Annotated in this window: 36 protein-coding genes; 17 read left to right on the plus strand and 19 right to left on the minus strand. The window is 73.3% G+C overall.

The genetic code is table 11. The features are described from left to right. Positions 1-196 precede the first annotated feature (196 nt). Complete coding sequence (locus LCD31_RS10620; protein WP_224957660.1) at positions 197-1,825, minus strand: ABC-F family ATP-binding cassette domain-containing protein; 1,629 nt, start codon at positions 1,823-1,825, stop codon at positions 197-199. A gap of 251 nt (positions 1,826-2,076) precedes the next feature. Then, complete coding sequence (locus LCD31_RS10625) at positions 2,077-2,745, minus strand: acVLRF1 family peptidyl-tRNA hydrolase (RefSeq protein WP_224957662.1); 669 nt, start codon at positions 2,743-2,745, stop codon at positions 2,077-2,079. Between the two features lie 160 nt (positions 2,746-2,905). Between LCD31_RS10625 and LCD31_RS10630 the strand changes: the two genes are divergently transcribed. Then, complete coding sequence (locus LCD31_RS10630; protein ID WP_224957664.1) at positions 2,906-4,201, plus strand: MFS transporter; 1,296 nt, start codon at positions 2,906-2,908, stop codon at positions 4,199-4,201. A gap of 57 nt (positions 4,202-4,258) precedes the next feature. On the opposite strand, the gene LCD31_RS10635 is transcribed toward LCD31_RS10630, so the two are convergent. Continuing rightward, entirely contained in the window at positions 4,259-5,833 is a 1,575-nt protein-coding gene (locus LCD31_RS10635) for a deoxyguanosinetriphosphate triphosphohydrolase family protein (RefSeq protein ID WP_224957666.1), read from the minus strand. Positions 5,834-5,975: 142 nt separating this feature from the next. Here LCD31_RS10635 and LCD31_RS10640 point away from each other — a divergent pair, with 142 nt between their 5' ends. Both LCD31_RS10640 and LCD31_RS10645 read left to right on the plus strand, forming a co-directional pair. After that, positions 5,976-7,178, plus strand: a complete 1,203-nt coding sequence (locus LCD31_RS10640) for a lycopene cyclase family protein (protein WP_224957667.1) — start codon at positions 5,976-5,978, stop codon at positions 7,176-7,178. 181 nt (positions 7,179-7,359) lie between these two features. Next, positions 7,360-9,150: a GGDEF domain-containing protein gene (locus LCD31_RS10645; protein WP_224957668.1), complete on the plus strand. Its 1,791-nt coding sequence runs from the start codon at positions 7,360-7,362 to the stop codon at positions 9,148-9,150. Between the two features lie 120 nt (positions 9,151-9,270). On the opposite strand, the gene LCD31_RS10650 is transcribed toward LCD31_RS10645, so the two are convergent. The 7 genes from LCD31_RS10650 to LCD31_RS10680 are packed head-to-tail and all read right to left on the minus strand — an operon-like array spanning position 9,271 to position 15,802. Continuing rightward, positions 9,271-9,702: a metal-sulfur cluster assembly factor gene (locus tag LCD31_RS10650; RefSeq protein WP_224957669.1), complete on the minus strand. Its 432-nt coding sequence runs from the start codon at positions 9,700-9,702 to the stop codon at positions 9,271-9,273. Next, positions 9,699-10,160 (minus strand): Fe-S cluster assembly sulfur transfer protein SufU, encoded by a 462-nt coding sequence (gene sufU, locus LCD31_RS10655; RefSeq protein WP_224957670.1) that lies wholly within the window; start codon positions 10,158-10,160, stop codon positions 9,699-9,701. The genes LCD31_RS10650 and sufU overlap by 4 nt, the downstream gene beginning before the upstream one ends. Before the next feature lie 18 nt (positions 10,161-10,178). Beyond that, positions 10,179-11,480, minus strand: coding sequence for a cysteine desulfurase (locus LCD31_RS10660; RefSeq protein ID WP_224957671.1), 1,302 nt, complete (start codon positions 11,478-11,480; stop codon positions 10,179-10,181). Next, positions 11,477-12,250, minus strand: coding sequence for a Fe-S cluster assembly ATPase SufC (gene sufC / locus LCD31_RS10665; protein ID WP_224957672.1), 774 nt, complete (start codon positions 12,248-12,250; stop codon positions 11,477-11,479). Before sufC ends, LCD31_RS10660 begins: the two co-directional genes overlap by 4 nt. 48 nt (positions 12,251-12,298) lie before the next feature. After that, a complete protein-coding gene (gene sufD / locus LCD31_RS10670; RefSeq protein WP_224957674.1) occupies positions 12,299-13,489 on the minus strand; it encodes a Fe-S cluster assembly protein SufD in 1,191 nt (396 codons plus the stop codon). A gap of 1 nt (position 13,490) precedes the next feature. After that, entirely contained in the window at positions 13,491-14,954 is a 1,464-nt protein-coding gene (sufB, locus tag LCD31_RS10675) for a Fe-S cluster assembly protein SufB (RefSeq protein ID WP_224957675.1), read from the minus strand. Further along, positions 14,951-15,802, minus strand: coding sequence for a metalloregulator ArsR/SmtB family transcription factor (locus LCD31_RS10680; protein ID WP_224957676.1), 852 nt, complete (start codon positions 15,800-15,802; stop codon positions 14,951-14,953). The genes sufB and LCD31_RS10680 overlap by 4 nt, the downstream gene beginning before the upstream one ends. Before the next feature lie 130 nt (positions 15,803-15,932). On the opposite strand from LCD31_RS10680, the gene mptB reads away from it, so the two are divergent. The 5 genes from mptB (at position 15,933) to LCD31_RS10705 (ending at position 21,470) form a co-directional block, all read left to right on the plus strand. Beyond that, the gene (gene mptB / locus LCD31_RS10685; protein ID WP_308015838.1) at positions 15,933-17,669 is read left to right on the plus strand and encodes a polyprenol phosphomannose-dependent alpha 1,6 mannosyltransferase MptB; all 1,737 of its coding nucleotides are present in this window, start codon (positions 15,933-15,935) and stop codon (positions 17,667-17,669) included. Positions 17,670-17,719: 50 nt separating this feature from the next. Further along, on the plus strand, positions 17,720-18,661 hold the full coding sequence (locus LCD31_RS10690; protein ID WP_374108094.1) for an ABC transporter ATP-binding protein: 942 nt from the start codon (positions 17,720-17,722) through the stop codon (positions 18,659-18,661). 131 nt (positions 18,662-18,792) lie between these two features. Beyond that, positions 18,793-19,515, plus strand: a complete 723-nt coding sequence (locus tag LCD31_RS10695) for an ABC transporter permease (protein WP_224957726.1) — start codon at positions 18,793-18,795, stop codon at positions 19,513-19,515. A 48-nt stretch (positions 19,516-19,563) separates the two neighbouring features. Further along, the gene (locus LCD31_RS10700) at positions 19,564-20,457 is read left to right on the plus strand and encodes a hypothetical protein (RefSeq protein WP_224957677.1); all 894 of its coding nucleotides are present in this window, start codon (positions 19,564-19,566) and stop codon (positions 20,455-20,457) included. A gap of 68 nt (positions 20,458-20,525) precedes the next feature. Then, a complete protein-coding gene (locus LCD31_RS10705) occupies positions 20,526-21,470 on the plus strand; it encodes a COX15/CtaA family protein (protein WP_255615117.1) in 945 nt (314 codons plus the stop codon). A gap of 26 nt (positions 21,471-21,496) precedes the next feature. Here LCD31_RS10705 and LCD31_RS10710 read toward each other — a convergent pair whose 3' ends face one another. The 3 genes from LCD31_RS10710 to LCD31_RS10720 form a co-directional block, all read right to left on the minus strand. Next, positions 21,497-21,988 carry a GbsR/MarR family transcriptional regulator gene (locus LCD31_RS10710; protein ID WP_224957679.1) on the minus strand — a complete coding sequence of 164 codons (492 nt, stop codon included), beginning with the start codon at positions 21,986-21,988 and terminating at the stop codon, positions 21,497-21,499. A gap of 93 nt (positions 21,989-22,081) precedes the next feature. Then, positions 22,082-22,954, minus strand: a complete 873-nt coding sequence (locus LCD31_RS10715) for a hypothetical protein (RefSeq protein WP_224957680.1) — start codon at positions 22,952-22,954, stop codon at positions 22,082-22,084. After that, positions 22,951-23,268: a hypothetical protein gene (locus tag LCD31_RS10720; protein ID WP_224957682.1), complete on the minus strand. Its 318-nt coding sequence runs from the start codon at positions 23,266-23,268 to the stop codon at positions 22,951-22,953. The genes LCD31_RS10715 and LCD31_RS10720 overlap by 4 nt, the downstream gene beginning before the upstream one ends. Before the next feature lie 146 nt (positions 23,269-23,414). Here LCD31_RS10720 and LCD31_RS10725 point away from each other — a divergent pair, with 146 nt between their 5' ends. Together LCD31_RS10725 and LCD31_RS10730 are read left to right on the plus strand one after the other, a co-directional pair. Beyond that, positions 23,415-24,383 (plus strand): quinone oxidoreductase, encoded by a 969-nt coding sequence (locus tag LCD31_RS10725; protein ID WP_224957685.1) that lies wholly within the window; start codon positions 23,415-23,417, stop codon positions 24,381-24,383. Positions 24,384-24,436: 53 nt separating this feature from the next. Further along, positions 24,437-25,372 carry an ABC transporter substrate-binding protein gene (locus LCD31_RS10730; protein ID WP_224957687.1) on the plus strand — a complete coding sequence of 312 codons (936 nt, stop codon included), beginning with the start codon at positions 24,437-24,439 and terminating at the stop codon, positions 25,370-25,372. Positions 25,373-25,449: 77 nt separating this feature from the next. Here the strand turns inward: LCD31_RS10730 and LCD31_RS10735 are convergent, their stop codons facing one another. Further along, on the minus strand, positions 25,450-26,433 hold the full coding sequence (locus LCD31_RS10735) for a hypothetical protein (RefSeq protein WP_224957689.1): 984 nt from the start codon (positions 26,431-26,433) through the stop codon (positions 25,450-25,452). Between the two features lie 122 nt (positions 26,434-26,555). Further along, on the minus strand, positions 26,556-27,500 hold the full coding sequence (locus tag LCD31_RS10740) for a heme o synthase (protein WP_224957691.1): 945 nt from the start codon (positions 27,498-27,500) through the stop codon (positions 26,556-26,558). Between the two features lie 745 nt (positions 27,501-28,245). Between LCD31_RS10740 and tkt the strand changes: the two genes are divergently transcribed. From tkt to LCD31_RS10775, 7 genes are all read left to right on the plus strand, one after another. Next, positions 28,246-30,345, plus strand: a complete 2,100-nt coding sequence (tkt, locus tag LCD31_RS10745) for a transketolase (RefSeq protein WP_224957692.1) — start codon at positions 28,246-28,248, stop codon at positions 30,343-30,345. Between the two features lie 14 nt (positions 30,346-30,359). Continuing rightward, positions 30,360-31,460, plus strand: a complete 1,101-nt coding sequence (gene tal, locus LCD31_RS10750) for a transaldolase (RefSeq protein WP_224957693.1) — start codon at positions 30,360-30,362, stop codon at positions 31,458-31,460. A gap of 187 nt (positions 31,461-31,647) precedes the next feature. Then, positions 31,648-33,282, plus strand: a complete 1,635-nt coding sequence (locus LCD31_RS10755; RefSeq protein ID WP_224957694.1) for a glucose-6-phosphate isomerase — start codon at positions 31,648-31,650, stop codon at positions 33,280-33,282. Then, on the plus strand, positions 33,279-34,814 hold the full coding sequence (gene zwf, locus LCD31_RS10760) for a glucose-6-phosphate dehydrogenase (protein ID WP_224957695.1): 1,536 nt from the start codon (positions 33,279-33,281) through the stop codon (positions 34,812-34,814). Before LCD31_RS10755 ends, zwf begins: the two co-directional genes overlap by 4 nt. Beyond that, positions 34,811-35,800: a glucose-6-phosphate dehydrogenase assembly protein OpcA gene (opcA, locus tag LCD31_RS10765; RefSeq protein ID WP_224957696.1), complete on the plus strand. Its 990-nt coding sequence runs from the start codon at positions 34,811-34,813 to the stop codon at positions 35,798-35,800. The genes zwf and opcA overlap by 4 nt, the downstream gene beginning before the upstream one ends. Beyond that, the gene (gene pgl / locus LCD31_RS10770; RefSeq protein WP_224957697.1) at positions 35,797-36,549 is read left to right on the plus strand and encodes a 6-phosphogluconolactonase; all 753 of its coding nucleotides are present in this window, start codon (positions 35,797-35,799) and stop codon (positions 36,547-36,549) included. The genes opcA and pgl overlap by 4 nt, the downstream gene beginning before the upstream one ends. 128 nt (positions 36,550-36,677) lie before the next feature. Further along, the gene (locus LCD31_RS10775) at positions 36,678-37,355 is read left to right on the plus strand and encodes a pyridoxamine 5'-phosphate oxidase family protein (RefSeq protein WP_224957698.1); all 678 of its coding nucleotides are present in this window, start codon (positions 36,678-36,680) and stop codon (positions 37,353-37,355) included. Positions 37,356-37,499: 144 nt separating this feature from the next. Here LCD31_RS10775 and LCD31_RS10780 read toward each other — a convergent pair whose 3' ends face one another. The 4 genes from LCD31_RS10780 to LCD31_RS10795 form a co-directional block, all read right to left on the minus strand. Next, a complete protein-coding gene (locus LCD31_RS10780; RefSeq protein ID WP_224957700.1) occupies positions 37,500-38,435 on the minus strand; it encodes a phosphotransferase family protein in 936 nt (311 codons plus the stop codon). 207 nt (positions 38,436-38,642) lie between these two features. Continuing rightward, positions 38,643-39,116 (minus strand): ribonuclease E activity regulator RraA, encoded by a 474-nt coding sequence (gene rraA, locus LCD31_RS10785; protein ID WP_224957701.1) that lies wholly within the window; start codon positions 39,114-39,116, stop codon positions 38,643-38,645. Between the two features lie 151 nt (positions 39,117-39,267). Beyond that, positions 39,268-40,020, minus strand: a complete 753-nt coding sequence (hypB, locus tag LCD31_RS10790; protein ID WP_224957702.1) for a hydrogenase nickel incorporation protein HypB — start codon at positions 40,018-40,020, stop codon at positions 39,268-39,270. Positions 40,021-40,160: 140 nt separating this feature from the next. Then, positions 40,161-40,502: a Rieske 2Fe-2S domain-containing protein gene (locus LCD31_RS10795; protein ID WP_224957703.1), complete on the minus strand. Its 342-nt coding sequence runs from the start codon at positions 40,500-40,502 to the stop codon at positions 40,161-40,163. Between the last annotated feature and the right edge of the window lie 235 nt (positions 40,503-40,737).

Below are 40,737 nucleotides of genomic sequence, written 5' to 3' on the forward strand. Positions count from 1 at the left end.
GTCCTCGGGCCGCACGCCCCAGCCGCGGGCGAGCCGCAGCGCCTGCTCGCCGTCGGGGGGGGGGGGGCGCGCGGGGGGGGGGGCGGCGCCCCCCGCCGGGGCGGGGGGGGGGGGCGCCGCGGGGCGCGCGGGGCCACCGGTCGTCGCGGCGGACCGTGACGCGTTGCGGAAAGGTCGTGGTGGGAAAAACCACTCGTCAGGCGAGTTGCACTAGCTCCAAGTAATCAGCCGACCAGTGGTCCTCGGTCCCGTCGGGCAACAGGATCACCCGTTCCGGCTCGAGTGCTTCCACGGCTCCTGGATCGTGCGTGACCAGGACCACCGCTCCGGTGAAACTGCGCAGCGCGTCGAGGACCTGCTCGCGGCTCGCGGGGTCCAGGTTGTTCGTCGGCTCGTCCAGCAGCAGCACGTTCGCGGCGCTGGAGACGAGGCCCGCCAACGCCAACCGCGTCTTCTCGCCACCGGAGAGGGTGCCCGCGGGCTGCTCCAGCTGTTCGCCGCGGAACAGGAACGCGCCGAGCAGGGTGCGCAGCTGCTGTTCCGGGGTGTCCGGGGCGGCGCTGCGGATGTTCGCCCACACGCTCGCGTCGTGGTCGAGGGTCTCGTGCTCCTGCGCGTAGTAGCCGACGCGCAGGCCGTGCCCGGGTTCCATGGCACCCGCGTCCGGTTCCTCCATGCCGCCGAGCAGCCGCAGCAGCGTGGTCTTGCCCGCGCCGTTGAGACCGAGGACCACGACCTTCGCCCCGCGGTCCACCGCCAGGTCCACGCCGCTGAAGATCTCCAGCGAGCCGTAGGACTTCGACAACCCGCTCGCGGTGAGCGGGACGCGCCCGCAGGGCGCCGGGTCGGGGAAGCGGATCTTGGCGACCTTGTCGTCGACCTTCTCCTCTTCCAGGTCGTTGACGAGCTTCTCCGCGCGGCGGGCCATGTTCTGCGCGGCGACGGCCTTGGTCGCCTTGGCGCGCATCTTGTCGGCCTGCGCCATCAGCGTGGAGGCCTTCTTCTCGGCGTTGGCGCGTTCGCGGCGGCGGCGCTTCTCATCGGCGGCCCGCGCCTCCTGGTAGCGCTTCCAGTCCATGTTGTAGACGTCGGCCTCGCCGCGGACCGCGTCGAGGAACCACACCTTGTTCACCACGTCGGCCAGCAGGTCCACGTCGTGGCTGATCACCACGAGCCCGCCGTCGTGCGAGCGGAGGAATTCGCGCAGCCAGTTGATCGAGTCCGCGTCGAGGTGGTTCGTCGGCTCGTCCAGCAGCAGGGTCGTCGCCGAACGGCCGCCGGGCCCCGCCTCGGAGGCGGCGAACAGGATGCGGGCGAGCTCGACGCGCCTGCGCTGACCACCGGAGAGGGTGCGCAGCGGCTGGGACAGGATGCGGTCCGCCAGCCCGAGGTTCGAGCAGATCCGCCCGGCCTCGCTCTCGGCCGCGTAGCCCCCGCGGGCGCCGAAGCGCTCCTCCAGCTTGCCGTAGCGGTTGATCGCCTTGTCCCGCTTCCGGTCGTCGGCGAACTCGGCCATCTCGGTCTGCGCCTTCTCCATGTCGCGCAGCAGCTGGTCGAGGCCGCGGGCGGAGAGCACCCGGTCCTTCGCGGTCACCGACAGGTCGCCCTCGCGGGGGTCCTGCGGGAGGTAGCCGAGTTCGCCGCGTCGGACGAGCTCCCCGGCGTAGGGCTCGCCCTCACCGGCGAGCACCCGCAGCGTCGTCGTCTTGCCCGCGCCGTTGCGGCCGACCAGGCCGATCCGGTCGCCCGGCTGGACGCGCAACGTGGCGCCGGAGAGCAGGATGCGCGAACCCGCGCGCAGTTCTAGGCCCGAGGCAGAGATCAAGGAAGGCTCCGAAGACGTAGTGGTCGAGCGAGATCACGGGGACGCCCGCCGCAGGCCGGTCCGGTCACCGGGTTCGACGGGCCGAGGGCACCGCGGCTAATCGGCGGAGACCGTCGTGCGCGGCCCCCGCAGGCGGAGCTCCGCCGCGCACCTGTTCGTCGCGCGCTTGCTCACCACGTGCCCAGTGTAGCGGCCGGTCCCGCGGCTCCGGCGCGCACTCCGCACCCCGGCGACGGGACGCGACCGGCCGGTCACGGTTCGCGGACGTAGACCTCGACGGCGGTGGCGCGTTCGGCGGCGTCGTCGAGGATGGAACGCCGTGGTTCCGGGACGTCGAGCACTCGCGGTTCCGCGGTGGCCAGGAACTCCCGCAGCCGCGGTTCGGCGCGCAGCGCCTCCAGGGCCCGCCGGTCACCGCCGAGCACCAGCGCGTCCAGCCGGTCGCGCTCCGGCAGCAGCACCCGCGCGACGTCGGCCGCGGCCGACTCCAGCGAGCGCCGGGCCTGGCCCTCGCGGCGGCGGGCGAAGCGCTGCTGGGACTGGCCGCCCGCCTTGTTCCGGCCGTGCACCAGGTGCCGGTCGGTGTGGGAGACCTCGACGGCGCCGCCGCGGGCGATGCCGACGCTGTGCGCGCCGAGGCGCACCAGCACCAACCCGATCCGCCGCGGCGTGCGCGCGTGCTCCACCAGCGGTCGCACCGCGAGGCCGGGGCGTTCGCCGTGCGGCCCCGGCAGGTCCGCGAACGCGACCGCGACCCGCGCGGTGGCGCCCTCGGCGGCGGTGACCACGACCTCGCGCGGGGCGAGCTCGGTGCGCTCCGCCCCGCCGTGGCGGGTGGCGAAGCGTTCGAACCAGCCGGCCAGCCGTTCCGGCTGGTCCGCCGCCGCCCGGCCGCCCCCGACGAGTTCCCTGCTGCGCATGCCCCCATCCCAGCACGCGCGGGCTTCCCGGCGCGAGGACGTTCGGCGCAGCCGGGGGCTCCGCTCGCCCGAGCCACCGCTGCGTCGATCGGCAGCCCGTTGACGTGCACCGACCCGAGTGCGGATGATCTGTATCACATCGATCGGGAGGTGCGCCGGGATGACCGCTCCCCCTTCCAGCGCGCGGCGGGTCGCGTTCGCCGGGCTGATCGGCACCACCATCGAATGGTTCGACTTCTTCATCTACGGCACCGCCGCCGCGCTGGTGTTCAACCGGTTGTTCTTCCCCGAGTTCGAACCGCTGCTCGGCACCCTCGCCTCGTTCGCGACCTTCGCCGTCGGGTTCGTCGCGCGGCCGCTGGGCGGGGTGCTGTTCGCGCACCACGGGGACCGGCACGGGCGGAAACCGGTGCTGGTCGCGTCGCTGCTGCTGATGGGCGTGGCGACGGTGCTGATCGGGGTGCTGCCGACCTACGGGACCGTCGGCGTCGCCGCTCCGCTGCTGCTGGCGGTGCTGCGGTTCGCGCAGGGCATCGGCGTCGGCGGCGAGTGGGGCGGGGCCGCGCTGATGGCGGTGGAGCACGCGCCGCCGCACCGGCGCGGCTTCTACGGCAGCTGGCCGCAGATCGGGGTGCCCGCCGGGCTGCTGCTGGGCAACCTCGTGTTCGCCGCGCTGTCCGCCGGGCTCGACGAGGCCGCGTTCCTGACCTGGGGCTGGCGGGTTCCGTTCCTGTGCAGCGGGGTGCTGATCGGCGTCGGCCTGCTCATCCGGCTGCGGATCAGCGAGAGCCCCGTGTTCCAGCAGGCCGCCCGCGAGCAGCCGCGGACCCGGGCACCGGTGCTCGACGTGCTGCGCGAGCACCCGCGGACCGTGGCGCTGGCCGCGGGCTCGTTCCTCGCCACCAACGCCACCTTCTACGTGGGCACCACCTGGATCGTGGCGTACGCGACGAGTTCGTTGGGCTACGAGCGCACCACCGTCCTCGGCGCCAACGCGTTGCTGAGCTTCGCCGACATCCCGCTGATGCTGGCGTTCGGGCTGCTCTCCGACCGCATCGGGCGGCGCGGGATGTCGATGGCGGGCATGGCGGGGCTGGCGGTGTTCGCGGTGCCGTACTTCCTGCTCGTCGACAGCGGCTCGATCGGCCTGTTCCTGCTGGGCGGCGTGGTGGTGCAGCTGTGCCGGACCGCGGTGTACGGGCCGCAGTCGGCGTACTTCGCGGAGCTGTTCAGCACCCGGTTCCGCTACAGCGGCGCGTCGCTGGCCTACCAGCTGGCGGCGATCTTCGGCGGCGGGCTGGCGCCGATGATCTGCACCGCGCTGTACGGGTGGACCGGCTCGTCGATGGCGATCGCCGGGTACGTGATCGCGGTGTGCCTGATCTCGCTGGGTTCCGGCTACCTGCTCACCGAGACCTACCGGCGCACCCTCACCGAGGCACCGCCGACCGGCTGAGGACCGGTAGCTCCACTCCCCCGCGCCGGGACCCCGCGCGGCGAGAACGGGGATCCCTCAGATGGAGATCTCCGAGAACAGCCGGGTGGTCCTGCCGGAGAGCGCTTCGAGGAGGGACGCGGCCTGGTCGTCGGTCAGCGAGGCCACGAAGTCGATCACCGCGCGGCCGCGGGCCCACCGCTCCAGGTCCGCCGCGCCGAGCTCGTGGCCGCCGGTCGACAGCGCGATCGGATCGCTCCCGCGCAGCTCCGCGAACTCCGCGCGGGCCCGTTCGAACAGGTCCCGCAGCCGGTGCGGCAGCCGCGCCGCCTCGCTGCGGTCGATCAGCCACGAGTCGAGCGCGGTCACCAGCTTCGTCAGCAACCGGTCCTGGCCGCGCTGGTGCAGCGCCAGGTCGGGGCGTTGCAGCACGAAGCGGCGGTGCACGAACTTGAGCACCTGCACCTCGTGCCACTGCTCCGGTGCCAGCGACACGTGCCCGGAGCGCACCGTCGGCGTCCGCTCCACCCGCACGCCCTCCACCAGCCGCCGCGTCCACTCACCGGAGAACACCGCGACCGCCTGCTCGGCCTGCTTGGAGCGGTCGAACGGCACCTGGAGCAGCTTCGCGACCAGCTCGTCGAGCACCCGCTTCACCGCGTCCGTGAACGCCGCGTCCGAGGCGATCCAGGAGTCCTTCGCGTGCAGCCTGCGCCGCAGCCGCTCCAGCGACCGGCCCGGCAGGTGCTCGGTGCCCGCGAGGTCCGCGTCGCCCAGCTTCGCCAGCTCCACCTGGTGCGCCAGCCATTCGGTGAGCTCGTTGGACACGGTGGTGTGCTGCAGGATGCCGACCCGGTGGAAGTCCTCCAGGTCGTGGATCGCGTAGGCGATGTCGTCGGCGGTGTCCATCACCGAGGCCTCGACGGTCTGCTGCCAGCTCTCGATGCGGCCGCGGAACACCGACCGGCAGTCCCGCATGTCCTCCAACTCGGTGACGTAGCAGGAGAACTTCGCCGAGCCGGTGCCCGGCGCCTCGTCCGGCTCCGACGCGCCCCGCGGCGGGACCCGCAGGTCGCGCGGGTGCGGCGACGGGCGGTGCCGCCGGGTCCACGGGTACTTCAGCAGCGCGGCGCGCACCGCGGCCGTGAGGTCCAGGCCGTCCCCGGCCCCACCCGGGTCACCGCGCACGTCGATCGAACTCACGATCCGGAACGACTGCGCGTTGCCCTCGAAACCGTCCACGAGCCCGAATTCCTGGCGCGCGATCCGGTCCAGCACCGTCTCCCCGAGGTGTCCGAACGGCGGGTGCCCCAGGTCGTGCCCCAGCCCGGCGGCCTCCACCACGTCCAGGTCGCAGCCGCCGAGCTCGTCCATCACCGCCGCCGCGTCCGGATCGGCGCACAACCGCTCGCCGATGGCTCGCGCCACCTGGGCCACCTTCAAGCTGTGCGTGAGCCGGTTGTGCAGCAGCATCCCCGACCCGCTGGGCGTCACGACCTGCGTGACACCACCGAGGCGGGCGAAGAACGCGGAGCTCGACACCCGGTCCCGGTCGGCCCGGAACGGGCTGGCCGCCAGGTCGGAGGCCGGGCGTCCGGCGCGGACTGCGTCGCTGCGGCGGGAGGTTCGCTCGACCGGAGGATCGGTTCGCATGCCCGCACGTTACTGCGTGCCTCCCCGCTGCCGGGGAAGCGTTCGGACGACGCCACCGCGGAACCACCGGAACCCGCGGCGCGTGGTCGAAGCCGCCCCGGCCGAGCGGCGGCACCCGCACCGGTCGTGATCTGATGCCATCGTGGTGGACGTGCTCATCGTGGGGGCGGGGCCGGCCGGACGGGCGGTGGCCGCGGCCTGCGCCGACACCGGACTGGACACGACCGTGGTGGATCCGGCGCCGCGGCGCGGCTGGGGGCACACCTACGGCTCCTGGGTCGACGAACTGCCCGCGTCGGTCCCGCGCGAGGCGCTCGCCGCCGTGACCGGCTCGATGCTGGCCTACGGCACCGCGCGCCACGAACTGGACCGGCCCTACGCCGTGCTGGACAACACCGCGCTGTGGAAGCACCTGTGGCGGTCCGACGTGCAGGACGTGACGGGCCGCGTGGTGGGCGCCGAGCACGGCCCGACCGGATCGACGGTGCACCTCAAGGACGGCAGGCGGCTCGCCGCGGCCCTCGTCGTCGACGCCTCCGGCGCGGCGCGGGTGCTCTCCGGCGGCCGCCCGGCGCGGACCGCGGCCCAGCAGTCCGCGGTGGGCGTGGTGCTGGACTCGGCCGCGGCCGAACCGCTGTGCCCGCCGGGGTCCGGGGTGTTCATGGACTGGCGGTCCGCGCCCGACACCCGCGGCGGCTGGCCGACCTTCCTGTACTGCGTGCGGCTCGGCGGCGGCGCGGTGCTGCTGGAGGAGACCTCGCTGGCCCGGCGGCCGTCGCTGCCGCTGGCGCTGCTGCGCCGCCGGCTGCACGGCAGGCTCGCGGCGGCGGGCATCGAGGTGCCCGACGGGGCCGCCGAGGAGCGGGTGCGGTTCCCGGTGGACGACCCGGTGCCGATGCCGGGCCGGGTCGTGGCGTTCGGCGCCTCCGGTGGCCTGGTGCACCCGGCCAGCGGGTTCAGCGTGGCCGCCGCGCTGCGGCAGGCGCCGTGGCTGGCGGGAGCGCTCAGCGCGGGCCTGAGCGCGGGTCCGGCGAAGGCGTCGAAGGCGGCCTGGGCGATCTCCTGGCCGCCGCGCGCGGTCGCGGTGCACGGGCTGCGCAGGCGGGCGCTGCGCGCGCTGCTGGCGTTCCCGCCGGAACTGGTGCCCGAGTTCTTCGACGTGTTCTTCTCGCTGCCCGACGCCGACCAGGCCGTGTTCCTCGCGGCGGACCACGACCCCGCCCGGACGGCGGCGGTGATGACGGCGCTGTTCCGCCGCTCCCCCTGGTCCGTCCGGCGTAGGCTCGTGACCGGCGGATTCGGCCCCGGAGGCGGCGAGGCGCAGCACGGCTTCGGCGGTCTCTGAGCGGTACCGCACGCCACGACCCGCACGTCAGGACGCTGTGTCGGTTCCCACAGCGGGTGGGCGAGCTGGGTGCCCGAGGACGGTTCGTCGCGCTAGGTTGGCGTCCGGCAACCCCCCGTCCCCAGACGAGGAGCAGCTGAGATGTCGGTGAACAGGTCGTGAACCCGCTCGATGGAGAGCCATGAGTGCAGGCAGCATCGACCCCGTGCTCGCGCTGGTCAACGAAGTGCGCTTCGCGTTCCAGCCCCTGATCAACGTCAAGACCGGTGCCATCGTGGCGGTGGAGGCCCTCGCCCGTCCCACCGGTGGGGACGTGCACGACCTGTTCCGGGAAGCGGCCCGGCACCGCAGGCTCACCGAGCTCGACGTCGAGCTGGCGCGCAGCGCCGTGACCGCGGCCGCCGACCACGAGACGCTGTTACCGCTGCACCTCAACCTCTTCGGCGGCACCGTCACCCACGACCTGCCCCGCATCGAACGGCTGCGGGAACGGTTGCACGAGGTGGGCCGCCGCGAGCACGAGGTGACCTTGGAGATCGGCCCGCCGTTCGCCCGCCTCGACCCGGGCCAGCTGGTGGAGGGCGTGCAGGCGCTCAAGGCCGACGGCTTCCAGATCGCGGTGGACGGCGTCGGCGACGGTGACGTGCCGCTGGCGCTCATCGCCGACATGGAACCGGGCATGGTGAAGCTGGACCGGGGCGTGGTGAGCGGCCTGCCGGATTCGGCGGCGCGCCGGGCGGTGCTGGAGGCGGTGCGGCACCTGTGCGAGGCCGCGGACGCCGACCTCGTCGCCGAAGGCGTGGAGAACGACCGGCAGCTCTCGGCGCTGCGGCGCACCGGGGTGCGGCTGGTGCAGGGCAACCTGCTGGCCCCGCCCGCGCGCCGGCCTCCGACCACGATCACCGTCCCGGGGGTGGCCGCCGAGGTCACCGACCCGGCCGGGCAGCCGGTGAACACCCTCGCCGCCGGCCCGCGGGTCACCGAGTTCCTCTCCCCCGCCACGCTGCTGCCGGTGGACGCGACCGCCGACAAGGTGCGCGGCGTGCTCGCCGACCACCCCGAGATCAGCGGAGTCGTGGTCGTCGACGAGCACAACCGGCCGCAGTACACCATCGACCGCAACCGGTTCCTGCTCGCCGTCACCGGTCCGTACGGGCACGCGCTGCACGCGAAGCGCCCGGCTTCGCGGCTGGCCGACGAACCCCGCGTGGTCACCACCGCGACCACCGCCATCGAGGCGTTGAGCCTGGTCACCCGGTCCGACCAGTACCGGATGTACGACGACGCGATCGTCGTCGACGAGTCCGGCCGCTGCCTGGGCGCGGTGCGGGCCGGGCACCTCATCCGCGGCATGGCGGACCTGAAGGTGGAGGAGGCGGCGGCGCTGAACCCGCTGACCAGACTGCCCGGCAGCGACTCCATCGCCAGGGACGTGGGCAGGCGGATCGCCGCCGGGGACGTGTTCGCGGTGAGCTGGCTGGACATCGACGAGTTCAAGTCGGTCAACGACGGCGCCGGGTTCTCCGCGGGGGACGACCTGATCCGGTCGATCGGGCGGGTGCTGACGGATGCGGCGACCTCGCTGCCGTCGGTGCGCGTCGGGCACGTCGGCGGCGACGACTTCCTGCTGGTCGCCGATCTGGACGACCTGGTACCGCTGTCCGAGCTGCTGCTGGACCCGCCGCGGGAGGCGGGCGGGGTGCCGGTGACGCTGTCGCTGGCGACGCTGGTGTGCACGCAGAGCACCGTGACCGGCTACGACGAGGCGTCCCGGCTGCTGGCACCGCTGAAGCACCGCGCGAAGGACCTCACCGGGTCGAGCTGGGTGATGTCGCGCCCCGGTTCGGACCACGTGGACGTGCTGCGCGGGAAACCGGCGCCGCAGCCGTTCGCCGTGCCGGACGACCCGGCGGGCGGCATCTTCCCGGCGCACGACCCGGACCGGCGCCGGCCGCAGTCCCGGCTGCGCTGATCCCCGGGTTGCCGACCCCGGCGGCTGATCCCCGGGTTGCCGACCCCGGAACGCGCGGCGGCCCCCGGCTCGGGACCGGAGTCCCGCCGGGGGCCGCGCTGCGAACCGGTTCGGTCCGAGTCAGACGGTGAAGCCGAGCGCGCGCAGCTGCTCGCGCCCCTCCTCGGTGATCTTCTCCGGGCCCCACGGCGGCATCCACACCCAGTTGATGCGGAAGTCGCTGACCAGGCCGCCGCCCGGACCGCCGGTGAGCGCGGAGCGGGCCTGCTCCTCGATCACGTCGGTCAGCGGGCAGGCCGCCGAGGTCAGCGTCATGTCCACCGTGGCGCTGTTGTCCTGCTCCACGCGCACGTCGTAGACGAGGCCGAGGTCGACGACGTTGATCCCCAGTTCGGGGTCCACGACGTCGCGCAGCGCCTCTTCGACGTCTTCGAGCGCGGCGAGTTCCGCTGCCGGAGCCGGGGGCTCCGGGAGGTTCTCGGCGCCGCGCGCCACGTCGGTGGCCTCGCCCGCGGCTGCTTGCTCGTCCTGCACCTGGGTTCGGTCTGTCATGACGCTCCCACTTCGTCGACGACGCGCGAAACGGCGTCCTTGAAAGCCATCCAGCCCAGCAGCGCGCACTTCACGCGCGCCGGGTACTTCGCCACCCCCGCGAAGGCGATGCCGTCCTCCAGGACGTCCTCGTCGGGTTCGACCTGGCCGCGACCCTGCATGAGTTCGCTGAACGCGGCCTGCCTGCCCATCGCCTCCTTCACCGACTTGCCGACGACGAGGTCGGTGAGCACGGAGATCGAGGCCTGGCTGATCGAACAGCCCTGCCCCTCGTAGGAGACGTCTTCGACGGTGGCGTCGAGGCCGTTGCCCGCCAGCCGGACCCGCAACGTCACCTCATCCCCGCACACCGGGTTGACCTGCGAGGACTCCGCGTCGAACGGGTCCCGCAGGCCGTGCCCGTGCGGGTTGCGGTAGTGGTCCAGGATGATCTCCTGGTACATCTGTTCGAGCTGCATCACACGTCCTTCAGCCGTTCACCCGACACCGAAGAAACGCTGGGCCTCCCGCACAGCTTCCCCGAGCGCCCGGACCTCGTCCAGATCGTTGTACAGGTAGAAGCTGGCGCGGACCGTCGCGGGCACGCCGAACGCCCGGTGCAGCGGCCACGCGCAGTGGTGACCGACGCGCACCTCGACGCCCTGGCTGTCGAGCACCTGGCCGACGTCGTGCGGGTGCACCCCTTCGACCACGAACGCGACCGTGGCACCGCGGGCCTCGGTGGTGGCGGGGCCGATGATGCGCACCCCGTCGATCGCCGACAGCTCGTCGAGCGCCGCCGCGGCCAGCTTCTTCTCGTGCGCGGCGATGCGTTCCATGCCGACCACCGACAGGTAGTCCACGGCCGCGCCGAGCCCGACGACCTGGGAGGTCATCGGCACGCCCGCCTCGAACCGCTGCGGCGGTTCGGCGAACGTGGCGCGGTCGATGTGCACCATCTCGATCATCGACCCGCCGGTGATGAACGGCGGCATCGCGCGCAGCAGCTCGTGCCGCCCGTAGAGCACGCCGACCCCGGAGGGCCCGAGCATCTTGTGCCCGGAGAACACCGCGAAGTCCACGTCGAGCTCGGCGAAGTCCACCGGCGCGTGCGGCACCGACTGGCACGCGTCGAGCACGACCAGCGCGCCGACCTGGTGCGCCCGCGCCACGACCTCGTCGAGCGGGTTCACCGTGCCGAGCACGTTGGACTGGTGCGCGACGGCGACGACCTTGGCCCGCTCGGTGATCACCGCGGACACGTCGGACAGGTCGAGCCTGCCGTCCTCGGTGACGCCGAACCAGCGCAGCGTCGCCCCCGTGCGGCGGCACAGCTCCTGCCACGGCACGAGGTTCGCGTGGTGCTCCATCTCGCTGACCACGACCTCGTCGCCCGGGCCGAGGCGGAAGCGCTCCGCCTCGGGACCGGACGTCGCGGCGTTGCTCATCGCGTACGCGACCAGGTTGACGCCCTCGGTCGCGTTCTTGGTGAACACGACCTCGTCCACCCCGGCACCCACGAAGCGGGCGATCTTGGCGCGGGCGTCCTCGTAGGCGTCGGTGGCCTCCTCCGCGAGCTGGTGGGCACCGCGGTGCACCGCCGCGTTGGAGGTCTCCACGAAGGCGCGCTCCGCGTCCAGCACCTGGCGGGGGCGCTGCGACGTCGCCCCCGAGTCCAGGTACACCAGGCGCCGGTCGTCGCGGATCGTGCGGCCCAGGATCGGGAAGTCGGAGCGGATCGCCGCGACGTCCAGCGGGCCCGCGGCCGCACCGGCAGTGGTGAGGGGCTGAGCGGTCATGACTGCGCGACGGCCTCCTTCTTGCCGGTGAACCGCACGTAGCCGTTCTTCTCGAGCTCGTCGGCCAGCTCCGGCCCGCCCGACTCGACGACCTTGCCGCCGGCGAACACGTGCACGTGGTCCGGCGTGATGTGGTTCAGGATGCGGGTGTAGTGCGTGATCAGCAGCACACCCTTGTCGCCCTTGGACGTGTACCGGTTGACGCCCTCGGACACGACGCGCAGCGCGTCGACGTCGAGGCCGGAGTCGGTCTCGTCGAGGATGGCGAACTTCGGGTCCAGCAGGTCCAGCTGCAGGATCTCGTGCCGCTTCTTCTCGCCGCCGGAGAAGCCCTCGTTGACGCTGCGCTCCGCGAACGACGGGTCGATGTCGAGCTCGGTCATCGCCTGCTTGACCTCCTTGACCCAGTGCCGGATCTGCGGGGCCTCACCGCGGACGGCACCGGCGGCGGTGCGCAGGAAGTTCGACATGGACACGCCCGGCACCTCCACCGGGTACTGCATGGCGAGGAACAGGCCGGCGCGGGCGCGCTCGTCCACGCTCATCTCCAGCACGTCCTCGCCGTCGAGCAGGACGGAGCCGGAGTCGATCTGGTACTTGGGGTGCCCGGCGATGGCGTAGGCCAGGGTGGACTTGCCGGAACCGTTCGGGCCCATGATCGCGTGGATCTGGCCGGAGTCGATCGTGAGGTTCACGCCGTTGAGGATCGGCTTGGCGCCTTCCTCGGTGAGGACGGAACCGTGCAGGTCCTTGATCTCCAGGGTGGCCATTGTGCTGTGTTCTCCTGGTACGTGGGGAAAGGGAGTGAGGGGGCGGCGTCAGGCGCCGACGACGGCCAGCTCGGCCTCGATCGCGGCCTCCAGCCGCTCCCGGACCGCGGGCACCGTGATCTTCTGCAGGATCTCGCCGAAGAAGCCGCGGACCACCAGTCGGCGGGCCTGCTCCTTCGGGATGCCGCGGGCCTGCAGGTAGAACAGCTGCTCGTCGTCGAACCGGCCGGTGGCGCTGGCGTGACCGGCGCCTTCGATCTCACCGGTCTCGATCTCCAGGTTCGGCACCGAGTCGGCGCGGGCGCCTTCGGTGAGCACCAGGTTCCGGTTCAGCTCGAAGGTCTCGGTGCCTTCGGCCGCGGCCCGGATCAGCACGTCGCCGATCCACACCGAGTGCGCCGCGTCGCCCTGCAGCGCGCCCTTGTAGAGCACGTTGCTGCGGCAGTTCGGCTGCGCGTGGTCGACCAGCATCCGGTGTTCCAGGTGCTGGCCCGCGTCGGCGAAGTACAGGCCGAGCAGCTCGGCGTCCCCGCCCTTGTCCCCGTAGGTGATCGTGGTGTTGACCCGGACCAGGTCGCCGCCGAGGGTCACCGCCAGGTGCCGGAACACCGCGTCCCGGCCCAGGTAGGCGTGCTCGGAGCTGACCTGGGTCGCGTCGTCGGCCCAGTCGTGCACGGACACGACCGAGAGCCGGGCGGAGTCGTCGGTGATGAACTCGACGTTCTCGCCCAGCACGCCGGAGCCGCGGTAGTCGAGGACGACGACCGCTTCGGCGAACCGCTCGGCGCGGATCTGGATGTGCCCGAACGCCGTCTCGCCCTCGCCGGGGCCGTGCACGACGACGCTGACCGGCTCGGCCGGCTGCACGTCCTTCGGGATGGTGATGACGGTGGCCTGCTCGAAGGAGCTCCAGGCCTGCGCGGCGATCCGGTCGGCGGGCACGCCGCCCTTGCCGAGGCGCTCGTCGTCGCGGCCGACGGTCTCGACCGTGACCTCGGCGCTCGCCTCGACCTCGACGTTCAGCGAGGCGGTCGCCTTCGCGGTGCCGTCGTGCAGCCCCTTGAGCCGCTTGATCGGGGTGAACCGCCAGTCCTCCTCGCGGCCGCCGGGGACCTCGAAGGCCTCGACGTCGTAGGAGGTGAAGCGCTCGCCGCGGGAGGACTGCGGCACGACCGCGCCCCCGTGGCTGTGCTCGGTCAGGCCGTGCTGGGCGTCGGCGGTGTCAGTGGTGCTCGTCATGTCAGCCGACGGCCCCTTCCATCTGCAGCTCGATCAGGCGGTTCAGTTCCAGCGCGTACTCCATGGGCAGCTCCCGCGCGATCGGCTCCACGAAGCCGCGCACGATCATCGCCATCGCCTCGTCCTCGGTCAGACCGCGCTGCATCAGGTAGAACAGCTGGTCGTCGCTGACCTTGGAGACGGTGGCCTCGTGGCCCATGGACACGTCGTCGACGCGCACGTCGACGTACGGGTAGGTGTCCGAGCGGCTGATCGTGTCGACCAGCAGCGCGTCGCACTTGACCGTGGAGGCCGAGTGGTTGGCGCGCTTGGCGACCTTCACCAGACCCCGGTAGGAGGTGCGGCCACCACCGCGGGCGATCGACTTGGAGACGATCGTCGAGGAGGTGTGCGGAGCCATGTGCTCCATCTTCGCGCCCGCGTCCTGGTGCTGGCCCTCACCGGCGAACGCCACCGAGAGCACCTCGCCCTTGGCGTGCTCGCCCATCAGGAACACCGACGGGTACTTCATGGTGACCTTGGAGCCGAGGTTGCCGTCGACCCACTCCATGGTTGCGCCCTCTTCGGCCTTGGCCCGCTTGGTGACCAGGTTGTAGACGTTGTTCGACCAGTTCTGGATGGTCGTGTAGCGGCAGCGAGCGCCCTTCTTGACCACGATCTCCACGACCGCCGAGTGCAGCGAGTCGCTGGAGTAGATCGGGGCGGTGCAGCCCTCGACGTAGTGGACGTAGGCGTCCTCGTCGACGACGATCAGCGTCCGCTCGAACTGGCCCATGTTCTCGGTGTTGATCCGGAAGTAGGCCTGCAGCGGGATGTCGACGTGCACGCCCTTCGGCACGTAGATGAACGAGCCGCCGGACCACACCGCGGTGTTCAGCGCGGAGAACTTGTTGTCCCCGGCCGGGATGACCGAGCCGAAGTACTCCTTGAAGGTCTCCGGGTGCTCGCGCAGCGCGGTGTCGGTGTCCAGGAACTGGACGCCCTTCTCCTCAAGGTCCTCGCGGATCTTGTGGTAGACCACCTCGGACTCGTACTGGGCGGCGACACCGGCGACGAGCCGCTGCTTCTCCGCTTCCGGGATGCCCAGCCGGTCGTAGGTGTTCTTGATGTCCTCGGGCAGGTCCTCCCAGCTCTGGGCCTGCTGTTCGGTCGAGCGCACGAAGTACTTGATGTTGTCGAAGTCGATGCCCGACAGGTCGGCGCCCCAGTTCGGCATCGGCTTGCGCTCGAACAGCCGCAGCGCCTTCAGCCGCGCTTCGAGCATCCACTCCGGCTCGTCCTTCTTGGCCGAGATCTCCCGGACGACGTCCTCGTTGAGCCCGCGTCGCGCGCCTTCGCCCGCGACGTCCTTGTCGGCCCAGCCGTACTCGTAGTTGCCCAGGGTCGCCAGCGTCTCCTCTTGGCTGAGCTGGCCAGAGTTGTTCGACGCCGTGGTGGGTGTGCGCTGCTCGGCAGCGGCAGTCATACGGACTCCCCTCCGTCAGGAATCGGGGCGGTCTGCCGCCCGTCGGTCTGGGACCGGTCGTGGGCGGCCGGATCGGTTTCGGCCGACGCGGATGCCGGGATGACCTGGGTCTCCGGGCCGCGATCGGCGGTTCGCTCGGACCGCGTGAGCGGTACGTGCGTCGTGCAGGCCGCATCGCCGTTGGCGATGGTGGCCAACCGCTGCACGTGGGTACCGAGGACTTCGGCGAAGGCCTCCGTCTCGGCTTCGCACAGCTGCGGGAAGTCCGCAGCGACGTGCGCCACCGGGCAGTGGTGCTGGCAGAGCTGCTCACCGGAGGCCACGCTGCGCGTCGAGGCAGCGTAGCCCTCGCGAGTCAGCGCACCGGCGAGGACCTCGGCCCGTTCGGCCCTGGTCCGCGCGGCGGCCAGCGCCTCCCGGTGGTGGGCGACCAGTGCGGCGATGCGCTTGCGCGCGAACTCCCGCACCGCCTGCTCACCGTCGGTGTCGGCGATGAACCGCAGCGCCGCCACGGCTAGGTCGTCGTAGGCGTGCCCGAACCTGGCCCGGCCGACCTCGGTCAGCAGGAACAGCTTCGCGGGCCTGCCCCTCCCCCGGCGCTGCCGGGCGGAGGACTCCCTGGTGTAGGCCTCGCCTTCGGTGACCAGCGCGTCGAGGTGCCTGCGCACCGCGACCGAGCTGAGCCCGAGGGCTTCGGCCACCGCCGCGGCGGCGATCGGCCCGCGCTCCAGCAGGAGGCGGGCGACCGAGTGCCGGGTCCGCCCGTCCCCGGACGGCGCACCAGCACCCGGGGCTGCGGCTCCCGAGTCGGCGGCCGCAGCCGGAGGTGGCGTTCCGGCGTTTTTCACAACACCGATGTTACCTATTTAGCTCCGACACACCAGACCGCAGGTCCGCCAACGTGACCCGGATCACCCCGAACGGCGGTTGTGCGACGGCGGGACGGGCCGCCCACCGGCTGCCCTAAGCTTCGGTGCCGTGGGCGCAGGCGAGACGAACCAGCAGGACGAAGCCGGGCCGGGCGAGTCAGCGACCTCCGGCACCCCGGCCGACGGCACCACCCCCCGGGGCGCGACCCGGTCGCGGGACGCCGCCGCGACCGCACCGACCGGCGCTGAGCAGGACGGACGCGGCACCACCCGGGTCGCCGACGCCCCACCCAGCAGCGACACCGCCTACGCGGGCGACGCGCCCGCCGCGCAGCAGCCCGCCCCGCTCGACGCGCCCGAACGCCGCCAGCTCGACCTGGTCCGCCGCTTCGGCACCACCGGCTCGCTGGTGCTCGCCTTCGGCGCCATCGGCGCGGGCGCCGCTCCCGTCGACAACCCGCTGATCGGGGTCCGGCTGCTCGGGCTGCCCGCGCGCATCCCCACCGTCGCCATGGCCTGCGCCTGGCTCGGCATGCTCATGGTCGTCACCGCGTGGCTCTGGCTCGGCAAGCTGTCCTGGCCCGGCCGGGACCGGATGGTCAGCCGCACCCAGATGGACCGCACCATCGTCATGTGGGGGCTGCCGCTGGCCGTCGCGCCGCCGCTGTTCAGCACCGACATGTACACGTACCTGGCGCAGAACGCGGTGGCCGCGCAGGGCATCAACCCGTACACGCTGGGACCGGGCACCGCGCTCGGCGTGGACCACCCGCTGGTCGCCAACGTGCCGAACATCTGGCGCGACACGCCCTCGCCCTACGGTCCGCTGTTCCTGCTGTTCGGCCAGCACCTCGGCCGCGTCATCGGCGACGACGTCGTGTTCGGCGTGCTGCTCTGGCGGGTCGTGATGATCATCGGTCTGATGCTGGCGATCTGGGCGATCCCGCGGCTCGCCGCCCGCTGCGGGGTGCACCCGGTGGCCGCGCTGTGGCTCTCGGCCGCCAACCCGATCACGCTGTTCCACGTGGTCAGCGGCGCGCACAACGAGGCGCTGCTGGTCGGGATCATGCTCGCCGCCATCGAGCTCGGGCTGCGCTGGCGCGGACCGCTCGGCGTGGTCGTCGCCGGGGTGCTGCTCAGCATCGGCGGGGCCATCAAACCGCCCGGCTTCGTGTCCCTCGGCTTCTTCGGCATCTACGTGGCCCGCAGGCGCGGCGGGCGGATGCGCGACCTCGTCGGCGTCGCCGCCGTGCTCGCCGTGCTGATGCTCGGCACCATGACGATCATCACGGTGGCCAGCGGCTGGGGCCTCGGCTGGATCGAGACCTACGACGTGCCGAACCGGATCAAGACCTGGCTGGCGCCGATGACCGCGTTCGGCATGACCGGCGGCGGGGTCGGCATGCTGCTCGGCCTCGGCAACCACACCAACTCGATGCTGGTCATCACCAAGATCTTCGGATACGCCATCACCGGGCTGGTGTGCGTGCGGCTGCTGTGGCTGGCGTTCAAGGGCCGGATCGAACCGCTGGCCGCGCTCGGCATCACCCTCGGCACGCTCGCCGTGTTCGGGCCGGTGCTGCACCCCTGGTACCTGCTGTGGATGGTGGTGCCGCTGTCGCTGGCCACCAACGACCACCGCTTCCGGATCGGCGCGGCCACCATCTGCTCCATCGTCGCGCTCGTGGTCCCGCCGACCGGGGCCGCCTACATCCTGCGGGCCTACCAGGTGCCGTTCGCCGTCATCGCCTCGATCCTCGCCTTCGGGATCCTGCTGTGGCTCGTGCGCGGCAAGGTCCCGCCGCTGCTGCCGACCCGGGCGGATGAGCGCCCCGTCACGTCATAGGCTTGGACGTCGTGAACGAAGCCGCGAGCACCCCCACGCCCGGCCCGGTGATCGAGGAACCGGCCGCCGACGGCGACGCGCTGGACGTGCGCGGGCTGACCAAGCGCTTCGGCGACACCACGGCCGTCGACGGGCTCGACCTGCGGATGCCGCGCGGCAGCGTGCTCGCCCTGCTCGGACCCAACGGCGCGGGCAAGACCACCACCGTCGAGATCTGCGAAGGCTTCCAGCGGCCCGACGGCGGAACGGTGCGGGTGCTCGGGCTCGACCCCGCCACCCAGGGCGAACGGCTGCGGCCCCGGATCGGCGTCATGCCGCAGGGCGGCGGCGCCTACCCGGGCGTGCGGGCCGCCGAGATGCTGGAGCTGGTCGCGACCTGCTCCGCGGACCCCATCGACCCGCGCTGGCTGCTCGACGTCCTCGGGCTCACCTCCGCCGGGCGCACCCCGTACAAGCGGCTCTCCGGCGGACAGCAGCAGCGGTTGTCGCTGGCCTGCGCGCTCGTCGGCCGCCCCGAGCTGGTGTTCCTGGACGAACCGACCGCCGGGCTCGACCCGCAGGCCCGCCACCTGGTGTGGGACCTGGTCGCCGCGCTGCGCCGGGACGGCGTCGGCGTGCTGCTGACCACCCACCTGATGGACGAGGCCGAGGCGCTCGCCGACCGGGTCGTCATCGTCGACCACGGGCGCGCCGTCGCCGACGGCACCACCGCCGAGCTCACCGCCGACCCGCGGGGCAGGCAGGAGCTGAAGTTCCACTCCGAGCCCGCGCTCGACCTCGGCCTGCTGCTGGCCGCGCTGCCCGAGGGCTACGAGGCCGTCGAGCAGCGCGCGGGCCGGTACGTGGTGCGCGGCACCATCGACCCGCAGGTGGTCTCCACCGTGACCGCGTGGTGCGCGCGGCACGGCGTGTTCGCCAACGAGCTGCGGGTGAGCAGGCGCAGCCTGGAGGACGTGTTCCTGGACCTGACCGGACGGGAGTTGCGCTCGTGAACCACGGCGCCGCCAAGACGGGGACCGGCACCGCCGGGACCGGACTCGCCCGCGACGACCGGGCCGCCCCGCGCCCCGGCGAGCGGTTCCCCGCGGGCACCTTCGCGCCCGCCCCGGGACGCGGACGGGCGCTGCGGATGCTCGCCGCGCACACCCGGATCGAAGCGCTGCTGATCATCCGGCACGGCGAGCAGGCGCTGCTCACGCTGATCATCCCGCTGGCGCTGCTGATCGGGCTGAGCACGCTGCACATCGGCACCGTGCCGGAACCACGGGTGGACTCGGTGGCGCCGCGCATCCTCGCGCTGGCCGTGATGTCCACCGCGTTCACCGGGCAGGCCATCGCGCTCGGCTTCGACCGCCGCTACGGGGTGCTCAAGCGGCTGTCCGCGACGGCGCTGCCGCGCTGGACGCTGATCAGCGGCCGGGTGCTGGCGACGCTGCTGGTGGTGGCGCTGCAGGCGGTGCTGCTGGGGATCACGGCCGCGCTGTTGGGCTGGACGCCGAGCCCGCTGGGGATCGTGGCGGCGCTGCCGCTGCTGGTGCTGGGCACCCTCGCGTTCGGCGCGGCCGGGGTGCTGGTGGGCGGCGCGTTCCGGGCGGAGATCGTGCTGGCGGTGGCGAACGCGATCTGGTTCGTGCTGCTGCTGGCCGGTGGGCTGGCACTGCCGATGAGCGATCTGCCGGGCCCGGTGGGCGCGATCGCCGGACTGCTGCCCTCGGGTGCGCTGGCGACCTCGCTGGAGGCGGCGCTGGAGCACGCGGCGCTGCCGGGCTGGCAGCCGCTGCTGGTGCTGGTGGCGTGGGCCGCGGCGGCCGGGGCGCTGGCGGTGCGCACCACTCGGCTCACCTGACCGGACCGAACTTCCGGACCCGGTGGTTACCGGAAGTAGGGTGAGAGCATGACTGAGCAGCACGCCGACGTGACGCCCGGCACCGAACTGGCCCGCCCCTGCCACCGCAGCCTGGAACCGCTGCACTCGCTGATCTACTTCAGCCCCGAAGCCGAGGAGGAGTTCGGCGCGCTCGGCCTCGACGGCACCCGGATGCGCTACTTCGCCGGCCGCGCCGCCCCGATGGGCGCCGTCGGCGCGGGAGTCGTCGCCGCCACCTTCTACAACTTCAACCCGCGGGTGATCGCCGAGGTCATCCCGCACGCGTGGACGATCACCACCCCGGAAGCCGTCGTCGCCGCCCGGTTCCGCGCCGCCGACACCGCGCTGCGCAAGCTGCTCGGCCCCGAGACGATCGCCTCCGAGGAGCTCGCGGAGGCCGCCGCGCTCGCCCGCCGCGCCACCGAGGCCTGCCGTCCCGAAGCCCGCCCGCTCTACGCCGGGCACGCCGACCTGGAGTGGCCGGACGAGCCGCACCTGGTGCTCTGGCACGCCCAGTCGCTGCTGCGCGAGCACCGCGGCGACGGCCACCTGATAGTGCTGCAGGCGGTGGGCCTCACCGGGCTGCAGGCGCTGGTCCTGCAGTCCGCGAGCGGCGAAGGACTCTCCCGGCAGTTCTCGCAGGCCAGCCGCGGCTGGTCCGATGAGGAGTGGGCGCAGGCGCAGCGCGAACTCGCCGACCGCGGCCTGCTCGACGCCGACGGCGGGCTCACCGAGCGGGGTGTCGCCTTCCGGGAGGACGTCGAGCAGCGCACCGACGCGCTCGCCGCCGCCCCCTGGGCCCACCTCGGCGCGGAGAACGCGCAGCGCCTCGCCGGGTACGGCAAGAAGCTCAGCACCCAGGTGCTCAAGGCCGGCGCGTTCCCGAAGGGCACCTTCGCCCGCGAGAAGCGCGTGGAGTGACCTGCGGCGCACCACCTGGCGGCCGGGCGGTGCGGGGCGGCGAATACCATCGATGCGTGCCGTCGTCGATGCTGTCCCGGATCCCGGCCGCCGACCACCGCCTGGTGCGCTGGCTCGCGCTCGCCGTCCTCATCACCCAATCGCTGATCTCGGTGACGGGTTCCGTGGTGCGGGTGACGGGCTCCGGCCTCGGCTGCCCCACCTGGCCGCAGTGCTTCCCGGGGAGCATGGTCCCGGTCGACCACCCCGAGGTGGCGACGCTGCACCAAGTGATCGAGTTCGGCAACCGCACGCTGACCGGCCTCGTCGGGTTCGTCGCGCTGGCCTGCCTGATCGCCGCGTGGCGGGTGCGCCCGCACCGGCCGCGCCTGGTGAAGCTGGCGCTGGTCATGCCGCTGGGCGTGCTCGCGCAGGCCGTCATCGGCGGCATCACGGTGCTGGTGGACCTGAGCTGGTGGAGCGTGTCCATCCACTTCATGGCCTCGGCCGTGCTGATCTGGCTGGCCGCGTACCTGTTCAAGGCCGCGGGCGAGGGCGACGAGCCCGCGACGCCGGTGCTCCCGGCCCGGATGCGCCGGCTGCTGGTGGCGCTCACCGCGGTGACGGCGGCGATGCTGGTCGCGGGCACGCTGGTGACCGCGGCCGGGCCGCACGCCGGGGACGCCGACACGCCGCGGCTCGTGGTGCCGGTGCCGACGCTGGTGCAGGTGCACGGCCTGCTGGTGATGGCGTACGTGTGCCTGCTCGCGGTGTTCGGCGTGTGGCTGCGCGGCGCCCGCCCGACCGGCGCGCTGCTGAAGGCCTACGGCGCGGCGTGCGTGCTGGTGCTGGCGCAGGGGGCGCTCGGCTCCGCGCAGTACGTGCTCGGGGTGCCCGGGGCGCTGGTGGTGCTGCACGTGCTCGGTTCCACCCTGGTGATCACGGCGACCGCGCTGCTGTGGTGCGAGTCCCGCTACCGCGGGCCGGTGCCGCGGGTCCCGGCAGGCGAATCCGCGGAGCCCGTCCCGGCTTGACCGCCGGTTCCGGTGCCCGGCCCGGCTCAGTAGCGCAGTGCGCGGCGCTCCCGCTCCCACCGCTGCCAGAGCTGCGGCATCTCGCCGGAGAGCCACTTGTAGAACTCGTGCACGGTGCGCAGCCGCCGCGCCCGCTCCCCCTGGCCGCTGAACATCCGCAGCCCGTCCTCGGTGAGCTGTTCGAGCCCGGTGACCTGCTCCATGCGGTGCCGGACCAGTTCCGGCCAGCGGTGCTCCTCCACGCGATAGAGCGCGGCCTCGCGGCCCTGCCGGGTCGTCTTGGAGATGACCCCGAGGCGCAGCAGCAACCGGACGTTGGTGCTGACGGAGCCGCTGCTGGCGTTGAGCCCGTGGGAGAGCTCGGCCGCGGTGCGCTCCGGCGGGTCGCAGATCAGCAGGAACGCGAGGATCCGTCCGGCGATGAGCGGCATGCCCTCGGTCGCTTCGAAGTGCGCGGCCATCTGCTCGATCCACTCGGACATGGCGGGACGGTCGGTGCGCTGGGCGTACTCGGTCACCTCGGATGCCTCCGACTGATCGACTTCAACCGATGCTGAAACCATAGACTCAGGAGAACGGCGAAGCCACCCCGACACGCCCCGGAAGCGGGCTCACCCGGCCAGCGCCGCCCGCACCGCCGACGCGAACCGCGGCTTCGCCCCCGGATCCGCCTGGCGGAACCCCAACGACGGTTCGGTCAGCTCCAGCTCCAGCAGCAGCGGCGACCCGTCCTCCCGGCGCACCAGGTCCACCCGCGCGTACAGCAGCTCGGACCGGCGCATCCCGTGAATCGCCGCCGCCGCGTCCACCGCGTCCTCCGCCGCGCGGCGTAGCGCCGCATCCGGCTCCACCCCGAAGCGGTCGCCCGGTCCCGGCCCCGGCGCCGCCGGATCCGGCAGCATCGCGCCCTTCACGAACGCGTGCGAATAACCCCCGCCGACGAACACCAGCGCCGTCTCGCCCTCCCGGTCCACCGCCCGCTGGTAGGGCTGCACCAGCACCGTGTGATCCACGGCGTGCAGCGCGGCCACGTGCGCGGCCTCGGTGTCCCGCTCCCCCACCGCGAACCGGGCCGCGCCCCGCGAGCTCGCCCCCACCGAGGGCTTCAGCACGAACTCGAAGTCCGGGCAGCGCAGCGGTTCGCCCGGTGCGATCAGCTCCGTCGGCACCACCGGGACGCCCCGCGCGGCCAGATCGGCGAGGTAGGTCTTGTCGGTGTTCCAGCGCGCCACCCGCGCCGGGTTCACCAGCGCGGGCACCGACTCGCACCAGGCCAGGAAGTCCTTGCGCCGGGGCGGGTAGTCCCAGGTGCTGCGCAGCACCACGAGCTCGGCGGAATCGAACGGCGCGGCCGGGTCGTCCCACGGCGCCCAGGCCGCGGGCACGCCCAGCTCGGCCAGCACCTCCGGCAGGTCGGTGTCGTCGGCGTTCGAGCGGGGCAGCTCGGCGCAGCTGGCGAGCAGGACCCGAGGTGCCGGTCTCACCGGGCCCGCGGGCCGGCCATCTTCCGGCGGTGCGCCGGGCCGATCTGCAGCGCGGCGGTCGTGTCGCCGTCCCACTCCCCCGCGGTGACCTGCTCGACGGCCTCGACCACGGCCTCCCCCGCCGCGACGCCTGCGACCAGCACGTCGCCGAGCGCGCCGTCCTCGCCGATCAGCACGATGCGGGCGCCCGCCTGGCCGAGGTTCTCCACCACGGCTCGCGCGGAACCGCCGTGGCCCGCGGCGAACGCCTTCACCCGGGCGATCGCCTTCGGCTCGGGCGCGGTGCTCTGCTCGGTGTCGTTCTCGGCTGCCATGCGGGTGATCCTAGACAACCACCCCGACGACACGGGGCGAACAGTTACCCAGGCCACCGCCCGGCCGCCTCCGCGCCTGCGAGAGTGGGGATGATCCCCGGCGGCCGTCCCGGCGCCGGGCGGACGAGGCGATCTAGGAGGCACGCATGCGCGCGATTCGGGTACCGGCCCACGGCGGACCGGAGGTGCTGGAGCCCGCCGAACTGGACCGGCCGACCCCGCAGTCCGGTGAGCTGCTGGTGGAGGTGTCCGCGGCCGGGGTGAACTTCATCGACACCTACCAGCGCAGCGGCCTCTACAGCGTGCCGCTGCCGTTCACCCCCGGCGTGGAGGGCGCGGGCACCGTCCGCGAGGTCGGCCCGGACGTCACCGGATTCACCCCCGGCGACCGCATCGCGTGGGCCATGACGCCCGGCGGCTACGCCGAGCAGGCCGTGGTGCCCGCGCGCAACTCGGTCCGCGTCCCCGACGGCGTCGACGACCGGACGGCGGCCGCCGCGATGCTGCAGGGCATGACCGCGCACTTCCTCGTCACCTCCACCCACCCGATCCGCCCCGGCGAGACGGCGCTGGTGCACGCGGCGGCGGGCGGCGTGGGACTGCTGCTCACCCAGCTGATCAAGGCGCGCGGCGGGAACGTGATCGGCACCGTGTCCACCGACGAGAAGGAGCGGCTGGCGCGCGCGGCCGGTGCCGACGAGATCATCCGCTACACCGACGCCGACGTGGCCGAGGAGGTCCGCGACCTCACCGACGGGCGCGGGGTGGACGTGGTCTACGACGGCGTCGGCAAGGACACCTTCGACGGCAGCCTCGCGTCGCTGCGCCCGCGCGGGACGCTCGCGCTGTTCGGCGCGTCCAGCGGGCCGGTGCCGCCGGTGGACCCGCAGCGGCTGAACTCGGGGGGCTCGCTGTTCCTCACCCGGCCGTCGCTGGCGCACCACATGCTGGATCGGGAGGAGCTGGACCGGCGGGCCGGGGAGATCTTCCAGGCGGTGCGCGCGGGTGAGCTCGACGTGCGCATCGGCGGCAGCTACCCGCTGGAGCAGGCCGGCCGGGCGCACGAAGACCTGGAGGCGCGCCGCAGCACGGGCAAGCTCCTGCTGCTGCCCTGAGCGGAACGCGCCCGCCCGGGAACTCCGGGTGCCCCGCGACCGACTGATCGACCGTGATCGATCGCGTGATCGGGCGGCGCGGTGCGCTGGCGCTGCTCGCGGCCGGGCTGCTCGGCGGCTGCCGAGCGGCCCCGGCCGAAGCCGGCCGCGGACTGGTGACCCTGGACGGCGGGACGGCTCGCCTCGCCCTGCTGCTGGGGCGCGAACAGGTGGGCACGGTGGCGGTGACCGGCGGTGACCCGGTGCTGCCCGCGATCGCGGCCGTGCAGGGCGCGCCGGTGCTCGACCTCGGCGGCGCGGGCGGACTGGACCTGGAGGCGCTGGCCCGCCTGCGCCCGGAGATGCTGGCCGGGCACCGGCTGCCCGGGGTCCCGGCGGAGCTGCTGCGCGGACTGGCCCGGTTGCGGCTGGTGCGGCGCACCGGGGACGTGCGCGCGGACGCGCTCGCGCTCGGCGCGGCGGTGGGCGCGGCCGGAGCCGCGGTGGCCGCGTGGGAGGCCTTCGAGCGGGACCGCGCCGAGCTCGCCGCCCGCCTCGCGACCCGCCGGATGCCGACGATCTCGGTGCTCGGCGAGGGCCGCGGCGACGAGGTGGTCACCACGGTGTCCGGCTCGACGGCCGCCGGACAGGTGCTGCGGGCGCTCGGCGTGGCCCGGCCCCCTGCGCAGGAAGCGGTCGCGGACGGGCCGCTGCCGTTCCCGGAGATCTCCGGCGAACGGCTCGGCGAGCACGACGCGGACCTGCTGGTGGTGCTGCGCGGCAACGCCGGGTCGGTGCGGGAGCAGCCGCTGCTGCGGACCTCGCCCGCGGTGCGCGCGGGCCGGGTGGTCGAGGCCGACCAGTTCGAGTGGGCGGCCCTGGCCTCGCTGCCCAGCGCGCGCTGGGTGCTGGCCGACCTGGCCGGGCTGCTGCTGGAGCGGGCCGCGCCACTGCTCGGCATCGGCTCGCCCGGGGGCCTCGATCGGCTGCGCGGGTTCCGCGCCGGCTGAGGGCTCCAGCCGACCGGCTGCTCCAGCCGACCGGCCGCTCCAAGCAGGCCCGGTCGCTCCAAGCAGGCCCGGCCGCGCTAGCCGACCCGGTTCCGCAGCCGCAGGCCGAAACCGCCCGCCGCCAGCAGCACCACACCCACCAGCAGCACGATCAGCGGCCCGCCGAGCGCACCGCCGGTCCAGTGGTACAGCGCCTCCGGCACCGCGACGGTCACCCCGAGCACGCCGAACACCAGCAGCACCGCCGAGCGCAGCGCCACGAACGCGGCGAAGCAGCCGACGGCCAGCACGAACGTGATCGCGTAGCTCCACGACTGGTGCGCGATCACGGTCCACTGGGCGCCGGTGAGCGCCGTCGCCGCCGCGATCCCGAAGCCCACGTCGCGCCGCACCCGGCCCGCGCGGCCCCGGGTCGGCCGGTCGAGCACACCGCGCACCGCGAGCACCGCCCACAGCCCGCCGAGCACGATCAGCACCAGCATCTGCGGCACGGACCCGCTGCCCGGTAGCTCATCGGCCAGCGCGAGCGCGAACCAGAATGCGAAGGCACCGGTCGCCACCAGCCCCGGCACCGCGGGCAGCAGCGCGTACCCGGCGGCGGCCGCGACCAGCCCGAGCCCGCTCGCGGACAGCGAGGAGTCCGAACCGTCCAGCCCGGCCACGACCGCCATCGCCGCGGACCCGGAGGCCAGCGCGAGCAGTGCGGACACGATGCGGCTGCGCCGCGAGGGCGCATCGTCGGCGAGCTCCCGCGCACCGCGCGGGCCGCCCGCGATGAGTCCGCCCGCGACCACGAGCACCGCGGTGGCGGCGACCAGCAGGCCGATCCGGGCCGCGGTCGACAACACCTCCCAGGACATGCCGACCAGCAGCGACGCACCGCCGATCACGAGTGCGCCGCCCGCGTACCCGAGGACCTCCCAGACCCCGCCCGCGCGCTGCGGTGCGGGTTCGGCGGTGAGCTCGGCGCGCACCGCATCGGCCTGCTCGGAGGTCAGCGTGCCGCGTTCGACGAGGCGCTCCAGCGCCTGCCGGTGCCGCGGCGGCAGTTCCGCGCTCATCGATCTCCCTCCACCGGTGATCCGCGCCGACTGTCGCACACGCGGCCGGGCCCGCGGTGGAGGGTGCGACGGCCCGCGCGACGACCAGTTGGGACGGCGCCGGACCGCTCAGCTCGTGGCGATCACGCGAACGGCCAGCCCAGCACCGGCAGTCCCAGTGCCGAGTCCACCGCCAGCGCCACGCACACGATCATCAGGTACGTGTTGGACATGTGGAACAGCCGCATCGGCTTCGTCGGCTCGCCCCGCTTGGTCGCGGTGTGCAGCCGGTGCGCGAGCCACAGGAACCAGGCGCCGGAGAGCACCGCGAACGCGGTGTAGAGCCACCCGGTGGCGGGGGCCAGCAGCAGCGTCCACAGCACCATCAGCCAGCTGTAGGCGACGATCTGCCGCGACACGTAGGCCGGTTCGGCGACGACGGGCAGCATCGGCACGCCGGCGCGCTCGTAGTCCGCCTTGTACTTCACCGCCAGCGCCCAGGTGTGCGGCGGTGTCCAGAAGAAGATGATCCCGAACATGACCAGCGCGGGCCAGTCCACCCGCCCGGTCACCCCGGCCCAGCCGATGACCACCGGCATGCACCCGGCGGCCCCGCCCCAGACGATGTTCTGCGCGGTGCGGCGCTTGAGCACCAGCGTGTAGACGAGGACGTAGAACAGGATCGTGGCGACCGCCAGCACCGCGGCCAGCAGGTTCGTCGTCGCCCACAGGAACGCGAACGAGCCGAGCCCCAGCGCGATCCCGAACAGCAGCGCGTGCCGGTTGGAGACGGTGTGGCGCACCAGCGGCCGGGCCCTGGTGCGCTGCATGACCTGGTCGATGTCGGCGTCGGCGACGCAGTTGAGCGCGTTGGCGCTGCCCGCGGCCATGGTGCCGCCGACCAGGGTGGACAGCACCAGCCACGGCGACGGGATGCCGCGCTCGGCCAGCAGCATCGCCGGGATGGTGGTGACCAGCAGCAGCTCGATGACGCGCGGCTTGAGCAGGCCGAGGTAGGCCTTGAGCAGGTCGCCGGGCCGCCGCGCGTGCCGCTGCGCCCCGCCGACCGGGGTTTCGGTGCTGGTCACGAGGCCGCCCCTGCCGCGCGGGCCGCGAGCCGCACGCCGTGCTCCGCACCGCCGGGGAGCGCGGTCCGCCCCGCGGCCGGGGCCGCGCCGTGGTGTCCGCCCGAAGCGCACCGCATCGCAGGCATGGGACTCCTAGTCAGCTCGGGGTGACCACCGGAACGACGGCGACCGACCGCCCTGAATGGTAGGCGCGCTACACCCCAGCGCCGCCCGCAGGGTCCGGGCGCGCGCCCCGGGGGGCCTCGCGGCCGGGACCGGACCCGGCGGCGCCGGTACCGTGGGGTGAGCCACCGGACACGCTCCGCGCGGAAGGCACGCCCACCGCGCCGCGTTGCCGGTGGTGGGGTCCGCCGCACCGTCGCGGGATCGGCCCCGCGGCGGTCGAGGCGCCGCCGGGCGGGCGACGCACCGCGAACCGGGCCGGGCACCGGCCGTGGCGCCCCGGGCACGCACCGTCGACGCCCCGGGGGGCACGGCCGTGGCGGCACCGGTGAGCTGCGCGAACACCGGCCGGCGCGGTTCGGCGCCGCACGACGAGGGGTCTCCGGCGATGCAGGCGGTTGACCCGCGATCCTCTCACCCCGGTGGGGGACCGCATCAATTCAGGCGGGCCGCCGCGCGCCCACGAGGTCACGACTAGGCTGCCCGCTGGACGAGGGATAACTGCGGTCCGAATCGGTCCGGGTCAGCGGGCGACGCGCCGGAGCCGCGAAGGACCGCTTCGAGGGAAACTGGAGCTGCGTCCGTGTCCGTCACCGACGATCTTGCCCGCTTGACCACCAAGCGACTGCCCGCAGACTGGACCGAGTTGGACCAGCGCGCCGTGGACACGGTCCGGGTGCTGGCCGCCGACGCGGTCGAGAAATGCGGCAGCGGGCACCCAGGCACCGCCATGAGCCTGGCCCCCGCCGCCTACGCGCTGTTCCAGCGCGTCATGCGGCACGACCCCACCGACGCCGACTGGATCGGCCGCGACCGCTTCGTGCTGTCCGCCGGTCACTCCAGCCTGACGCTGTACCTCCAGCTGTTCCTGTCCGGGTACGGGCTGGAGCTGGACGACATCAAGGCCCTGCGCACCTGGGACTCCAAGACCCCCGGTCACCCGGAGTACTGGCACACCCCCGGCGTGGAGACCACCACCGGCCCGCTGGGCCAGGGCCTGGCCACGGCCGTCGGCATGGCGGTCGCCGCCCGCCGCGAGCGCGGTCTGCTGGACCCGGAGTCGGCCCCGGGCGAGAGCCCGTTCGACCACCAGATCTACGTGATCGCCTCCGACGGCGACATCGAGGAGGGCGTCACCTCCGAGGCCTCCTCGTTCGCGGGCACCCAGCAGCTGGGCAACCTCACGGTGATCTACGACGCGAACGAGATCTCCATCGAGGACGACACCCGCATCGCGCTGTCCGAGGACACCGCGAAGCGCTACGAGGCCTACGGCTGGCACGTCGTCACCGTCGACGGCGGCGAGGACGTCTCCAGCATCCTGGACGCGCTGGACGCGGCCAAGGGCAAGCCGGAGCAGCCCACGCTGGTCGTGCTGCGCACCGTGATCGGCTTCCCCGCGCCGACGAAGATGAACACCGGCAAGGCGCACGGTGCCGCGCTGGGCGGCGAGGAGATCACCGAGATCAAGAAGGCGCTGGGCTTCGACCCGGAGCAGACCTTCGAGGTCTCCGACGAGGTCCTCGCGCACGCCCGCAAGGCCGTGGAGCGGGGCAAGGCCGCGCACGCCGAGTGGCAGAAGTCCTACGACGCGTGGGCCGCCGAGCACCCCGACCGCAAGGCGCTGCTGGAGCGGATCCGGGTCCGCGAGCTGCCCGCGGGCTGGTCCGAGAAGCTGCCGACCTGGGAGGCCGACGGCAAGGGCGTCGCCACCCGCAAGGCCTCCGGTGAGGTGCTCAACGCCCTCGCCGACGTGCTGCCGGAGCTGTGGGGCGGTTCCGCCGACCTGGCGGAGAGCAACAACACCACGATGAAGGGCGTCGACTCGTTCGGCCCGAAGCACATCTCCACCGGGATGTGGAACGCCCAGCCGTACGGCCGGACGCTGCACTTCGGCGTCCGCGAGCACGCGATGGGCTCGATCCTCAACGGCATCGCACTGCACGGCGGCACCCGCCCGTACGGCGGCACCTTCCTGATCTTCAGCGACTACATGCGGCCCGCGGTGCGGCTCGCGGCGCTGATGAACGCCCCGACGATCTACGTGTGGACGCACGACTCGATCGGCCTGGGCGAGGACGGCCCGACGCACCAGCCGATCGAGCAGCTCTCCTCGCTGCGCGCCATCCCCGGCCTGTCGGTGGTCCGCCCCGCGGACGCCAACGAGACCGCCTTCTCCTGGAAGGCGATCTTGGAGGACACCAGCGGCCCCGCCGGGCTGGCGCTGACCCGCCAGGGCGTGCCGACGCTGGAGGGGACCGACGCCGAGGGCGTCGCCAAGGGCGGCTACGTGCTGGCCGAGGCGTCCTCCGGCACCCCCGAGCTCGTGATCATCGCCACGGGCTCCGAGGTCCAGCTGGCCGTCGAGGCCAGGAAGATCCTGGAGGCCGACGGCGTTGCCACCCGCGTGGTGTCGATGCCGTGCGTCGAGTGGTTCGACCGGCAGGACAAGGCCTACCGCGAGCAGGTGCTGCCCCCGTCGGTGCGCGCCCGCGTCTCCGTCGAGGCCGGCATCGCCCAGTCCTGGCACCGGTTCACCGGTGACCTCGGCGAGAACGTCTCGATCGAGCACTTCGGCGCCTCGGCGGACTACAAGACCCTGTTCGAGAAGTTCGGCTTCACCACGGAGGCGGTCGTCGACGCCGCCCGGCGGAGCCTGGAGAACGCGCGCTCGAACGCGTGAGTGGAGGTATTGCAGTGACGAACAACCAGAACCTCACCGCGCTCAGCCAGGCGGGCGTGGCGATCTGGCTGGACGACCTGTCCCGCCAGCGGATCACGTCCGGCAACCTGACCGAGCTGATCAACGACTACGCGGTCGTGGGTGTCACCAGCAACCCCACGATCTTCGCGAAGGCGCTGTCCAACGCGGCCGACTACAACGACCAGGTCCGCGAGCTCGCCGCCCGCGGCGCCGGCGTGGACGACACGGTCCGCGAGCTGACCACGAAGGACGTGCGCGACGCCGCCGACGTCTTCCGCAACGTCTACGAGGCGGGCGACGACGGCCGGGTCTCCCTGGAGGTCGACCCGCGGCTGGCCCACGACACCGACCGCACCGTCGCCGAGGCGCTGGAGCTGTGGAAGGCCGTCGACCGGCCGAACCTGATGGTCAAGATCCCGGCGACGGTCGAGGGCCTGCCCGCGATCACCCGGGTGCTGGCCGAGGGCGTCAGCGTGAACGTGACGCTGATCTTCTCCGTGGAGCGCTACCGGGACGTCATGGACGCCTACCTGGCGGGCCTGGAGCAGGCGAAGGCCAACGGCCACTCGCTGAACACCATCGCCTCGGTCGCCTCGTTCTTCGTGTCCCGCGTGGACACCGAGATCGACAAGCGGCTGGAGGGCGTGGAAGGCGGCCAGGACCTGCAGGGCAAGGCGGCCATCGCCAACGCCCGGCTGGCCTACGCCGCCTACGAGGAGGTCTTCTCCTCGGACCGCTTCCAGGCGCTGGCCGCGGACGGTGCGAAGCCGCAGCGCCCGCTGTGGGCCTCCACCGGCGTGAAGGACCCGGCGTACTCCGACACCCGCTACGTCGATCAGCTGGTGGCGCCGAACACGGTGAACACCATGCCGGAGGCGACGCTGTTCGCCACCGCCGACCACGCCCAGGTCGAAGGCGACCAGGTCCGCGGCACCAAGGACGCCTCGCAGCAGGTGTTCGACGCGCTGACCGAGATCGGCATCGACCTCGACGACGTGTTCGCGGTGCTGGAGCGCGAGGGCGTCGAGAAGTTCGAGAAGTCCTGGGAGGAACTGCTCGACACCGTGCGCGAGCAGCTCGACCAGGCCAAGTAGGCGAACGGCCGTTCCACCGCGGGTGTGCCCCGCGCCCGCCCCCGGGCACGCGACATTCCACGGAATTCGCGTGCCCCGGGTGCTGTGGCGGGTGGGCCCGGTCAGGCTCATCGGGGTACCCCCGCGGCGGAGGCGTCCGGTCCGCCCACCGGCCGGCGTCGCCCATCCCCTAGACACGAGGAATCAGATGGCAACCGAAACTTCAGTCGAGATCGCAGACGAGGGTCTGGCCGGGGAGGCTCGCGCGCTCGCCGAGCGGCTGGCCGCGGACGGCGCGGCGAGCGGTCTCGCCGCGGGCGACGCCACCCTGTGGGGCCCGGACGCCGAGAGCGAAGCCTCGATCCGGCTCTCCTGGACCACCCTGCACGAGACCTCCCGCCCGCTGCTGGCGGAGATCGCCGAGCTGCGCGCGGAGCTGCACGCCGACGGCGTCGACCGGGTCGTGCTCGCCGGCATGGGCGGGTCCTCCCTCGCCCCCGAGGTGATCACCGCGACCGCGGGCGTGCCGCTGACCGTGCTGGACACCACCGACCCGGGTCAGGTCGGGGACGCGCTGTCCGGCGACCTGGACCGCACCGTGCTGGTCGTGTCGTCGAAGTCCGGCACCACCGTCGAGACCGACAGCCACCGCCGCATCTTCGAGGCGGCGTTCTCCGCGAACGGAATCGATCCCGCTACGCGCATCGTCGTGGTCACCGACCCGGGGTCACCGATGGAGACCGCCGCCCGCGAGGCCGGGTACCGCCGCGTGTTCACCGCCGACCCGAACGTCGGCGGCCGCTACTCGGCGCTGACCGCGTTCGGGCTGGTCCCGGCCGGGCTGGCCGGTGCCGACATCACCGCGCTGCTGGACGAGGCGGCGAGCGCGTTCGAGCTGGTCCGCCAGGACTCCGCGGACAACCCGGCGGTGCGGCTGGCCGCGGCGTGGGGCGCGGCGCACGAGCGCGGCGCCGAGAAGCTGGTGCTCGCCGACGGCGGCTCCGGCATCCCCGGCTTCGGCGACTGGGCCGAGCAGCTCATCGCCGAGTCCACCGGCAAGCAGGGCACCGGCCTGCTGCCCGTGGTCGTGGAGAACCCGCAGGCCCCCGGCTTCGCCGACGCGGGCCGCGACGCCACCACCGTAGCCGTCGGCGGCGCCGGCGCCGGCGCGCAGCTGGTGACCACCGGCCCGCTGGGCGCCCAGTTCCTGCTGTGGGAGTTCGCCACCGCGCTGGCCGGGCGGCTGCTGGGCATCGATCCGTTCGACCAGCCCGACGTGGAGGCCGCGAAGAAGGCCGCCCGCGCGCTGCTCGACGGCCCCGACGGCGGTCCGGTCGTGACGCCGGCGCTGGTGTCCGGTTCCATCGAGGTCTACGCCTCCGGCGACTGGTTCACCGCCGGGGTGGGCACCGTGGCCGAGGCGCTGCGCGCGTTCGTCAAGTCCGCGCCCGCGCACGGCTACCTGGCGGTGCAGGCCTACCTGGACCGCCTCGACGACGCCTCCGCCGCGCTGCTGCGCCCCGAGCTGGCCCGCCGCACCGGCCTGCAGACCACCTTCGGCTGGGGACCGCGCTTCCTGCACTCCACCGGCCAGTACCACAAGGGCGGTCACCAGAACGGCGCGTTCCTGCAGATCACCGGCGAAGCCGAGAACGACCTGGAGGTGCCGGAGCGGCCCTACTCGCTGGCGGGCCTGCAGCGCGCCCAGGCGCTCGGCGACGGCCAGGTGCTCGTCCAGCACGAGCGCCCGGTGCTGCGGCTGCACCTGACCGACCGGGCCGCCGGTCTGGTCGAGCTGGTCAAGGCCGTTCAGGAACTGCACGACGAGAGGGGTGGGGCGTGAGCGCCAGGAACCTGCCGCGCAACCCGCTGCGGGACCCGCGCGACAAGCGGCTGCCGCGGATCGCCGGGCCGTCCGGCCTGACGATCTTCGGCGTGACCGGGGACCTGTCCCGGAAGAAGCTGATGCCCGCCATCTACGACCTGGCCAACCGGGGGCTGCTGCCGCCGGGGTTCGCCCTGACCGGCTTCGCCCGCCGGGACTGGGAGGACCAGGACTTCATGCAGGTCGTCTACGAAGCGGTCAAGGAGCACGCGCGCACCCCGTTCCACCAGTCCGTGTGGGACCGGCTGGCCGAGGGCATCCGCTTCGTGCCGGGCTCGTTCGACGACCCGGAGGCGTTCGACCGCCTCGCCGAGACCGTCAAGCAGCTCGACGAGGAGCGCGGGACCGGCGGCAACCACGCCTTCTACCTGTCGGTGCCGCCGTCGGCGTTCCCGACGGTGCTGACCCAGCTGTCCCGCTCCGGGCTGACCGACCAGTCCCCGGACCAGTGGCGCCGGGTGGTCATCGAGAAGCCGTTCGGGCACGACCTGGAGAGCGCCCAGCACCTCAACAAGATCGTCAACGAGGTGTTCCCCGAGGACTCGGTGTTCCGCATCGACCACTACCTCGGCAAGGAGACGGTGCAGAACATCCTGGCGCTGCGCTTCGCGAACCAGCTGTTCGAGCCGCTGTGGAACGCCCACTACGTCGACCACGTGCAGATCACGATGGCCGAGGACATCGGGCTCGGCGGCCGCGCCGGGTACTACGACGGCATCGGCGCGGCGCGCGACGTCATCCAGAACCACCTGCTGCAGCTGATGGCGCTGACCGCGATGGAGGAGCCGGTCAGCTTCTCCCCCGAGGACCTGCGCGCGGAGAAGCTGAAGGTGCTCTCGGCGACCAAGCCGGTCGGCCCGTTCAGCGAGACCACCGCCCGCGGGCAGTACACCGGTGGCTGGCAGGGCGGTTCGCTGGTTCCGGGCCTGCACGAGGAGGGCGGCTTCGCCAGCGACTCGACCACCGAGACCTATGCGGCGATCACCCTGGAGGTGGAGAGCCGCCGCTGGGCCGGGGTGCCGTTCTACCTGCGCACCGGCAAGCGGCTGGGCCGCCGCGTCACGGAGATCGCCGTGGTGTTCAAGCGCGCCCCGCACCTGCCGTTCGACGACACCATGACGGAGGAGCTGGGCCAGAACGCCCTGGTCGTCCGGGTGCAGCCGGACGAGGGCGTCACGATGCGCTTCGGTTCGAAGGTTCCGGGCACCTCGATGGAGGTGCGGGACGTGACGATGGACTTCGGCTACGGCCACGCGTTCACCGAATCGTCCCCGGAGGCGTACGAGCGGCTGATCCTGGACGTGCTGCTCGGCGAGCCGTCGCTGTTCCCGGTCAACGCCGAGGTGGAGCAGTCCTGGCGGATCCTCGACCCGGTCCTCGACTACTGGGCGGCGCACGGAGCGCCGGAGAACTACAAGGCCGGGACGTGGGGGCCGCCGACCGCGGACTCCATGATGACCCGCACCGGACGTGTCTGGAGGCGCCCGTGATCATCGACCTGCCGTCGACGACCACCTCGCAGGTCAACAAGAAGATGGTCGAGCTGCGCGAGACCGGTGGGGCCGTCGCGCTCGGCCGGGTGCTGACCCTGGTGATCGTCACCGGGGACGGCACCGAGACGGAGAAGGCCATCCAGGCCGCCAACGACGCCAGCCGGGAGCACCCGGCGCGGGTGATCGTGGTGGCCCGGGGCGCCAAGGAAGCCGCGCCGCGGCTGGACGCGCAGATCCGCATCGGCGGGGACGCGGGCGCCTCGGAGGTCGTGGTGCTGCGCCTGTACGGCGCGCTGGCCGACGAGGGCGCCGGTTCCGTGGTGCCGCTGCTGCTGCCGGACGCGCCGGTGGTGGCGTGGTGGCCGACCGAGGCCCCGGAGGTCCCGGCGAAGGACCCGATCGGGATGCTCTCGCACCGCCGGATCACCGACGCGGCCGCGGAGCCCGACCCGATCGAGTTCCTGAAGACCCGCGTCGGCTCCTACGTGGAGGGCGACACGGACCTGTCCTGGACCCGGCTCACCTCATGGCGCGCGATGCTCACCGCGGCGCTGGACCTGCCGCCGTACGAGGCGGTGACCAGCGCCGTCGTCACCGGTGCCGCGGACTCCCCGTCCACGGACCTGCTGGCGGCGTGGCTCGGCGCCTACCTGGAGGTCCCGGTGTACCGGGTGGAGCACCCGCGCGGCCCGGGCATCGTCTCGGCCGAGCTGCGGCGCCCCTCCGGCTCGGTCAAGATCGTCCGGCCGGACGGGAAGGTCGGCACGCTGACCCAGCCGGGCCAGCCGGACCGCCGGCTCTCGCTGCACCGCCGCGAGGTGCGGGACTGCCTGGCCGAGGAGCTGCGCAGGCTCGACCCGGACGAGATCTACGAGATCACCCTCGGTGGGCTGGCCGGGATCCGGCGCGTCGACCAACCCCCCGCCGCCGACGAGCCCGAGCAGGCGGCGACCGAACCGGAGCAGGCGGAAGGCGAGGCATGACCAGGCAAGAAGTCGTCGTGCACGGCGACGGCGAGGTCCTGGCGGCGGCCGCCGCCGCCAGGTTGATCACCCGGATCGTGGACGCGCAGGCCGCGCGCGGATCGGCGTCGGTGGTGCTCACCGGCGGGCGCACCGGCATCGGCGTGCTCGAACAGGTCCGGCACTCCCCCGCCCGGGACGCGGTCGACTGGGCGAACGTGGACGTGTACTGGGGCGACGAGCGGTTCCTGCCGGACGGCGACCCGGAGCGCAACGAGACCCAGGCGCGGGCGGCGCTGCTCGACCACGTGGCGGTGGACCCGGAGCGGGTGCACCCGATGGCCCCGTCCGACGGCAAGTTCGGCGCGGACGCCGACGCGGCCGCCGCGCACTACGCGGAGCTGCTGGCGACGCTGGCCGAGCCGGCCGTGGAGTTCCCGGTGCCGCGCTTCGACGTGCTGCTGCTCGGCGTCGGCGAGGAGGGGCACACGGCGTCGTTGTTCCCCGACACGCCGTACGTGCGGGAGCGGGAACGCGCGGTGGTGGGCGTGCACGACTGCCCGAAGCCGCCGCCGACGCGGATCTCGCTGACGCTGCCCGCGATCCGGTCCGCCGCCGAGGTGTGGCTGATGACCACGGGCGCGGCGAAGGCCGAGCCGGTGGCGGCCGCGCTCGGCGGTGCGGATCCGGTGGACATCCCGGCCGCGGGGGCCGTCGGCCTGGAGCGCACCTTGTGGCTGCTGGACCCGGCGGCCGCGCCGCGCGGCTGAGCACGGCTGATCGAGTCCGGGCCGTCCGCTCCCCCTCGGGGCGGGCGGCCCGTTCGCGTGAAGTGGCCTTTCGTTTTCCCCGGAAATTGGACCTTGGGGGAGTCCACTTCGCCGCGCAGGATGAGCGCATGACCGAACCGACCACCGCACCGCCGTTGTCCTCGACGCCCCGCACCTCGCTGGGGCGCAAGAAGGACCGGGCCGCCACCGACCGCGCCGACCTGCACGACGTGCTCGACGGGGCGCTGATCTGCCACCTCGGCCTGGTCCTCGATGGCCACCCGCAGGTGCTGCCCACCGGGTACGGGCGCGACGGCGAGGTGCTCTACCTGCACGGCTCCACCGGGGCGCGCAGCGTGCTCGCGGCGGGCGCCGAACCGGAGGTGTGCGTGACGGTCACCCTGCTGGACGCGGTGGTGTACTCCCGCACCCTCAACGACCACTCGATGAACTACCGCAGCGCGGTGATCTACGGCCGGCCGCGGACGGTGCTGGACCCGGCGGAGAAGCTGCACGGGCTGCGGGTGCTGTCCGAGCACCTGGCGCCCGGCTCGTGGGACCACGCGCGGGAACCGGACGCGAAGGAGCTCGCCGCGGTGGCGGTGCTGGCCCTGCCGCTGGCGGAGGCCTCGGTGAAGATCCGCTCCGGTCCGCCCACCGACGACCCGGCGGAGCACGCGACGGGCGCCTGGGCAGGGGTCCTCCCGCTCCGCACCGAGTGGGGCACCCCTATCCCGGCCCCGGACCTCGGCCCCGGCATCCCGACCCCACCCCACATCGCGGACCGCCGCACCCCCAACGGCTGAGCGCCCACCGCCGCTGCCCTCTCCTGTCAGCGGCGAAGCCGCTGGGCAGCGACCACCTGGTCAACCGGACCACCCGCGGGTTCCCCGCGTTCTCCTCGCGAGGAGGACGCTGAGGTCCACCCCGACCCTGATCAGCAAGAGCCCTCACACCCGCCGGAGCCAGGTGTCGAAGTGCCGGTGCCGCAACGCGTAGCGGCAGCGCAGCAACCGCCACTGGCCGTACCCGGTGAACCCGGCGGGCCGGTGCACGCGCGCCCCGGCCAGCAGCGCCCACGTCCCCACCGCCAGGTCGTCGGCGATGGCGTTGAGCCGGTAGCGGGCGAGGCGCTGCTGATCGGGTCTGCCGTCGACGACCTCCGCGGCCCGGCGCCACTCGTCGTCGAGCTGGCAGGTCTCCACCAGCATCGCCGCGAGGTCGTGGTGCGGGTCCGCGTTGCCCGCGAAGTCGAAGTCCACCAGCCGCACCTCCCGGCCGGGGCCGACCAGCACGTTCGACGGGCTGCCGTCCCGGTGGCAGGGCCGCGAGTCCCGGCCGGCCGCCCGCAGCGCCGCGCCGATCCGGCGCACCCGCTCCCGCATCCAGGTGAAGTCCACCGGCAGCGGGACGCCCGCGGCCGCGGCGGCCTCCGACCACCGCTCGACGTCCTCGAACACGTCCCGGTCGACGGGCATCGCCGGGCCGCGGTGCAGCACCCGCTTCGCCGCGACGACCGCGCCGAGCACCTCGGGTTCCCGCAGGTGGTGCGGCTGCAGCGCCTGGAAGGTGGCGGGCAGCCGCTCGTAGCCGACGGCCCCGGCGGCGACGGCGCGGACGGCGGGCGCGACACCGGTGGTGTGCGCGACGGCCGCGCAGTCGGCGGCGCTCCCGGTGTCGACGAGCTCGGCGAGGGCCTCGGGCAGCACCGTCGCGAACCAGCCGTCGCACTCACCGGTGAGGAACAGGCAGTCGTGCACGGCGGCCTGCCGGGTGCGGTCCAGCCGCGGCGGCACCGCCCGCTCGTACTCGACGTCGTGGCGGCCGGTCAGGGCGTGCACCGCACGCCGGGTCCGCGGCTCCCGCGTGTCTGGACCGGCGCTCATCCGGCAACGCTTCCCACTCCTCGGACGTTAGGAGCGGGAACCGTCAGCTCTGCTACGCGCGCGTGTCCGGCCGGTCAACTGCCGCGGCGCAGATGTCCGGCAGGTAACCGAACCGGACATCCGGGGCGGTCCGCGCGCGATCCGGTCGTCCGCCGAGGTGAACGGCCCGTGTCCGGCCGGGCGACCGGGCCGTTCACCTGGGCCGGATCACGGTTCGGCGAGGACGACGACGCCGTCGTGGTCGCTCACCAGGTATTCGCCGGGCACGAACCGCACCCCGCCGAGCTCCACCGGCTCGTCGACGACGCCGTCGCCGGTCTTGCCGCTCTTGCGCGGGTTCGAGCCGAGCGCCTTCACGCCGAACTCCATCCCGGCCAGCACCGCGGTGTCGCGCACCGCGCCGTTCACCACGATGCCGGTCCAGCCGTTCGAGCGGCCGAGCTCCGCGATCAGGTCACCGACGAGCGCGGTGTGCACCGAACCGGCGCCGTCGATCACCAGCACCTGGCCCTCCCCCGGCTCGGAGAGCACCTTCTTGAGCAGCGCGTTGTCCTGGAAGCAGGTGACCGTGCGGATCCGCCCGGCGAACACCTCCCGCCCTCCGTACTGCCGGAACTGCACATCGCAGCTGCGGATGGCCGGTCCTTCGCGGTCCGCGAGGTCGGCGGTCGACAGGTCCATCACAGTCTCCTCGGCTGGGCCACCGGCGCCCGCGGCGCCGGACCTTCCCGGGCGCCGAGCCGACGCGGGCGACCGCGCCCGGAGCATGATCCGGCGAGCGTATCCGCCGATCAGCGCGCGGAGCGGGCCCGGGCGAGCAACGCCACAGCGCTCACGCGGGGATGGGCGCGGTCCCGTCGTGGTGCGCGCGCAGCCAGCGGCACCATTCGCCGATCCCCTCGCCGCGTTTCGCGGACAACCGCAACACGCGGATCCGCGGATTGATGCGCTGCGCGTGCGAGATGAATCGGTCCACGTCGAAATCGAGGTGCGGCAGCAGATCCACCTTGTTCAGCAGCACCAGATCGGTGCTGCGGAATACGTGCGGATATTTCAGCGGTTTGTCCTCGCCTTCGGTGACCGAGGCGATCAGCACCCGGTGGTGCTCGCCGAGGTCGAACAACGCGGGCGCGGCGAGATTCCCGATGTTCTCGATGAACACCAGCGACCGCCCGGCCGGTTGCAGCGACCGAAGTCCTTCGTCGACCATGTCGGCGTCGAGGTGCCCGCCGGAACCGGTGTTGATCTGCACCACGCGGCAGCCCGCGGCCCGCAGCCGGTCGGCGTCCAGGTGGGTCTCCTGGTCCCCTTCTATCGCCGAGATCGACACGGTCGAGCCGAGCTCGCGCAGCGTCCGCTCCAGGAGGGTGGTCTTCCCCGAGCCGGGCGAGCTCATCAGGTTCAGCGCGAGAATCCTGCGCCGTGCCAACGAGTTCCGCGTCCGCTCCGCCAACGCGTCGGAGATCCGCTGCCGGGGGACCGCACCGTCCGAAGCGGACGGTCCTTCGTGACCGCACGGCTCGGGGAAGTCCGGACCCGACACCCGGACCCCGGCGCGGCCCGCTGCTGCGTACCCACCGCGCATGGTCTCTCACACCTCCAGCTGCGGCGTCCGGGCGGATTCCGGCTGATCCGTCCAGACGCGGCAAAGATCATCTCATCGTCGCAGAGAACGGTTCGGTTCTCCATACCGGAATGGCCCGCGAAACGCGCTCCGCACGCACATCACGCGGATAGAGCAATGCGCGCGGAACCTTCGGAAACGGTCAGTGACCTAGCGGCGAGCCGGAACCGAGCACGTTTCCTGCCGACTCCCCCGGCGGACACGTCGAATGGTTCCGCGCACCCGGCGCACCACAGCAGATCCCCCAGCAACCGGCCGCCGCCGATGGGCAGCGCGCACTGCGGGCATTCGTCGCGGAACGCGCGCACGACGCCGTCCGCATTGCACACCGCGATGAATTCCCCACCGATCTTGGTGGTCACGACCTCCCCCGGAGCGAGGTCCGACACCCCCGGCACCGGCACCCACGACTGCGCGGGACGGCTGTTCTCGGACGACACCATGCGGGCCTGCTTCCTGCGACGACGCCGTGCTGCGGTGCGCCCCAAGCTACGACCGCGCCGCGACGGCCCACAACTCGATGTCCCCTCGTCCGGAGGACGCCGAACAACGCGAAGGCGGGGGGGGGGGGGGGGCCGCCCCCCCCCCCGGGGGCCCCCCCGCGGGGGGCCCCCCCGGGGGGGGGGGGGGGGGGGGGCCCCCCCGCGGGGGGGGGCGGGGGCGGCGGGGGGGGGCGGG

The sequence above is a fragment of the Saccharopolyspora sp. 6M genome (assembly GCF_020176775.1).
Classification (GTDB): domain Bacteria; phylum Actinomycetota; class Actinomycetes; order Mycobacteriales; family Pseudonocardiaceae; genus Saccharopolyspora_C; species Saccharopolyspora_C gregorii.

What these genes read in the sequence shown, in the direction of transcription:
- LCD31_RS10635 (WP_224957666.1), bottom strand. Translation starts at nt 5,833, where the DNA reads ATGCGAACCGATCCTCCGGTCGAGCGAACCTCCCGCCGCAGCGACGCA.
- LCD31_RS10630 (WP_224957664.1), top strand. Translation starts at nt 2,906, where the DNA reads ATGACCGCTCCCCCTTCCAGCGCGCGGCGGGTCGCGTTCGCCGGGCTG.
- LCD31_RS10755 (WP_224957694.1), top strand. Translation starts at nt 31,648, where the DNA reads ATGGCAACCGAAACTTCAGTCGAGATCGCAGACGAGGGTCTGGCCGGG.
- sufC (WP_224957672.1), bottom strand. Translation starts at nt 12,250, where the DNA reads ATGGCCACCCTGGAGATCAAGGACCTGCACGGTTCCGTCCTCACCGAG.
- LCD31_RS10700 (WP_224957677.1), top strand. Translation starts at nt 19,564, where the DNA reads ATGACTGAGCAGCACGCCGACGTGACGCCCGGCACCGAACTGGCCCGC.
- LCD31_RS10775 (WP_224957698.1), top strand. Translation starts at nt 36,678, where the DNA reads ATGACCGAACCGACCACCGCACCGCCGTTGTCCTCGACGCCCCGCACC.
- LCD31_RS10735 (WP_224957689.1), bottom strand. Translation starts at nt 26,433, where the DNA reads ATGAGCGCGGAACTGCCGCCGCGGCACCGGCAGGCGCTGGAGCGCCTC.
- hypB (WP_224957702.1), bottom strand. Translation starts at nt 40,020, where the DNA reads ATGCGCGGTGGGTACGCAGCAGCGGGCCGCGCCGGGGTCCGGGTGTCG.
- sufB (WP_224957675.1), bottom strand. Translation starts at nt 14,954, where the DNA reads ATGACTGCCGCTGCCGAGCAGCGCACACCCACCACGGCGTCGAACAAC.
- sufD (WP_224957674.1), bottom strand. Translation starts at nt 13,489, where the DNA reads ATGACGAGCACCACTGACACCGCCGACGCCCAGCACGGCCTGACCGAG.
- rraA (WP_224957701.1), bottom strand. Translation starts at nt 39,116, where the DNA reads ATGGACCTGTCGACCGCCGACCTCGCGGACCGCGAAGGACCGGCCATC.
- LCD31_RS10650 (WP_224957669.1), bottom strand. Translation starts at nt 9,702, where the DNA reads ATGACAGACCGAACCCAGGTGCAGGACGAGCAAGCAGCCGCGGGCGAG.
- LCD31_RS10725 (WP_224957685.1), top strand. Translation starts at nt 23,415, where the DNA reads ATGCGCGCGATTCGGGTACCGGCCCACGGCGGACCGGAGGTGCTGGAG.
- LCD31_RS10705 (WP_255615117.1), top strand. Translation starts at nt 20,526, where the DNA reads ATGCTGTCCCGGATCCCGGCCGCCGACCACCGCCTGGTGCGCTGGCTC.
- LCD31_RS10780 (WP_224957700.1), bottom strand. Translation starts at nt 38,435, where the DNA reads ATGAGCGCCGGTCCAGACACGCGGGAGCCGCGGACCCGGCGTGCGGTG.
- LCD31_RS10645 (WP_224957668.1), top strand. Translation starts at nt 7,360, where the DNA reads ATGAGTGCAGGCAGCATCGACCCCGTGCTCGCGCTGGTCAACGAAGTG.
- LCD31_RS10795 (WP_224957703.1), bottom strand. Translation starts at nt 40,502, where the DNA reads ATGGTGTCGTCCGAGAACAGCCGTCCCGCGCAGTCGTGGGTGCCGGTG.
- LCD31_RS10720 (WP_224957682.1), bottom strand. Translation starts at nt 23,268, where the DNA reads ATGGCAGCCGAGAACGACACCGAGCAGAGCACCGCGCCCGAGCCGAAG.
- LCD31_RS10625 (WP_224957662.1), bottom strand. Translation starts at nt 2,745, where the DNA reads ATGCGCAGCAGGGAACTCGTCGGGGGCGGCCGGGCGGCGGCGGACCAG.
- pgl (WP_224957697.1), top strand. Translation starts at nt 35,797, where the DNA reads ATGACCAGGCAAGAAGTCGTCGTGCACGGCGACGGCGAGGTCCTGGCG.
- sufU (WP_224957670.1), bottom strand. Translation starts at nt 10,160, where the DNA reads ATGCAGCTCGAACAGATGTACCAGGAGATCATCCTGGACCACTACCGC.
- LCD31_RS10660 (WP_224957671.1), bottom strand. Translation starts at nt 11,480, where the DNA reads ATGACCGCTCAGCCCCTCACCACTGCCGGTGCGGCCGCGGGCCCGCTG.